Annotated in this window: 49 protein-coding genes, 1 pseudogene and 1 other annotated feature (2 of these 51 running past the window's edge); of the genes and pseudogenes, 37 read left to right on the plus strand and 13 right to left on the minus strand. The window is 47.0% G+C overall.

Going from position 1 to position 57671, the window contains the following annotated elements:
• A protein-coding gene (locus tag ABIE27_RS21730) for a Ku protein (protein ID WP_123063251.1) crosses the window boundary here: on the minus strand, positions 1-17 show its 5' portion. The gene continues 898 nt to the left of window position 1, outside the view; 17 of the gene's 915 nt are visible here — the first part of the coding sequence; the start codon lies at positions 15-17; its stop codon lies off the left edge, out of view.
• 178 nt (positions 18-195) lie between these two features.
• Here ABIE27_RS21730 and ABIE27_RS21735 point away from each other — a divergent pair, with 178 nt between their 5' ends.
• The 8 genes from ABIE27_RS21735 to ABIE27_RS21770 all read left to right on the plus strand — a co-directional run bounded on the left by ABIE27_RS21735 (position 196) and on the right by ABIE27_RS21770 (position 6606).
• Positions 196-495, plus strand: coding sequence for a hypothetical protein (locus tag ABIE27_RS21735; RefSeq protein WP_240036676.1), 300 nt, complete (start codon positions 196-198; stop codon positions 493-495).
• A 4-nt stretch (positions 496-499) separates the two neighbouring features.
• Positions 500-676, plus strand: a complete 177-nt coding sequence (locus tag ABIE27_RS21740; protein ID WP_090918464.1) for an H-type small acid-soluble spore protein — start codon at positions 500-502, stop codon at positions 674-676.
• Between the two features lie 238 nt (positions 677-914).
• Positions 915-1400 (plus strand): tRNA (adenosine(37)-N6)-threonylcarbamoyltransferase complex ATPase subunit type 1 TsaE, encoded by a 486-nt coding sequence (tsaE, locus tag ABIE27_RS21745; RefSeq protein WP_123063252.1) that lies wholly within the window; start codon positions 915-917, stop codon positions 1398-1400.
• On the plus strand, positions 1397-2329 hold the full coding sequence (gene tsaB / locus ABIE27_RS21750; protein ID WP_429351460.1) for a tRNA (adenosine(37)-N6)-threonylcarbamoyltransferase complex dimerization subunit type 1 TsaB: 933 nt from the start codon (positions 1397-1399) through the stop codon (positions 2327-2329). Before tsaE ends, tsaB begins: the two co-directional genes overlap by 4 nt.
• A gap of 17 nt (positions 2330-2346) precedes the next feature.
• Positions 2347-2868: a ribosomal protein S18-alanine N-acetyltransferase gene (gene rimI, locus ABIE27_RS21755; protein ID WP_429351461.1), complete on the plus strand. Its 522-nt coding sequence runs from the start codon at positions 2347-2349 to the stop codon at positions 2866-2868.
• The gene (gene tsaD, locus ABIE27_RS21760) at positions 2865-3923 is read left to right on the plus strand and encodes a tRNA (adenosine(37)-N6)-threonylcarbamoyltransferase complex transferase subunit TsaD (RefSeq protein WP_123063254.1); all 1059 of its coding nucleotides are present in this window, start codon (positions 2865-2867) and stop codon (positions 3921-3923) included. Before rimI ends, tsaD begins: the two co-directional genes overlap by 4 nt.
• 239 nt (positions 3924-4162) lie before the next feature.
• Positions 4163-4336: a hypothetical protein gene (locus ABIE27_RS21765; RefSeq protein ID WP_429351462.1), complete on the plus strand. Its 174-nt coding sequence runs from the start codon at positions 4163-4165 to the stop codon at positions 4334-4336.
• 151 nt (positions 4337-4487) lie between these two features.
• Positions 4488-4834 (plus strand) — a binding site (T-box leader).
• A gap of 212 nt (positions 4835-5046) precedes the next feature.
• Positions 5047-6606: a 2-isopropylmalate synthase gene (locus tag ABIE27_RS21770; RefSeq protein WP_123063256.1), complete on the plus strand. Its 1560-nt coding sequence runs from the start codon at positions 5047-5049 to the stop codon at positions 6604-6606.
• A 755-nt stretch (positions 6607-7361) separates the two neighbouring features.
• Here ABIE27_RS21770 and ABIE27_RS21775 read toward each other — a convergent pair.
• Positions 7362-9326 (minus strand): ABC-F family ATP-binding cassette domain-containing protein, encoded by a 1965-nt coding sequence (locus tag ABIE27_RS21775; protein ID WP_123063257.1) that lies wholly within the window; start codon positions 9324-9326, stop codon positions 7362-7364.
• A gap of 279 nt (positions 9327-9605) precedes the next feature.
• Here ABIE27_RS21775 and ABIE27_RS21780 point away from each other — a divergent pair, with 279 nt between their 5' ends.
• The 9 genes from ABIE27_RS21780 to ABIE27_RS21820 all read left to right on the plus strand — a co-directional run bounded on the left by ABIE27_RS21780 (position 9606) and on the right by ABIE27_RS21820 (position 15425).
• Positions 9606-10244, plus strand: coding sequence for a 5-formyltetrahydrofolate cyclo-ligase (locus ABIE27_RS21780; protein ID WP_429351463.1), 639 nt, complete (start codon positions 9606-9608; stop codon positions 10242-10244).
• Between the two features lie 15 nt (positions 10245-10259).
• A complete protein-coding gene (gene moaC, locus ABIE27_RS21785; protein ID WP_429351464.1) occupies positions 10260-10763 on the plus strand; it encodes a cyclic pyranopterin monophosphate synthase MoaC in 504 nt (167 codons plus the stop codon).
• Between the two features lie 37 nt (positions 10764-10800).
• Positions 10801-11286, plus strand: a complete 486-nt coding sequence (locus tag ABIE27_RS21790; RefSeq protein WP_017690080.1) for a MogA/MoaB family molybdenum cofactor biosynthesis protein — start codon at positions 10801-10803, stop codon at positions 11284-11286.
• Positions 11287-11436: 150 nt separating this feature from the next.
• Positions 11437-11685 (plus strand): twin-arginine translocase TatA/TatE family subunit, encoded by a 249-nt coding sequence (tatA, locus tag ABIE27_RS21795; protein WP_123063259.1) that lies wholly within the window; start codon positions 11437-11439, stop codon positions 11683-11685.
• Between the two features lie 79 nt (positions 11686-11764).
• On the plus strand, positions 11765-12547 hold the full coding sequence (gene tatC, locus ABIE27_RS21800) for a twin-arginine translocase subunit TatC (protein WP_429351465.1): 783 nt from the start codon (positions 11765-11767) through the stop codon (positions 12545-12547).
• 32 nt (positions 12548-12579) lie between these two features.
• Positions 12580-12774, plus strand: coding sequence for a hypothetical protein (locus tag ABIE27_RS21805; RefSeq protein ID WP_429351466.1), 195 nt, complete (start codon positions 12580-12582; stop codon positions 12772-12774).
• A gap of 269 nt (positions 12775-13043) precedes the next feature.
• Positions 13044-13325 carry a co-chaperone GroES gene (gene groES / locus ABIE27_RS21810; protein WP_090918205.1) on the plus strand — a complete coding sequence of 94 codons (282 nt, stop codon included), beginning with the start codon at positions 13044-13046 and terminating at the stop codon, positions 13323-13325.
• A 73-nt stretch (positions 13326-13398) separates the two neighbouring features.
• A complete protein-coding gene (gene groL, locus ABIE27_RS21815) occupies positions 13399-15030 on the plus strand; it encodes a chaperonin GroEL (protein ID WP_090918203.1) in 1632 nt (543 codons plus the stop codon).
• A 158-nt stretch (positions 15031-15188) separates the two neighbouring features.
• Positions 15189-15425, plus strand: coding sequence for a hypothetical protein (locus tag ABIE27_RS21820; protein ID WP_123063262.1), 237 nt, complete (start codon positions 15189-15191; stop codon positions 15423-15425).
• A 275-nt stretch (positions 15426-15700) separates the two neighbouring features.
• Here the strand turns inward: ABIE27_RS21820 and ABIE27_RS21825 are convergent, their stop codons facing one another.
• Positions 15701-18841: a glycoside hydrolase family 2 TIM barrel-domain containing protein gene (locus ABIE27_RS21825; RefSeq protein WP_429351467.1), complete on the minus strand. Its 3141-nt coding sequence runs from the start codon at positions 18839-18841 to the stop codon at positions 15701-15703.
• A 95-nt stretch (positions 18842-18936) separates the two neighbouring features.
• Here ABIE27_RS21825 and ABIE27_RS21830 point away from each other — a divergent pair, with 95 nt between their 5' ends.
• The 10 genes and pseudogenes from ABIE27_RS21830 to ABIE27_RS21875 all read left to right on the plus strand — a co-directional run bounded on the left by ABIE27_RS21830 (position 18937) and on the right by ABIE27_RS21875 (position 29216).
• Positions 18937-19806, plus strand: coding sequence for an AraC family ligand binding domain-containing protein (locus ABIE27_RS21830; RefSeq protein ID WP_429351468.1), 870 nt, complete (start codon positions 18937-18939; stop codon positions 19804-19806).
• A 250-nt stretch (positions 19807-20056) separates the two neighbouring features.
• Positions 20057-21097 carry a helix-turn-helix domain-containing protein gene (locus ABIE27_RS21835; RefSeq protein WP_240036678.1) on the plus strand — a complete coding sequence of 347 codons (1041 nt, stop codon included), beginning with the start codon at positions 20057-20059 and terminating at the stop codon, positions 21095-21097.
• Positions 21098-21129: 32 nt separating this feature from the next.
• Positions 21130-21618 (plus strand): DinB family protein, encoded by a 489-nt coding sequence (locus ABIE27_RS21840; protein WP_123063265.1) that lies wholly within the window; start codon positions 21130-21132, stop codon positions 21616-21618.
• Between the two features lie 186 nt (positions 21619-21804).
• On the plus strand, positions 21805-22086 hold the full coding sequence (locus tag ABIE27_RS21845; protein WP_123063266.1) for a hypothetical protein: 282 nt from the start codon (positions 21805-21807) through the stop codon (positions 22084-22086).
• A 211-nt stretch (positions 22087-22297) separates the two neighbouring features.
• Entirely contained in the window at positions 22298-22837 is a 540-nt protein-coding gene (locus ABIE27_RS21850) for a GNAT family N-acetyltransferase (RefSeq protein ID WP_123063267.1), read from the plus strand.
• Between the two features lie 334 nt (positions 22838-23171).
• Positions 23172-24017, plus strand: a complete 846-nt coding sequence (gene rhaD / locus ABIE27_RS21855) for a rhamnulose-1-phosphate aldolase (protein WP_123063268.1) — start codon at positions 23172-23174, stop codon at positions 24015-24017.
• A gap of 344 nt (positions 24018-24361) precedes the next feature.
• Entirely contained in the window at positions 24362-26179 is a 1818-nt protein-coding gene (locus ABIE27_RS21860) for an APC family permease (protein WP_123063269.1), read from the plus strand.
• A gap of 237 nt (positions 26180-26416) precedes the next feature.
• Positions 26417-26653: pseudogene (locus ABIE27_RS21865) on the plus strand (ABC transporter substrate-binding protein); the annotation flags it as partial.
• A 257-nt stretch (positions 26654-26910) separates the two neighbouring features.
• Positions 26911-28002, plus strand: coding sequence for a copper amine oxidase N-terminal domain-containing protein (locus tag ABIE27_RS21870; RefSeq protein WP_123063270.1), 1092 nt, complete (start codon positions 26911-26913; stop codon positions 28000-28002).
• A 242-nt stretch (positions 28003-28244) separates the two neighbouring features.
• Positions 28245-29216 (plus strand): ABC transporter substrate-binding protein, encoded by a 972-nt coding sequence (locus ABIE27_RS21875; protein WP_123063271.1) that lies wholly within the window; start codon positions 28245-28247, stop codon positions 29214-29216.
• A gap of 228 nt (positions 29217-29444) precedes the next feature.
• Here the strand turns inward: ABIE27_RS21875 and ABIE27_RS21880 are convergent, their stop codons facing one another.
• Together ABIE27_RS21880 and ABIE27_RS21885 are read right to left on the minus strand one after the other, a co-directional pair.
• Positions 29445-32045, minus strand: coding sequence for a glycine betaine ABC transporter substrate-binding protein (locus ABIE27_RS21880; RefSeq protein ID WP_429351469.1), 2601 nt, complete (start codon positions 32043-32045; stop codon positions 29445-29447).
• Complete coding sequence (locus ABIE27_RS21885; protein ID WP_123063273.1) at positions 32011-33240, minus strand: quaternary amine ABC transporter ATP-binding protein; 1230 nt, start codon at positions 33238-33240, stop codon at positions 32011-32013. The genes ABIE27_RS21880 and ABIE27_RS21885 overlap by 35 nt, the downstream gene beginning before the upstream one ends.
• A gap of 493 nt (positions 33241-33733) precedes the next feature.
• Here ABIE27_RS21885 and ABIE27_RS21890 point away from each other — a divergent pair, with 493 nt between their 5' ends.
• Positions 33734-34321: a GbsR/MarR family transcriptional regulator gene (locus ABIE27_RS21890; protein ID WP_123063274.1), complete on the plus strand. Its 588-nt coding sequence runs from the start codon at positions 33734-33736 to the stop codon at positions 34319-34321.
• Between the two features lie 46 nt (positions 34322-34367).
• Here ABIE27_RS21890 and ABIE27_RS21895 read toward each other — a convergent pair whose 3' ends face one another.
• Together ABIE27_RS21895 and ABIE27_RS21900 are read right to left on the minus strand one after the other, a co-directional pair.
• Positions 34368-35762: a helix-turn-helix domain-containing protein gene (locus ABIE27_RS21895; protein WP_161556867.1), complete on the minus strand. Its 1395-nt coding sequence runs from the start codon at positions 35760-35762 to the stop codon at positions 34368-34370.
• Positions 35763-36011: 249 nt separating this feature from the next.
• Positions 36012-37298, minus strand: a complete 1287-nt coding sequence (locus ABIE27_RS21900; RefSeq protein WP_123063276.1) for a DUF5050 domain-containing protein — start codon at positions 37296-37298, stop codon at positions 36012-36014.
• Between the two features lie 279 nt (positions 37299-37577).
• Between ABIE27_RS21900 and ABIE27_RS21905 the strand changes: the two genes are divergently transcribed.
• On the plus strand, positions 37578-38573 hold the full coding sequence (locus ABIE27_RS21905; protein ID WP_192895068.1) for a Gfo/Idh/MocA family protein: 996 nt from the start codon (positions 37578-37580) through the stop codon (positions 38571-38573).
• Between the two features lie 2 nt (positions 38574-38575).
• Here the strand turns inward: ABIE27_RS21905 and ABIE27_RS21910 are convergent, their stop codons facing one another.
• The 3 genes from ABIE27_RS21910 to ABIE27_RS21920 are packed head-to-tail and all read right to left on the minus strand — an operon-like array spanning position 38576 to position 41180.
• On the minus strand, positions 38576-39451 hold the full coding sequence (locus ABIE27_RS21910) for a MurR/RpiR family transcriptional regulator (RefSeq protein ID WP_240036679.1): 876 nt from the start codon (positions 39449-39451) through the stop codon (positions 38576-38578).
• Positions 39452-40285: an ABC transporter permease subunit gene (locus ABIE27_RS21915; RefSeq protein WP_161556868.1), complete on the minus strand. Its 834-nt coding sequence runs from the start codon at positions 40283-40285 to the stop codon at positions 39452-39454.
• Positions 40278-41180: an ABC transporter ATP-binding protein gene (locus ABIE27_RS21920; protein ID WP_123063279.1), complete on the minus strand. Its 903-nt coding sequence runs from the start codon at positions 41178-41180 to the stop codon at positions 40278-40280. The genes ABIE27_RS21915 and ABIE27_RS21920 overlap by 8 nt, the downstream gene beginning before the upstream one ends.
• Before the next feature lie 365 nt (positions 41181-41545).
• On the opposite strand from ABIE27_RS21920, the gene ABIE27_RS21925 reads away from it, so the two are divergent.
• Together ABIE27_RS21925 and ABIE27_RS21930 are read left to right on the plus strand one after the other, a co-directional pair.
• On the plus strand, positions 41546-43381 hold the full coding sequence (locus ABIE27_RS21925; RefSeq protein ID WP_123063280.1) for an HSP90 family protein: 1836 nt from the start codon (positions 41546-41548) through the stop codon (positions 43379-43381).
• Entirely contained in the window at positions 43381-44436 is a 1056-nt protein-coding gene (locus ABIE27_RS21930; protein WP_123063281.1) for a hypothetical protein, read from the plus strand. Before ABIE27_RS21925 ends, ABIE27_RS21930 begins: the two co-directional genes overlap by 1 nt.
• A 71-nt stretch (positions 44437-44507) precedes the next feature.
• Here ABIE27_RS21930 and ABIE27_RS21935 read toward each other — a convergent pair whose 3' ends face one another.
• From ABIE27_RS21935 to ABIE27_RS21945, 3 genes are all read right to left on the minus strand, one after another.
• The gene (locus ABIE27_RS21935; protein WP_429351470.1) at positions 44508-46742 is read right to left on the minus strand and encodes a serine hydrolase; all 2235 of its coding nucleotides are present in this window, start codon (positions 46740-46742) and stop codon (positions 44508-44510) included.
• A gap of 49 nt (positions 46743-46791) precedes the next feature.
• Positions 46792-47139 carry a DUF3169 family protein gene (locus tag ABIE27_RS21940; RefSeq protein ID WP_161556869.1) on the minus strand — a complete coding sequence of 116 codons (348 nt, stop codon included), beginning with the start codon at positions 47137-47139 and terminating at the stop codon, positions 46792-46794.
• A gap of 83 nt (positions 47140-47222) precedes the next feature.
• The gene (locus ABIE27_RS21945; RefSeq protein WP_429351471.1) at positions 47223-48743 is read right to left on the minus strand and encodes a serine hydrolase; all 1521 of its coding nucleotides are present in this window, start codon (positions 48741-48743) and stop codon (positions 47223-47225) included.
• A 303-nt stretch (positions 48744-49046) separates the two neighbouring features.
• On the opposite strand from ABIE27_RS21945, the gene ABIE27_RS21950 reads away from it, so the two are divergent.
• From ABIE27_RS21950 to ABIE27_RS21975, 6 genes are all read left to right on the plus strand, one after another.
• Complete coding sequence (locus tag ABIE27_RS21950) at positions 49047-50270, plus strand: DUF4367 domain-containing protein (protein ID WP_123063285.1); 1224 nt, start codon at positions 49047-49049, stop codon at positions 50268-50270.
• 380 nt (positions 50271-50650) lie between these two features.
• A complete protein-coding gene (alr, locus tag ABIE27_RS21955; RefSeq protein ID WP_123063286.1) occupies positions 50651-51838 on the plus strand; it encodes an alanine racemase in 1188 nt (395 codons plus the stop codon).
• Positions 51839-52097: 259 nt separating this feature from the next.
• Positions 52098-52379 carry a CopG family ribbon-helix-helix protein gene (locus tag ABIE27_RS21960; RefSeq protein WP_024630715.1) on the plus strand — a complete coding sequence of 94 codons (282 nt, stop codon included), beginning with the start codon at positions 52098-52100 and terminating at the stop codon, positions 52377-52379.
• Positions 52380-52382: 3 nt separating this feature from the next.
• Positions 52383-52733 (plus strand): type II toxin-antitoxin system PemK/MazF family toxin, encoded by a 351-nt coding sequence (locus ABIE27_RS21965; protein WP_024630714.1) that lies wholly within the window; start codon positions 52383-52385, stop codon positions 52731-52733.
• A gap of 236 nt (positions 52734-52969) precedes the next feature.
• Positions 52970-55159: an alpha-galactosidase gene (locus tag ABIE27_RS21970; RefSeq protein WP_123063287.1), complete on the plus strand. Its 2190-nt coding sequence runs from the start codon at positions 52970-52972 to the stop codon at positions 55157-55159.
• Between the two features lie 517 nt (positions 55160-55676).
• Positions 55677-57671, plus strand: partial view of a Tex family protein gene (locus tag ABIE27_RS21975; protein ID WP_123063288.1) — the 5' portion only. It continues 219 nt past the right edge of the window; only the first 1995 of its 2214 coding nucleotides appear in the window; its start codon is at positions 55677-55679; the stop codon falls past the right edge of the window.

Raw genomic sequence — 57671 nt, forward strand, 5'->3', positions numbered from 1 at the left:
TTCCAGACCGTGTGCATAAGAGCGGCTCCTTTCAAATTTCTTTTTTTATTAATAGTATGGGCAGCTGTTGTAAGGGATAGTCGTAAAACACTGGATTGTACGGTGGTTTGGAATGTCTAGATCGGGGTCTCCAGCATTTTGTATGGTTCTGCAAGAGTCGGGGATGATAACAGAAACATGATGGGGAGGTGCCAGATGAAGAACAGGCGAGATGAGGAAGAGGCGCACAAGCATACGTTCACGCCCTATCCTCTGGAGGATGCCGAAAGTGCAGAAGAGTTTTATACGCCGGCAGCAGATGTGAACTGGGAAGCAGTGACTTCAGAAAAGCTGCCGCTCGATCGGGAATCTTTTATGCTGGATATCGATCGTATGGTGAATGAGGGTTTAGGCGGCGGTCAGGTTACAGAGGATAACGGTTATATTGGCGATAGTACGACAGATACGATTGTGCAAGAAAACCACAATGAAGACCCGGAAGGAGACTACGAATAATATGATGGATGCGAAGCGGGCCAAAGCCATATATAATTCCAAAGATACAATCGCAGTGACGCTTGAAGGAGAACCTGTCTGGATTGAAAATGTGGATGAGGCAAACGGTATGGCAACGGTACAGGTGGGCAGCAGACCAGGAAACACCCAAACGGTGCGAGTGGATCGTCTGGAAGAGTAGCAGCTATAAAAATGTGACAAAAGAGAAGTGAGAACATTCTTGAAATCAATAAAAATGCGGCCGATACCGAAAGGTATCGGTTTTTTAGGTTAGAATCCTTTCTGTGATTACGCAAAGAGATGGTTATTAAGTCTAACCTTTCCAGCATGTTCCTTCGATGTTGCGGGCAAGGAAAGGGACCGATATAATAAGGTTCAAAGTGAACTCAGACGGAAGACCGTCAAAGGTGGGGCGTATATTGAATCAGACGCATGAGCAGTGGGTATATCACTCCCGCAGCATTGCAGATACAGAAACGCTTGCGGCTGCACTTGCGACGCAGGCACAAGCTGGAATGGTCATTGCACTGGACGGCGATTTGGGTGCGGGAAAAACTGCTTTTTCTCAGAAGTTTGCCTGGCATTTGGGCGTGAGAGATGTTGTAAGTAGTCCTACCTTTACGCTGATCAAGGAATACGAGGGGCGATTGCCGCTATATCACATGGATGTATACCGCATTTCGTTAGAAGAAGCGGACGAGCTGGGTCTTGAAGAATATTTTTATGGTACGGGAGTCAGTTTGGTGGAGTGGTCCAGCATCATTCCTGAGTTGTTACCCAAAGAGCATCTTCATGTGCAGATTGAGACGACAGGTCTGGAAGATCGAATGATAACACTGGATGGGTATGGTGAGGGATATGCCGCGCTATGCCGACAGTTCAGACAGAATGGAGTTAAAGGATGATACAAGGTTTGGGTAATGAGGGAAAGATCAAGGGTTTGGGAAAAGAAGGAACGATCAAGGGTTTGGGAAATAATGAGACGATCGAAGAGTTGCAGGAAAAGCCGCGTCAGCGGTTTTTGGTGCTGGATACATCTACAGCGGTGATGGCCGCAGCGGTGATGGAGGAACGGTCGTTGCTGGAGGAGCGCAATGAGCGAGCAGAACGTAATCACTCGGTGCACGTTGTGCCCGTGATGGAGCAGTTGCTTGCAGCCAGCGGCACGAAGCCAGGCCAACTGGACGGGATCGCCGTCGGCATTGGGCCAGGCTCGTACACGGGCATCCGCATTGCGGTGACCGCGGCAAAGACGCTGGCCTGGGCGTGGGACATCCCCGTTGCCGGGGTGTCCAGCCTGCAGGCCCTCGCCTGGGGCGGCTGGCACAGCGGCCTCGCCGCCAAGGCGCAAGCTGCGGCAGATGATGCCGCAGCCGGGGCTGGCGGAACGCCATCCGCGGACCAGGGCGGCACTGGTGCCGCCTCTGTCCACTGGATCGTTCCGCTCGTGGATGCGCGGCGCGGTCAAGCCTATACCGCGCTGTTCGCCTCCGCCGGCGGCGATGCGCCCCGCCGGCTGGCGCCGGATGCCATCCGCCAAGTGAACGGATGGCTGGAAGAGCTCGCCGCCCGCCTGACGGAGGCGGCGCCGGAAGAGCGGCCCGCTGCCGTCTGGATCGTCGGCGAGACGGGCCAACATGCGGCGGCAGCGGCAGAGCTTCGCTGCCCCGCAGGAACGGCGCTCCAGCTCGTCCCGTATGAGCTGGAAGGCCGCTGGATTGGGCGCCTTGGCGCCGAAGCGCTGCTTGCAGGTCAGCGCGACGACGTACATGCCCTGGTGCCGAACTACACCCAGCTGTCCGAAGCCGAAGCCAACCTGCTTCGCAAAGGCTGAAGGGAGAGGGAGAGCGGATGGACAACGCAGCGAACGAAGGACAGGAAACGGAGTTTCAATTCAGACTCATGACGGTGGAAGATATTTCTGACGTGATGGAGATTGAACATGAGGCATTTACCCTCCCTTGGACGGAAGAGGCATTTCACAATGAATTGAAGCATAATCATTTTGCTAAATATATGGTCATGGAGCTGGACGGCACGGCGATTGGGTATGCGGGCATGTGGACCATTATGGACGAGGCACACATTACCAATATCGCGGTGAGAAAAGCATACCAGGGCCGCAAGCTGGGCGAAAAATTACTGGACGAGCTAATGAAGACGGCAGCCTATCTCGGCATGGAGCGAATGACATTGGAGGTTCGGGTGTCGAATGTCGTGGCTCAAAATTTGTATCAGAAAAAAGGGTTTGAATCGGCAGGTCTGCGCAAAGGGTATTACTCTGATAATGGAGAGGATGCAATGATCATGTGGGCGGTGCTTCCGCCTGCAAGCCGGAGCGGCGAAGAGGAAGGAAGCGTAATGGATTCATGAATGATCTTATAGATAATCAAGGCGGAACTCCATCCTATATTCTGGCGGTAGAGACCAGCTGTGATGAAACATCGGTAGCCGTGGTCAAAGATGGACGTGAAGTGCTGTCCAATCTCATCTCTAGTCAGATCGAGACACATAAAGCGTTTGGCGGAGTTGTACCCGAGGTAGCTTCACGCAAGCATGTTGAAGTTATCACACTGATGCTGGAGCAGGCGATCGAGCAGTCTGGTATTCGTCCGCGTGATCTGAGCGCGATTGCGGTTACACAGGGACCTGGATTGGTCGGCGCACTGCTGGTGGGTATCGTAGCAGCGAAGACGCTTGCGATGGCTCTGGGCAAACCGCTGATCGGCACCCATCATATTGCTGGTCATATTTATGCCAATCGCCTTGTACGTGAATTGCAATATCCGGCGATGGCTCTTGTGGTGTCAGGCGGGCACACCGAGCTTGTGCATCTGGAGTCCGAGGGCAAATTCAAGCTGATCGGACGCACACGGGACGATGCTGTCGGTGAAGCTTATGACAAAGTGGCTCGTGCACTGGGCTGTCCATATCCGGGAGGGCCGCATGTAGACCGCATGGCATCCGAAGCTGAAGATGTGGTTCCTTTGCCACGGGTATGGCTTGAAGCAGGGTCCTATGACTTCAGTCTAAGTGGCTTAAAATCGGCTGTACTCAACGCACTGAATCAGGCCAAGATGCGTGGTGAAACGTTGGAACCTTCTGCAGTGGCACGTGGTTTTCAAGAAGCAGTCGTTGAAGTGCTCGTGGAAAAAGCGGTACGTGCTGTTCGTGAATATGGCTCACGTCAGTTACTTCTGTGCGGAGGGGTTGCGGCCAATCGTGGTTTGCGGACAGCCTTGCAGGAACGCTGTGCGAAGGAAGGGCTTGAACTCGTCATCCCGCCAATGGAATATTGTACGGATAATGCAGCCATGATCGGCGCGGCAGCACATCTGAAATGGATTCGCGGCGAGGGGACTGATTTTGACGCGAAGGCAGACCCTGGACTTTCTCTGGAAGCCTGGTCGGTTCAGACCGAAGCGTAAAGTTCTCTGGGAGTGCATCTTAACGTAGTCTATTTGGGAAAGAGATTGTTCATTTTTGAAATGAATGGTTGACAGCGGTTTGTGAAGAATGTATATTAGTTACAAATTTAAACAGGAATTATCTCCTGAATTGAAAAACGCGATGAACAGGAACAGTAAGGTCACTCCCGGTCATTAGAGAGCTGCGGGATGGTGCAACGTAGCCGAAGGAAACCTGAAACTCACCTGGAAGCGGAACGATGGAACACGGCTATCAAGCAACAGGCCGAAGGCTGAAACCAGCCGAAAGTATATCGTTACGGGTTGCCTCCGTGAAAGGGCCATTGTGCTCGATCCCATTTTTCAGATTAGAACGAACGGAGACGATTTCCGTTACGCTAATCCGAAGTGTAGAGATCGATGGACAATACTAAGGGGACTTTCAAGCCGTTATTCGAACAGACTTGGGGTCAACAAGAGTGGTACCGCGAAGGTGAACAGCCTGTCGTCTCTTGCATTACGCAGGAGAGGGCAGGCTTTTTTGATTTTATTTTTTGATCAATATTAACAATGAATATCATATCAACAAACGTAATGAACGGGAGCAGTAGAACGGCAAAGGCGCTCAGAGAGCTGCGGGGTGGTGCGACGCAGTGGCCGGGATCGTTTGAATCTCGCCCGGGAACAGAGCTTTGGAAACATGAGAAGAGGTTGAGCATGTTCGTCACTAAACGAGACGGTGTCAACTCATGTGTACACAGCAACGGTTAACCCCCGTTACAGGGCGTTTCTCTGAATTGTTACGGTTTCGCCGTAGTTAGGGTGGAGTCTAATGGACTTTTTGGAGAACACGAGGTGGATGGTGTCGGTGCAGACTGAGCCATCAAGCGAGAGTGGTACCGCGGAGGGGAGAATAACCCGCCGTCTCTTTGATGAGACGGCGGGTTATTTGTTTTTGCTGCCGGCAGCAGGGTGGGCAAAATGGAACAACCATATGGATGCAAGTCTGATCAGGAAATCTGGAACAACAGTTCATGGTGTAAGTCGACGTACACTTTGAACCATCACACATCACATTGAACATAACTTTTCACAAACCAAACATATACGAACCGATATCCCAAATTAATGGAGGTTAATGAATATGACAACGAATCCGAACAAACGCATGATTGACATTTTTGATACAACGCTGCGAGATGGAGAGCAAGCCCCCGGAGCCAGCCTGCATCCGGAGCAAAAAATAGAGCTGGCTCACCAGCTGGCAGCGCTTGGCATTGACGTCATTGAGCCTGGATTTCCCATCTCCAGTCCAGGGGAGTTTGAGGCGGTTCAGGCGATCTCAAGACAATTGCAACAGGTGGAAATCTGCGGATTTGCGCGTGCAGTCAAAGGCGATATCGATGCTGCAGTGAAGGCTACAGCGGATGCGGCCCGGCGACGAATCCACCTGTTTATATCCTCGTCTGATATTCATATTGAGCATCAGCTGCGCCGTCCACGCAGTGAAGTGGTGGCTACGGCTCGGGAGATGGTCTCCTATGCACGCCAGTTTACGGATATCGTGGAGTTCACAGCGATGGACGCTGCGCGTACCCAGATGGATGATCTGATTGAAATGGTTGAAGTGGCCATTGAGGCAGGGGCAAGCATTATTAATCTGCCGGATACCGTTGGTTATGCGCTGCCACATGAGTATGGGGAAATGTTCCGGCGAGTTCGTGAGGGGGCAAGGGGCGGCGATAAAGTTCGCTATAGTGCTCACTGCCATAACGATCTGGGGCTTGCCGTGGCGAACAGTCTGGCTGCTATTGCGAATGGTGCTTCCCAGATTGAAGTGACGATTAACGGGATTGGAGAACGGACGGGAAATTGTGCGTTAGAGGAACTGATTATGGCGCTGGAAACTCGTGGAGATGTGATTGGAGCAACGACCAACATCAAGCTGAATCAACTGTATGAGACATCTCGCCAGATTAGCCGTGCCATGCATTTTCCGATCGCTTACAACAAACCGGTTGTTGGACGCAATGCCTTCCAGCATGAGTCTGGCATTCATCAGGACGGTTTGCTGAAGAACCGCAATACGTATGAGATTATGGATCCGGAAGCACTGGGCATTCCGCGCAGTATGATTATTTTGGGTAAACACTCTGGTCGTCACGCTCTGAAGGATCGGGTGCGCAAATACGGGTTTGAGCCGGATGAGCAACAGATGGAACAGCTGTACGAAGTGTTCAAAGTAACCGCAGACCAGCAAAAAGTGGTAAGTGATGACCAGTTGCTGCAAATGGTAAGTCAAACGATGAATATTCCGGCACAAGACTATGAATTGGTTGAGCTACAAGTGACGGCAGGCAGCATGACAGACCGCATGGCTGCAGTCCGTATTCGTACGAGTGCAGGGGAACAGTCCTACTCTGCCGTAGGCAAAGGGCCTGTAGATGCAACGATTCAGGCTATCGGGCAGTGTATCTCAGATGACATTACGTTTGTTGATATGGAGATGCATGCCTTGAGTGGGGGAGAAGGAGCCAGCGCGGAAGCCGTGATCACGGTAGAACGTGCCGGACGAGAGTTCAGAGGGACAGCAACACATCATGATATTGTCATGGCCGCAGGTTTGGCATACGTTGCGGCATGTAATGCAGCTGGACTGAAAGCAGAGTCTGTTGTGGATAGTGAAGAGGTGCCTGTACACTAAGCTCCCTTAGAGATATGAATATGCTATAGCAAAAAAGAGCTGAAAAGGGTTCCTTCCCGCCATAGATTGGGCGGAATGGAACCCTTTTTCTGTTTTATAAATGATTTGATCAGAAATGGAACACGCCCACTTGCCTGTTTAAATATGGAGGAATGGAATGAACGAAAAACTATATCGTGATAACCGAATCTGTCAAGGTGTGATTATAGTTATCCACATATCCAGAGTAATTTGTGGGTAACTAAGGTGAAGTCCTGCAACAAGTGTTTTCGAAACAAACGCTTTGCAGGGGATAGAATACATCAAAGTTACCAACAATACTGTGGATAATGTGGATAAAGTGGTGGATAAATATGGTTTTTGCTTGAAAAACTTATTCTACCAACGTTTGATTACGTGAAAAAGGATGTGGAAGATCACTCATGCTTGTGGATAAGAAGAGGGTCTGCCTTCAAAAATTTATTTTACGTAATCCGAGGATATTTGACAAATGTGAAAATATGAGTTTCTGTTCTCTACTGAGCTTGGAGAATTGGATTTATGTTTTATCAACTGCTCCCACGTCTCCTAAATAGCAGGCTTCCTTTAAACCACAAGAGGCTCCGCGTTACTATCGTAACAAGGAGCCTCTTGTACATTTTCTGCTATTTGTCGTCCATTACTACATCAATCTCATGCGTTATCGTAGGCTATAACTCAAGTTCCTAAAGTTATGATGTAGACTCACGGACAGTATCATCGCCCGGAATCATAGCTTAGTCCATCGCCAGTGTTTCCCACTCTTCATAAGCTTTTGCAAGCTGTGTTTTGTGCTCCTCCGATGACTGCTGCAACTCCTGCAGTTTCATATAATCCTGATACACTTCTGGCAGAGCCATCTGTTCTTCAAGCGAAGTGATCTCGGACTCCAATTCGGCAATCCGCTGTTCCAGAGCTTCCTGTCTGCGCTGTCTGTTTCGTTCTTCACGCTTGGCTTGTTTATCTGCTTCAAAGGAAGCGGCGCCAGATTTTTCAGTTGTTGCTGAACTGGCACTTGCTGCTGCGGAAGAAGCGGATTTGGAAGAGGCCAGGCGAGCCTCGGCGGCCTCACGTGCAATGTCCTCTAATTCCTGCTTTTTTTCCACATAATCGTCATAGTTACCGAGGTATTGCTCGGTGCCTCCAGGATGAAGCTCAACGATCCGTTCCGCCATCTTGTTGAGGAAGTACCGGTCATGGGAGATAAAGAGCAACGTTCCTTCGTAATCCATTAAAGCGGCTTCCAGCACTTCTTTGGCGAAGAGGTCGAGATGGTTCGTCGGTTCATCGAGAATAAGCACGTTGGCTTCCTTCAGCATGAGTTTGGACAGAGACACACGAGCCTTCTCTCCGCCGCTGAGCGAGGATATTTTTTTGAGCACATCATCACCGCTGAACAAAAAGTTACCGAGTACGGTTCGAATGCGCGCTTCTTCCATGCCCGGATAAGCGCTCCACAGTTCTTCGAGCACCGTGTTGGACGGATTCAGTCCAGTCTGCTCCTGGTCATAATAACCGATCTGTACTTTGGTGCCCCACTGAATATCACCCTGCGCAGGACGAAGACTTCCGGTCAGACATTTCAGCATCGTTGATTTTCCGATTCCGTTAGGCCCGATCAGAGCAACCGTTTCGCCGCGTCGCAGATCAAAGGATACATTGCGGAACAGAGGTGAACCCTCCTCGTATGCAACGGATAACTGATCAACACGCAGGACTTCCTTGCCAGACATCACAGCGGTCTCGAATGAAAAATGGGCTTTCTTGAGATCGCCGAGTGGTTTATCCAGACGATCCATCTTCTCCAGTGCTTTGCGACGACTCTGAGCACGCTTTGTCGTTGAAGCGCGTACGATGTTCTTTTGCACAAAGTCCTCCATCTTGGAGATTTCATCCTGTTGTTTCTCGTATTGTTTCATCTGAATCTCATACTCGGCTGCCTTCAGCTCCATATAGCGACTGTAATTGCCCGTATATTTTTTGGAGCGATGACGTTCGATTTCAACGATGGTCGTTACGAGTCTGTCCAGGAAGTAGCGGTCATGGGATACGACTAATAGTGCGCCCGAGTATCCTCTCAAATAATCTTCCAGCCATGTCAAGGTTGCGATGTCCAGATAGTTGGTAGGCTCGTCCAGCATGAGCAGATCTGGAGCTTGTAACAGAATGCGAGCTAATGCGAGCCTGGTCTTCTGACCGCCGCTGAGTGTGCTGATGGGGGTGTCTGGGGAGAATTCACCAAAACCCATACCATGCAGTACGCTGCGAATGCGCGTTTCCATCTCGTAACCGCCATGATCCTTGAACCAGTCCGAGCGTCTGGCATAGCGTTCCAGCAGATCAGCATATTGCTTTTCATTTTCCATTAGTGCAGGGTCGGCAATATCATGCTCCATCTGTCTCAGTTCAGCTTCGGTCTGGGTCAGATGTGCAAAGACATGCATCATTTCTTCCCAGATGCTGCGACTCGACTGCAGACCGCTGTTCTGGGCGAGGTAACCAAGCGTTGTTTCTTTGGATTTGAAGATTTGTCCGCCGTCATAGGACATCTCTCCAGCGATGATTTTGAGCAAAGTGGATTTCCCTGCACCGTTAACGCCAACCAGGCCGATGCGCTCACGTTCTAATATTTGTAAGTTCACGCCGTCCAGGATTGGATCGACACCAAAACGTTTAATAATTCCGGATACTTGCAGCAACATAGAATTAAGTTCCTCCATAGGTCGAGTTCTGAAATAGACACTTACTTCTCAGTTTACATGAAATACAGAGCAAATGCACCGATTGGGAACGGCTATGGCTTGTAGTCTTTTTGGTCAATCAGTGATAAACTGAAAGAAGGCATGTTATACCATGAGGATTTTGCAGAAAATGAATCATTTGAACCTGATCATCCAGATGACATCTTGTCTTAACATATAAGCGCAATGGCTTAAATTTATTTTTTTACCTTCCATATCAACAGGAGGTTCGTCAGCATTATGCAGGATCAAGCGAAACAGAAGAAGCAGCTTCGCTCCCGGCTTAGACAGCTACGTGATCGTTTGGACGAGCATATGCGTCAGCAAGCCAGCATGCGAATAAATGACGGACTGAAGCGTGAACTGGATCGCCTGCGGCTAAGCAAGAACAGGCAAAAGCGTGAGCCGCTGGTTATTTTCAGCTACCTCTCTTATGGCAGTGAGGCTTCCACCGCTTTTCTTTTTGAAGAGGGGTGGAAGCAAGGGGATATGTTGCTAGCGCCAAAAGTGCTCGCTGATCCGCCACGAATGGAACTCCGACGAGTGAAGAGCCAGGAGGATATTGAACCAGGCGTTTGGGGCATACCTGAACCTAAGGCGTCTTGTGAAGTGTTGCAGCCCGAGGATTGGCCGGCTTTGGATCTGGTGCTGGTACCGGGACTGGGTTACGACCTTCGAGGAGGACGGATCGGATACGGTGGCGGTTATTACGACCGGTTTGCAGCTTGTCTTGAGAACCAATGTGCTAAGCAAGGTAAAGGACCTCTCATGGCTGCTTTGGTATTACCTGGCCAGTTGGAGCCGGACATTCCGATGGACCCGCTAGATCTGCGGCTGGATCTGTTGATAACACCCGAAGGTATATTACATATCGAATAAAGGGTTGTGATGTGATTGAACTCAGAAGTAAACCAAGGTCGTTCTTCCAGTGGGAAGCTGACTCATTTTAATGAACAGGGACGAGCCCGGATGGTGGATATATCGGGTAAAGATGTAACGGTACGTACCGCTGTCGCTGTAACGAAAGTCACGATGAACCCGGAGACACTGGAAGCGATCCGCCAAGGCCGTATTGGAAAAGGTGATGTGCTGGCGGTTGCTCAGATTGCCGGTATTCAAGGGGCGAAAAAAACGTCTGATTGGATACCAATGTGTCATCCGCTTGCACTGAATGGGGTGGATATTCGTTTCCATGATAACGGCGTGGACGAACTCCATATCCAAGCAACTGTCAAGACAGAAGGCAAAACAGGTGTTGAGATGGAGGCGCTCACGGCGGCCTCGGCTGCGGCACTTACGGTATATGACATGTGCAAGGCGATGCAAAAAGACATGATCATCGGCCCAACGATGTTGCAGTCGAAGAGCGGCGGTAAAAACGGTGATTTCAGCCGATAACGGATATTTATTTTCATAGAGGAGAAGGGTGATCTTTATGGTGTGGAGAACAGCAATCCTGACAGCCAGTGACAAAGGGGCCCGTGGAGAACGTGAGGATACAAGTGCGCAGGTGATACGGGAACTTGTAGAGGAAGAACTGGGTGGTCAGATCGTGGAGTATCGGATCGTTCCTGACGAACCGGATGAGATTATTGCAGCCTTAATCGAGATGACCGATTATTTTCACGCGGATCTCGTATTAACAACGGGCGGTACAGAGCTGGCCATTCGGGATATTACGCCTGAAGCGACCAGACGAGTGATTGAACGTGAAGTTCCCGGCATGGCGGAGGCGATGAGATATAGTGTGATGAGCAAAAATCGCTCAGCGATGTTATTCCGCGGGGTGTGCGGAATTCGCGGCCGTACGCTGATTGTGAATCTGCCCGGTACGCCGAAGGGGGTTCACGAACATCTGGCAGCCATTATGGATCAGCTTCCGGAAGCGCTCCTGATGGTAACGGGCCAATTCAAGCAATAAGGGAATTAAAGCACAGTTATCACATTTACGGGTTATGTAAGTGGTTACATCTGTGGTATGATGGGCATAAATCCAAATGCAGTTAAGACATCTGATGAACATATCTTCGGATATCCGCATGTTGAACGCTTGAAACAAGGAGGAAGATCAATGTTAAGTTCGATTGGACCAACAGGATTTATTTTGCTGGCCGTGATTGCATTGCTGTTGTTTGGGCCTAACAAGTTGCCGGAATTGGGACGGGCTGTCGGACGTACGTTCCGTGAGTTCAAGGAAGGCGCGCGTGATATTATTTCGGACGATGATGCTTCCAGCCGGAAAGAGCAGGAAAAAGCGAAACCGGTAACAGCAGATACAACGGCTGCTGAGAAACCTGTGGATAAACGCCTGCCGGAATAAGGTTCATGCAACGAAAGAGACATCCCTTCCTGCCGGAAGGGTTTTGTATTTTAAAGCTGAAATTCCAGGGGAGGCAGGCATGACGCAGCAAAATGTTGAAATGACGCTTTCGGAACATCTAAGCGAGCTGCGCAAGCGGCTGATTTATGTATTAAGCATTTTTATTTTGGGACTGATTGCAGGTTTTTTTGTGGCAGACCCGGTTTATCATTACTTGACGAAGGCGGAGACGGCCAAAGGCTTTGTACTGCACGCGTTCTCGTTCTGGGACGGTATTGGTATCTATATGAAGATTGCTGGACTCTTTTCCATTATCATTACGTTGCCCTTTACGGTATATCAGATTTGGAAGTTTGTTAGTCCTGGTCTGCGGCCTCAAGAGCGTAAAGCATCTTTGAAGTATGTACCTTACGTATTTCTACTGTTTCTGGTGGGTGTCGCTTTTTCGTACTATGTTGTTTTTCCAATGGCGCTTGCGTTCACAACAACGATCACGGAGAAAATGGGACTTGTCGAGACATACGGCATGAAGCAGTACTTTAGCTTTCTGTTCGGTATTGTGTTGCCGGTATCCCTGTTGTTTGAGTTGCCGCTGCTCATTATGTTCTTGACAGGGCTGCGCATTTTGAACCCGATTCGTCTGCGTAAAATGCGCAAAATTTCTTATTTCGTGCTGATTTTTATTGCAGTGGTCATTACGCCGCCGGATTTCATATCTGATCTGCTCGTCATGATTCCGCTGTTGCTCTTGTATGAGATCAGTGTGTTTCTATCTGCAATTGTGTATCGCAAGCAGCTTGCAGCCGATCAGGAGATTGAAGCTCGCTATGTGCGGGTCGACGACAATCAGCATGCAGGGTAGAGAAGTGTGTAATTTATGTATTTGGAGTGAGGATGCTGGTGCATCAAAAAAAATGGAGTGCGGGTGGAGAACGAATCTACTCGCTAGAAGACCCGGGGAAGATGTGTTATTCTGCTCCGGGTCTTCTAGTTCCATTGGCAGATGAGAAGAGATCAGGACATGCAGGCATATTATACGGGTCAATGGATACAATGGAAAAGGGGATGCGGGGTGAAGTTTGCATCTAAGGCAATGAATCTCGTAAAATAGAAGGCATGAATGTAACATTCATCCAGCTGTACCAGGCGTGATTTGGCTTAATGGATATTAGTGTCAAGCTGTATGGATGTAAATTCAACGTAAATTCTCGCAAGAATTCATCAAAAAGACTTGAAATCATGCTTCAAGTTGAGTATCATAAAGTTGGTTGTTAGCACTAAACACTGTCGAGTGCTAATACATATGGCTGCAACCTACAAATGCAAGGCTATATAATTTTAAAAGGAGGCTATTTTTCATGATCAGACCTTTAGGTGAACGCGTATTGGTAGAACCACTGGAGCAAGAGCAAACGACTTCTTTCGGGATCGTACTTCCGGACTCCGCCAAAGAAAAACCGCAAGAGGGTAAAATCATTGCAGTTGGTGCGGGTGCATTGAAAGACGGCGTACGTGTAGCTCTGGAAGTGAAAGAAGGAGACCGCGTTATTTTCTCCAAATATGCCGGTACAGAAATCAAATTCGAAGGTAAAGAATATTTGATTATGAAAGAGAGCGACATTCACGCGATTCTCGACTAATCTCAAATTTTAATCGGTTAACCGAACATATAGCAGTATCATTTTACACAATATACTAGGGAGGTTTTCTTAAATGGCTAAAGACATTAAATTCAGTGAAGACGCTCGTCGCTCCATGCTTCGTGGTGTGGATGCATTGGCTAACGCAGTCAAAGTAACGCTCGGACCAAAAGGCCGTAACGTGGTTCTGGAGAAAAAATTCGGAAGCCCGCTCATCACGAATGACGGTGTAACCATTGCAAAAGAAATCGAACTGGAAGATGCATTCGAGAACATGGGTGCTCAGCTGGTTAAAGAAGTAGCAACGAAAACAAACGATGTTGCCGGTGACGGTACAACTACTGCAACAGTACTTGCTCAAGCCCTGATTACAGAAGGTTTGAAAAACGTAACTGCAGGCGCTAGCCCAATCGGTATCCGTAAAGGGATCGACAAAGCGGTTAAAGCTGCGGTTGCTGAACTGCAATCCATCTCCAAACCGGTTGAGACTAAACAATCCATCGCACAAGTAGCGGCAATCTCTGCAGCTGACGAAGAAGTAGGCGAACTGATCGCTGAAGCTATGGAAAAAGTAGGTAAAGACGGCGTTATCACGGTAGAAGAATCCCGTGGATTCGCTACTGAGCTGGAAGTGGTTGAAGGTATGCAATTCGACCGCGGATACATCTCTCCATATATGATCACAGATACGGACAAAATGGAAGCAGTTCTGGATAACCCGTACATCTTGATCACAGACAAAAAAATCTCCAGCACACAGGACATCCTGCCATTGCTTGAGAAAATCGTTCAACAAGGCAAACCGCTCGTATTGATCGCTGAAGATATCGAAGGCGAAGCTCTGGCGATGCTGGTTGTGAACAAACTGCGTGGTACATTCAATGCTGTAGCGGTTAAAGCTCCAGGATTCGGTGACCGTCGTAAAGCAATGCTGCAAGATATCGCTGCCTTGACTGGTGGCCAAGTAATTACGGAAGAACTGGGTCTGGACCTGAAATCCGCAGTTGTGGAACAATTGGGTACAGCTCGTCAAATCCGTGTTACGAAAGAAAACACAATCATCGTTGACGGTGCTGGTAACAAATCCGATATCGATGCACGTGTTAGCCAAATCCGTACACAATTGGAAGAAACAACTTCCGAGTTCGACAAAGAGAAACTGCAAGAGCGTCTGGCTAAATTGTCCGGCGGCGTAGCGGTAATCAAAGTCGGTGCGGCAACTGAAACTGAATTGAAAGAACGCAAACTGCGTATCGAAGATGCCTTGAACGCAACTCGCGCTGCGGTTGAAGAAGGTATTGTATCCGGTGGTGGTACTGCGCTTCTGAACGTATATCATGCTGTTGCTGGTGTAGCATTGTCCGGCGACGAGCAAACAGGTGTGAACATCGTACTGAAAGCTCTGGAAGCGCCAATCCGCACAATCGCTGCTAATGCTGGTGAAGAAGGTTCCGTAATCGTGGAACGTCTGAAAAAAGAGCAAGTTGGCGTAGGTTTCAACGCTGCAACTGGCGAGTGGGTTAACATGATCGAAGCGGGTATCGTTGACCCTGCGAAAGTAACACGTTATGCACTGCAAAACGCGGCTTCCGTAGCAGCAATGTTCCTGACAACTGAAGCGGTTATCGCTGACAAGCCAGAACCTGCAGGCGCTGCTGGCGCTCCTGACATGGGCGGCATGGGTGGTATGGGCGGCATGATGTAATAAAGGTGTAAAATCCTTTGTTATGCCGATAGAGGAAAGGCTCCCGAAAGGGAGCTTTTTTCTTTTTTAGCACAACCGTAATTCTTTTTGAACGTATGTATGAGGATACATAGAGTAAGATAGAGTAAATGATATCAACTGAGAAAGGAGGGACAGCGATGAGAAAAAGTACAAAGTGGGTATTGTGGATTCTGGGTTTCATATTGGCCGCGATCTTTGTGAATTTCTATATGAATCTATTTAGTTTTGCTTATGCGTTGATTGCTGTACTGCTCATGTTTTTTACAGGTTGGGGGTTCTTGGCTAAGCTAAAAAATGATGTTCATCAGCATGAAGAGTATCACAAAAGAGTTCACGAGTTGGCGGAAGATGATATCGAACGTTATACGAGATAACTGTAAGGTGTTTCATTATTTCTATCACTGCTTCCAATATTGATACGGGATTGTTTAGTGAGAGCGTAACGTTTGAGTAGTTTTGATTTTTAGTAAGTTTGATTTTTAGTAAAGGAGGGATACGGTACGGCTGTAGCTCTCCTTTTTTTATTATAGGTTGTTTTGCACTAACGATCTCCAACACAAAAATCCCTGCCAGCATTATGCCAGCAGGGATTTTTGGTGTTTGTTATGAAGATGAAAGCTAAGAAATTACTGTAAATGGAGCGGAAGCTCTATACAGGTTTCACCGTAAACGTGAAGTGATACGGACGGTTCGCTTGCAGTGTGTACTCCGGATGTGTACGTGCACTCCAGCTGTCGTCACCGCCAACACCCATCTGCATGTAGTTGATGCGGGCGATGGTACGTGAACTTACTGGCAATTTGTAGACGTGGTCGTTCGCTTCCAGTTCTTCAGGCGACCATGGCAGTGCATTAATTTCAAACGGTGCGTTGGCTTCAAAATGCAATCCGATAGTACTCTTTTCAGAATCTCCGCCTACAGCAGATGTAAGCTCCGCATAACGTACATCCGTTTTGTTACCACATTCCTGTGGTTTCAGGTAAGGCACGAACTGATCACGAACGGCTCCGGTGTAATAGCCGAGGCGTGCACTGGTCAGACGGTCGATGTAGTTGTCATGCGGCCCTCTGCCGTACCAGGAGATCGTATCCAGACTATCTTTTAATTCAAACAACATGCCGAATTCAGGCAGTTCAGGCAGCCCCACTCCTGGAACGAGGGTTTGACTGATTTCAAGCTCGCTATTCGGTTTGATGTGATAGGTGATGGATAGCGTACTTCCCGGACTAGCGTCCCACGTATAGTCCGTTGTCACATGACAACCCTGCGCATCCTTATGATGTTCAAAACGAATCAGTTTGTTCGTCGCATGAGCATCCCGCCAGAAGGCAGCACGTTCATTCAGCTTGTTACCCAGATCGTTATCGGTCATCGCACGCCAGAAGTTCGCACGAGCAGGTGCCAGTAACTGCTCCTGAGAGTTAATCTGATAGGAAGTAAGTGCGCCAGTAACCAAACTAAAGCTTACGGAAACTTCACCCGCATTCACTTTCAATTCACCCGTTTGCAGTTCTTCGACTCGAAGCGCGTCACTTGCTCCCGCAGCAGGTTGCTGAATTGCACGCAGACGAGGAGATACGACGAATTGCTCCCAACCAATCTCATGTCCTGCTTCCGCCCACTTCGTAGCCTTCTTGGTTTCCAGAGAGACAGTAAGAACAGCTTCTGTGTACAGGTCGGAAGATGGTGTGTAAGGGATATGAACTTCAACGGATTCAGCAGGCTGTGCAGCAATGTCCAGATGCCCTTTTTCCACAGGTACACCGTTATGGGACAACGTCCAGGCGAGTGCATATTCGTTCAGATCCGTGAACAGGAAATGATTCGTGATTCGAATCAGCCCGGTTTGCAGATTGAGTGCCTGCATGCGAACGTTCTGATAACATTTTTTCACTTCTTCCAGCTTAGGTGTAACGGTTTTATCTGCCAAAATGAGCCCGTTACCGCAGAAGTTGCCGTCATGCGGAGACTCGCCAAAATCTCCACCGTAAGCGAGATATTCTACACCGTCTGCTGTCTTGGTACGGATGGATTGATCCACCCAGTCCCAGATAAATGCTCCTTGTAAAATCTCATATTTATCAAACATTTCCCAGTACAGGTGCAGTCCGCCACAGGAGTTGCCCATCGCATGGCTGTATTCACAGATGATATAAGGTTTTTTGTCCCCTTTCATACGTGCATACTGTTCAATATCATTCGGGCTGATATACATCGTGGACTCAATATCGCTCGCCGAATCGGTAGGGCGGTAGTGATAGGTGCCTTCATAATGAACGAGCCTTGTTGGGTCGGCTTGTTTCAGATAGTCGTACATGGCGATAAAGTTATCGCCGCCAAACGATTCATTACCAAGCGACCAGATGATGATGGACGCATGGTTTTTGTCCCGTTGGAACATCGAATTACAGCGATCGATGACATTGTCGCGCCACTCCGGCTTGCTCGCGGGAATGTTGTCGTCGTTCATTTCTTTTTGTCCATAGTACCATGTACCATGTGTCTCCAGATTGGTTTCGTCAATGACATACAGTCCATATTCGTCACACAGCTCATACCAGAGCGTCTGGTTCGGATAGTGCGATGTGCGCACAGCGTTGACATTATAGGCTTTCATCAGCTCGATATCACGAATCATATCCTCACGGCCGATGGCCCGTCCTGAATCCGGCGAGAATTCATGGCGATTGACACCCTTGAACACGATGCGTTTGCCGTTAATTTTCATCAAGCCGTCCTTGATCTCAAATCTGCGGAAGCCGACACGGGTACGCACAGCCTCCACCGTTTCGCCCGACGTATTCTGGATGGACAGCACCAGTGTGTATAGGTTAGGTGTTTCAGCACTCCACAAGAGCGGGTTCGCAACTGAATCAGAGAGATGTAACGTCACTTCTTCTTCATTATTAAAAGAAACCTCTGCCGCAAGCGGCTGATTCAGAACAAGCTTCTGCTCCCCATCATAAAGCTGCGCTTGAACCGTCAAGCCGTCTACATGCTGTCCGGCGTTATGATTGAAGAGCTTCACATCCAGCTGCAGTTCTGCATTCTGAAAAGCCTCATCCAGTTCCGTACGAACGAAGAAATCAGCGATTTGAACCGGTGAAGGCGAGTGCAGATATACTCCACGGAAAATACCGCTAAGACGCCAGAAATCCTGATTTTCCAGCCAGCTTGCATCACACCAGCGATAAACTTCAACCGCGAGCTTGTTCTCGCCTTCTGTCAGGTATGCCGTGATATCAAATTCCGCAGGTGTGAAGGTGTCCTCACTGTAACCAACAAGCTCTCCATTCACCCACACATAGAAGGCAGATTCAACGCCTTCAAAGTGCAACAAGACCGGACGGTCTTTCCAGTCCGCAGGGACTGTGAACGTGCGAATATAGGAACCGACAGGATTATAGGTTGCTGGTGCAAAAGGTGGTTTTAACTCAGGCTCGCGCTCCACCCAAGGATACGTCATGTTCGTGTAGTGAGGGTAATCATAGCCCTGCAACTGCCAGTTGGACGGGACAGCGATGTCATCCCAGTTGCTGGCATCATAGCTGGTTTCGTAAAAAGAAGTAATGCGCTGTTCTGGCGTTTCGGCAAAGCTGAACTTCCATGAACCATTCAAAGTCTGATACCAAGGGGACGAAGTGAATTCATTGGACAAGGCTTCTTCTATCGTTGGGAACGCTATCATATTGGCATGGGCTGGCAACCTATTGACCTGAAATGTCTCAGGATTATTATTCCATTCTGGATATCCGTTAGCCGGAGGGGTGTGCACGAGTTTCTTTCGCATATCAGCAGCTCCTTTGATCATGTTATAATATATTCACAGTATAGAATTGATCAGGTACTTAGAAAATAAAGAATATTGCCCATATATATCACAATATGAAACTAAAACTGGAGAGCGTGGTGTACCGCATGAATACACGAATCTTTTTTGGTAAAACAGACGAAGCCGCACGTCTGCCAGTCTATATGACAACCGTTGGGTATTGGGAACATCAATTTGAAACGGAGCGCCCGGAAGGCTTTCCCGATTACCAGATTCATCAGGTCATTCAGGGACAAGGCAGGCTGATTATAGAGGGTGAAGGAGAATATATCGTTGGCCCAGGGGAAGTGTTTATCACCTACCCCGACATTCCGCATGAGTATAGACCTATTACGGATCACTGGGAACTGGCGTGGGTATCCTTTCAGGGGCGGGAGGCAAGTCAGCTACTGGCCTATGCGGGAATCACCAGTTCAGGAGTATATAAGCTTAGAAAACCCGAACTGCTGAACGCTCTGGAACTGTTGCTTGTAAGGGGGGAAGGTACAGGGGATACGATGAATGCTGCCGATGATCGGGACAGTTCCAAACATCTGTATGGCTTGCTTCTGGATTTGAAGCCTTTGCTTATTGTGTCGGACAACGATAATGACGAGATGGAACGTCTGAAACCCGTGCTGCGTTACATTAAAGAGCACTTGGATCAGCCTTTGTCGCTGAAAGAGCTGGCGGATGTAGCTGTCGTATCCCCTCAATATCTATGTCGGTTGTTTCAGAAAGCACTTCGTGTCAGACCTGTGTTCTACGTCAACCAGGAACGAATCAATCGCAGCAAACAGCTGATGTTCAGTGAGCGGGAGCTCCGAATTTATGAAGTGGCCGACCGGGTAGGATATGAAAATGCGAGTTATTTCTGTACGATATTTAAACGACATACGGGCATGAGTCCCGAAAAATTTCGCAAACTGCATGGTTTAGGCTGAAAACGAGTAGCTATGTCTAACACATGTATCATTCGTTCTTCGTTCATTTTTTGATCTGTTCTTCATCTGGATTTCAGTTTCTCTTAAGGTTGAGGGACTAATATAAATCTTGTAAACCCCTTCTCGTGTTAAATAGATGTGTGACTGGCCCTGTTCGGATTGTCCTCCGAGCAGGGCACTTTTTTTATGTTTAGCTGAGCGATCATACTCATGATATGATGAGAGAGAAGAATGAGCATAATAATATAATGTGAACCAAGAGATACTGAGAGATACCGATCGGATGAAGCTCTATTTTCACAATAATGATGGGAAGGCAGGGAAGTGCATGGACGCTCGACTGCACGCATTGTATCGTCCAGTACAGATGAATGGAATGGACCCCCGTACATACTATATAGAGAATAGTCCTTCCCCTGTGCTTACACCTTATGTAGCCTGTTATTGGGAGTCAGGAACTCGGGAACATATGGAATACGGCAAGTATGGCATAGATGGAATGGACATGTACATTAAGGTCAATGACTTAATGTTGAAATTTCCGGCCTCTGCCCGGGTGTTACCAGATGGTTGCACTGACATCCTGATCGATTATAATCCAGAGCAAGAAAGGTATACGTATAGCTATTGTGGCAATTATATGCAGCCTTTTGCTTTTCCGTTATCGTTGACGGCGCCTCCGGCGGGAGCCTATACGTTTGGGGTTCGCTTTTTTCCGGGGGGAGCTCCTTTTCTACACGGTCAGTCACTGGATTTGTTTACAGACCGTCGTGTACCACTGGAAGACTGCTGGCCAGACCGATGGGACGAGCTGCAATTGAAGATGGAGGAAACGAGGGATTTTGCCCAGCGTGTGCAGGTGATGGAGTCTTACCTCCGACGAGTGACCCTGCGTAGCAGCCCGATTCATCATCATGCTGATCAGGATTTGCTTCGTAATGTGCTCTACCGGATCTTCAAGGATAATGGTCGCTTGAGTATACGAGACCTTGCCCAGGGAGAAGCCGTCAGTGAACGTCAGCTGCATCGCAAATTGACCGAACAAGTTGGGATCAGTCCCAAGCGTTTTAGTGAAATTGTTCGTTTCCATCAAGTGTTGCATGGTATCCGTAAAGGTCGAGCTACTGACGGAGCTGAACTGGCACAGACGTATGGTTTTTACGATCAGGCACATCTGATCAGGCAATTCCGCAAATTTTACGGCGATACACCACTAGTTGCTGTCCAGGAACATCAACAGATGTTGTCCGAAAAGTACAATGATGCGGCAGTATCTTCCGTTATACTATGAATCATAGACTTATCACAAAGGAGTAATGAATCATGAATGGAACGTTGCAAATTCGGGAACATCTGTTAACGGAACTGGAAACAGGCGTGCGCACAGGGGCTTCGTTAATTCGGCTAATTCGTCCAGAGGACTGGGCGTATCGTCCGCAGGACAATATGCGTTCCCTCGTGGAACTGGTGCATCATTTTATCCAGATTACGGCTTCGGATCTTGTCATTATGCAAGAGAAAGGTGAAGCTGAAGTAGGTCAAGTGGAGAACCGTTTATCTGGAAACCAGGATATTGTGCAACTGGAGAAGACATTATGGAGTAATTTTGAGGCGTACAAAGCATATATCACAAGTCTCAGCGAAGAGGACTTTTTGAACCGCTCTACCAAAGCTTTCTACGCAGAGCATGGACACCTGCAGGTGCAATGGCAGATCGAAACGCTCACACATGTGTTCCACCATCGCTCACAGCTCTATAATTACCTCAAACAGCAAGGTCACGAATTGAACTTTTTTATGCTGTATGCATAGTTTGTTCTTGGACAAGCAGCTCCGCCGGATCATTCGGTGGGGCTTTTTTTGGTTTATTGCGGGATACGGTATCTATTAAACTTGCATGTAAGCTATAAATGTACGTTCTACCACGGTCTATTCACCGTGGCTTTACTAGATTTCAGACATAGAATACCGTATCAAAGCAAAAAGGAGGTGATTTTGATGGCCATCCTTTTACCATTACAGTTCTACAATCTGCCAGCGGGTGTAGGGAAATCCTACTATGAAAACCTGTCTGGCGGCGCCAATGCAAGTGTTACGGTGAACAACAATGGTCCGTTTCCGGTATCTCTCGTCATCACTCGTGTAAATGCTCCAGTTGTCACTTATGTTGTTCCGGTGAACAGCAGTTTGAGCATTACTGCAAGTCAGGTGCTGGTCTTCGCGTTGTTGGCGAACCAGGGAGGTGCTGCTTCCGGTACGATTGAAGTTGCTTTGGCGTAATCTATCGGATGATAGTAGAACGTATGAACCTCTGCCGACCGGGTCGGCAGAGGTCTTTTTAACCATTTCAACCAGATGATTGTAAGAGGAAGCATATCAAACTACATAAAAATGTTGGGGCCTGAGAGTTTACCCTGAACCGTACACGATTAATGGAATAGTATAAACCGCACGTTGAGATCGTGCCTGTAATTCGGGAGGTTGATAGAATATGAACCGTAAGCGAGCGAAAATATTGGAAACGGAACGACTTGTATTTACGACATGGGACGAAGGTGATCGTGCCCTCGCGTTTGCGCTCTGGGGTGATCACGAAGTGACCCGGTGGGTTAATGGCAAAGAGGTTCTGAGCGAAGAGGAAGTTGAGGCGAGGCTAACTCAGGAAATCGAGCGTGAGAAGCAGGAGGGGGTGCAGTACTGGCCCCTTTTTCGAAAAGATTCAGATGTCTTCATCGGCTGTTGCGGTCTTTGCCCCTATGATCCAGAGGAGAACATCTATGAGCTTGGTTTCCTGCTGACTCGGGGTCACTGGGGACAAGGATATGCACAGGAAGCAGCACAAGGCGCTGTGCGGTACGCTTTTGACAAGTTAAAGGTAGCGACGCTGGTGGGCAGTCATCATCCGGATAATGAAGCGGCGTGTCACATTTTGAGCCAACTGGGATTTGAACAAATGCACGAGCGGCGGGATGAAGCAACAGGTATGATGAAACCCTTCTATAGGTTACGGAAAAACAGTACTGTCCACTGAGTAACATTTTAAAGTATGATATCGCGAGTCGTTTTCATGTATTTTTTATTTCACATTCAGCTTCTATTAAGGTGGGAAGGATAAGATAATCCTTGTAAACCCCTTCTCGTGTTAAATAGATGTGTGACTGACCCTGCCGGGCGACGGTGGGGTATTTTTTTGCTTGTTTTCGACATTTTATAAAAAAAATAAAGATAAACAAAAATAAATAAAATAATTATCTTTGTTTATTATTGACTAACAAACAAAAACAAAGGTATAATGAATGTGAAAAAAGGAACTTACCTTGATCGTGACAGCCCAACTTTATACTTGAACATAGGAGAGGATAAACATGAACGTGACCCTTCATACCGAAAGATTACGACCTGCCGGATTCGATATTCCTTTTGTACGCGAGATGGCAGAGATTACGCAGCATATGTGGAAGAACGGATGGGATGAGCGTAATGGCGGGAATGTCAGCTATCTACTGAAAGAGGAAGAGGTTGCACCGTACATTGATATTCATCGGGTGATCCGCACCATCACACCTGCCTTTTCCGTGCAAGAGCTGGCGGGACAGTATTTGATTGTTACGGCATCGGGCAAATATTTCAAAAACGTGCTGGCAGACCCGGAAGGCAATCTGGGTGTACTGCGTGTATCTGCGGATGGCCAGGAGCTGGAGGTATTATGGGGACTGAATGGTGGTGCGAACCCGACAAGTGAACTGCCGACCCATTTTATGAGCCATATTGAACGGTTGAAAAAAGACCCGAATCACCGGGTGGTCATGCACAACCACGCGACACATGTACTTGCCATGACCTTCATCCATGAGCTGGATGAGGCCAAGTTTACCAAGACACTCTGGCAGATGTGCACTGAATGTGTGGTGGTATTTCCAGATGGCGTTGGGATCATACCTTGGATGATGCCCGGTTCGAATGAAATCGGCCGCGCAACTGCGGAGAAAATGCAGGAGTATCACGCGGTCATCTGGCCGCAGCACGGCATCTTCGGAACAGGCACAACCATCGACGAAGCGTTTGGTCTGATTGAGACCATCGAGAAAGCAGCACAAGTGTATATGCTTGTGGCGGGTCATGATATTCGGCAGCGGATAACGGATGAGCAGCTTCGGGCCCTGGCAGAGCAATTTGACGTAATTCCTCGTCCCGGTATTATTCAAAGTTAATTGCAAACAAGCTACATATGACAAATATGTTATATGACCCTGATCATATGAAATAGTAAACATGGCTTTAGGTTCTCTGAACCGAAGGCCATTTTCTTTTTTCAGGCAAACAATCGTCGTTTTCGCTCAAAAACGTTCAAATTGCCGAATAAGAATGGCTTTGTTATCAAATATTGAATCGTAGAATGCATTATCACGCGCTGGCGATTTTCGGGTGAAATGACGTATTGTCAATGGCTCTGCGATTTTGCATAATAACTATGCTTCATAGATAAGAACAGACATTGTTATCCAGATGAGAAGCAAAGAAGCTTATAGACAAGAGATGGAAGGAAGTTATGATCATGCTTGGCAAAATGAAGAGAATCTTAATCGGCAAGCCAATGAAGTCGGCTGAATTGGATGCAGAAAAATTGGGGAAATGGAAGGCGCTCGCCATTCTGTCCTCCGATGCTTTATCATCCGTGGCCTACGGTACGGAACAGATTTTGCTGGTGCTGGTTGCGGCGGGATTCGCAGCCCTATGGTACTCGGTTCCGATTTCTATCGCCGTGCTGGGATTGCTCGTCATTTTAATTTTTTCGTATCGCCAGACCATATTTGCTTATCCTACAGGGGGCGGCGCGTATATCGTAGCCAAGGATAACCTGGGCACCACACCGAGCTTGATTGCCGGAGGTTCATTGTTAGTCGATTATATCCTGACCGTGGCGGTAAGTTCGTCCGCAGGTACGGATGCGATCACATCCGCTTTTCCTGTACTGCATGACTATAGTGTCATTATTGCGCTTATTATGATTGTGTTTCTGACCGTTATGAACTTGCGGGGGGTTACGGAGTCAGCTTCGGTGCTGGCAATCCCTATTTACCTGTTTATCTTTTCGATTGCCATTCTCATTATTTCGGGTGGTATCAAGTTTATGGCTGGTGGCATGCATGCCGCGGCTCCGGAGTTTGGAACAAGTTTGTCGCATGTTAGCATCTTCCTGCTGCTTAAAGCGTTCAGCTCTGGATGCTCGGCATTGACCGGGGTTGAGGCAGTTAGTAACGCCATTCCGAACTTCAAACAGCCTGCGGAGAAAAATGCTGCCGGGACGCTGCTGCTGATGGGATGTATCCTTGGCGCCATGTTCATTGGTATCACGCTGTTAGCCTTTGGATACGGGATCAAGCCTGATCCCAAAGCAACGGTCATTTCCCAGATTGCCGAAGCAACATTTGGCAGAGGATGGATGTATTTTATCATCCAGGGAGTTACGGCTCTGATCTTGTTCCTCGCGGCGAATACGGCATACTCCGCCTTCCCGCTGTTGTCCTTCATGATGGCTAAGGATAAATATATGCCACATATGTTCATGGTGCGAGGAGACCGTCTAGGCTTCTCGAACGGGATTATTTTTCTCAGCGTCATGTCGGCACTTCTGGTCGTTGGATTTAAAGGGGATACCGGAAACCTGATTCCGCTCTATGCGGTCGGGGTGTTCATTCCATTCACATTGTCCCAGCTCGGCATGATGATACGCTGGATTAAAATCAAGCCGTCTGGCTGGAAAACAAAACTGCTGGTGAATACAATCGGTATGCTGACTACGTTGTCCATTACGCTGATTTTTATTTTCACCAAGTTCACGCAGACATGGGTTATCTTTATCTTCCTGCCACTGGTCGTTTATGTGTTCATGCGCATTCGCAGTCATTACTGCAATATCGCGGACGAACTTCGTATCGATATTCAGGTGGATAAACCGGCGAAGAAAGGCAATACGATCGTTATTCCGGTGGCGGGCATTACTCGGGTGGTGATGAATACCATCAGTTACGCCCAGACGATGTCGGATCATGTGGTCGCCCTGTACATCGGCTTTGATGATGAGGCTATACGTAAGATGGAGCAAAAGTGGGAAGAATGGAATCCGGGCGTCCGTCTGGTCGTGATCAAATCGAGGTACCGCAGCATTATGGGTCCGCTGAAGAAGTTCATTGATACCGTGGAATGGAAAACAGCTGAAACCGACCATATCACTATCCTGATTCCGCAATTTATTACGAAACACTGGTGGCAAAATGTACTGCATAACCAGACCAGCTTCATGATTCGGGCATATCTGATTAATTACAAAGATGTGATTGTGACGACGGTTCCGTATCATCTGAATCGTTAATGGGAGGATGGGCCGCAACGATATAAAAAAGGTTCATCGATGTACGGTGATATTTAGTATAGAATGTACACATCATGTTATCGCAAGGAAAACTCCGGGGTGGAGTGTCCTTGCGTTTTTCTTGTCTATTTACGTTTGTGTAATGTGCAATACGCTTCTATGTTAACTATGTTATGTAAAGTGCTTTCTTCAAACCAGAATCATGATTATGTTAACAATGGAATTGGTAGAAGCAAATACTTCCCAATTACGACATTAGCTTACGTTCAGCAAGTATTGAAGGATAAAATGACGAAATATCCGCAGTTCCAGACAGTAGTCGACTAATTGCACGCCTCAGCCAATTCGACAGCAACATTCGGCGTAGTTATGGGTGTTTTTCCAGCCACGTGGCAAATTGTCGAAGGAGCGATTGAAATGGTGTTGAATGGACAAGGAACGTCACAAGAAACACTTGATGTAGCTGCAAAGTAAATTACAGACAAAATCACCCCGTACACTAGCACAGTGAAGAAGTAATTCATTACTTGTAGGGTTGACGAGTGGGAAAATGAATGCGGGCTGTATGCCGCATTCATTTTTTTGTAATTGATTAACAAAGAGGATGAATTTTTAAAAAAAATACTGAAAAAAGATGTATAGTAAGGAAGGGAGGCAAAGTTACCAATAAACAAAGATGATTTGAAGAAGTGAAGAAGCAAAGAGACTACATACGTGAAGGAGAAGAAAGAATGAAGAAACTGAGTTTACTTGCGATGTTTTTTATGCTTTTATTTAGTTCCAATGTGTTTGCAGAGGATTTAAAAGTGAAGGATGTTGAACTCGATCCTGCCATTACGGCTTCTGTAGGAGATAAGTTTAATTTGAATATCTATGTTATTTATGATGACGAATTCACATTACATGATGCCAATGATCCGTATTATAAGAGAGCTGTCGGTCTTACGAAAACAGATTATACTATTAGTGATCCCCACCTGCTTCAAGTATTAAGCAATGGCATGGTCAAAATTCTAGGAGTTGGCTCTTCCAAAATTACAGTTAAGGTTGAAAATATAGAAAAGTCGGTTATCATTTCAGGAAGCTTAGACAATCCAATAGATGGGGGGTATCTAAAAAATGGCGTGACATTTGTTCCTATGAAAGAGGTAGTCCAAGCTTTGGGAGGCAGTGTCAATTATTTGGCTCAGCAGGGTCTCTTTGAAATTAAAGTTGGTTCTACGCAAGTGAGTTTGCCTAAATCAGGTACAAAGGCTAGTTTGAATGGAAATTCTCTCACTTTAAAGTCTCCACTTCTTGTAGAGAATGGCGTGACTTTAATGCCTGCTTCAGTGCTATCTGATGCTTTCGGAGCAGGATTAAAAAATAATGGCGAAACGATGCAAGTATCTATTGGTCAAGGGAAAATGAATATCCAGATTGAAAAGCCAAAGAAACAAAGCAGTACAACAGTGACTAAACCGACTAAAAAAGGAAAACTATATGCTGTACCGGCAACAGGGGATATGAAAGGCTGGAGTATTCTCAAAGGTCATCCATATGAGAAGAGTGTTATTGTATACTTCAAAGTCGACGGATCGATTGTACAAATCCATACGAAGGACATCAGTAAGGTGGACCTGAACAAAAAGGTAAAGTGGACAGACCTGAACGGTAAAAAGCATACGAATACGGTAAAGGAGCTATACCTCTTTTTCGGAAAAACAAGTGGTCTGTATTCAAGTGAATTACTGTATAAAATGTTCGGAGAGACCTACGCTAACTGGATTGCCATAGGCTCTATTAACGCAGAACAATATGTTGATCAGTATTTACAAAAATAGGGATCTGTTGATCGTCTTCGGAAAATAAAATTTGTTTTAACGAAGACAAGTGAGGATAATTGAATTCATGACTTGTTATTTTCTTCACTATATAAACAGCTTACAGGCAAAAGTCTGTAAGCTGTTTTTTTTGCGAACGAATCGATTAAAGATGATTGACATGCTATCGACTCATATCATATAATCAACACGTTCATTAAATTGATAATGATTATCATTAACGATTAGGGGAGACTATACAGATGAAAAAGAAATGGATTCTACCGTTTATCGTACTGATGTTATTTACGATAATTGCCAGTGCATGTGGTAACGGGGCTTCAAACGGTGCGTCAGACAACGGCAACCAAGAGGCAACTGCAACAGAAGGGACAAGCAGTGAAGCAGCGAATACTTCGGATACGATAACGTATCAATCCGAAACAGGGCCTGTGGAAATTCCGGCTAAACCGCAACGTATCGTGGCTTTGACAAACGGACCCAATATCCTTTCTATGGATGTAACGCCAGTGGGCGTAGATAAGTGGACAGCAGAAAATCCGCTGTTCAAGGATAAATTAAAAGATGTTGCTATCGTAAGTGAAGAAGATCCGGAGAGTGTCTCCGCTTTGAACCCAGATTTGATCATTGCAGGTTCACATATGAAAAATCTTGAACAGCTTTCCAAAATTGCTCCAACGATCGTATACACATGGGGTAAACTCGACTATCTGCAACAGCAGCTGGAGATTGGCAAAGTACTAAACAAAGAGTCAGAAGCACAAGCATGGATTGATGATTTCACCAAAAGAGCCGGAGAGATCGGCAATGAGATTAAAGCTAAATATGGTGACAATGTAACAGTGTCCACGATTGAAATTGCGGATAAAGAAGTTTTTGCCATGGGGGATCACTGGGCACGTGGAACAGAAGCGCTGTACCAAGCGATGAAGCTGAATATGCCTGAAAAAGTAAAGAATGATACGTTAAAAGAAGGCTATCATTCCTTGTCACTTGAAGTTCTTCCGGAATACATGGGTGATTTCATCGTGGTCAGCAGAGACATGACCCGGGATAATGAGATTATGAAGTCGGGAATCTGGAGTAAAATTCCGGCCGTTCAGAACAAACAGGTTATCGAGTTGGATACCAAAGCGGTGACGTACAGCGACCCGATTACGCTCGACTATGTATTGAATATTTTCAAAGAAGGATTTCTTGGCACAGGGAAATAATCAAGCGATTAACACCTAAAAGGATTCCGGGTAAACCTTTCATAATAAAAATGATATAAGAGAAGAGACGAAGAAGGCACAGAAGTCCTTTTCGTCTCTTTTTTTAGTTTAACGAAAACCACCTATCTCGTACATTCGAGATAGGTGGTTTTCATTGAAAGAACAACGTTATAAGAACAATATCAACTTCAACTTAATGCATCAAAGAATAATTGAAAAAGAAATGATTTATTTATCTTTTAAGTCTGCTATAGATTTGACATCCATGTATGCTGGAACAACAAGCCCCGTTTTTACACCTGTCATATTGGCACCAAGGTCATCCAATTGATCCTTGTATTTAGCCCAATAATCAGCATGTGTCAGAGGAAGCCATGCAGCCGGAGAAGCATCCACGTCGCCTGACGCAACACCCGTCCACATCGGTCCGGCTTCAACTTGTAATGCGTTGACTTTATACCCGAGTTTTGTTTCCATTACATATTTCAGTAGATTTGTACTAGCAATCTCGGAGTCCCAAGCAACATAGCCTAGTTTGAAAGTGTCGCCGCCCACCGGTGTCAGACCTTTTGTCCATTCATCAATTTGATCGGCATGTTTCTCGGCATAGGCTTTGGTAGCCTGTTCAGGCGATGTACCGCCTTGAATGGCAATCATCATCTCGCCCATTTCATCGGAATTCCACTTGAAGCGCTTCAGAAATTCATAAGCGACCGGGTGATCTTCCTTCAGACCTTTACGAGCGATCGTATGAATTTCTTCGGCATCTCCATAGACTTTATCTGGATCTTCCAAGTATTTCAGATCATATTGGTTGAACATCCAATGCGGAGTCCAGCCTGTAATGATAATTGGTTCTTTATTCTTGTAAGCTTTGTCCAGCGTAGCCGTCATGGCTGCGCCGGACCCTTCTACCAAATTCCAGTCGGTCAGGCCATACTTTTCAATGGCACTGCCGGTGGATTTCATAATACCGGCACCTGGATCAATACCGATAATCCGGTGATTGACTTCATCTCCAACGTTGGCATTTGCCGCAGGCTCAGAGGATGAAGCAGAAGTTGAAGCACCCGTTTCCAAATCTTCAATCGAGTTAACGTCCGTCATATATTTAGGAACAACCAGACCTGTGCGTACACCTGTCATATTGGCTCCAAGATCCTCAACCTGATCTTTGTAACGTGCCCAGTAGTCTGCATGTGTCAGTGGCAACCAGGCTGCTGGAGAAGCATCTACGTCACCTGAGGCCACACCCGTCCACATCGGTCCGGCTTCTACCTGAAGTGCATTGACTTTATAACCCAGTTTGTTCTCCATGACATATTTCAGCAAGTTGGTACTCGCAATCTCAGAATCCCATGCAACATAGCTCAGTTTGAACGCGTCACCGCCCACCGGTGTCAGACCTTTTGTCCATTCGTCAATCTGATCCGCATGTTTCTCGGCATAATCTTTGGCAGCCTGTTCAGGGGACGTACCATCCTGAATGGCAATCATCATCTCACCCATCTCATCGGAAGTCCATTTAAAGCGCTTCAGGAATTCGTAAGCAACGGGATGATCTTCTTTCAGACCTTTGCGAGCGATGGTATGAATTTCTTCGGCATCACCAAACGATTTTTTCGGGTCTTCTAAATATTTCAGATCATACTTATTGAACATCCAGTGAGGAGTCCAACCAGTGATGATAATCGGTTGTTCATTTTTGATGGCTTTGTCGAGTGTAGCTGTCATCGCGGCACCCGAACCTTCAATCAGATTCCAGTCAGACAAGTTATAATCCTTGATGGCTTTGGCGGTTGATTTCATAATGCCTGCACCTGGATCGATACCGATAATCTGATAGTTCACTTCCTTACCTACAGCATTGGCTGCCCCGTTGTTGTCACCAGCAGATGTTGTGCTGCCTGTGAAGTATTGAGAGAAGCCAGCGACCAACACAACGAGTGTTGCTGCCGCAGTAATCCAAGCTTTTTGTTTCGCGGAGAAACGGGAAGTTTTTTTGCGGCCAGGCATAAACAGGTTTTGCGTAAAGCGGTCAAGCACGATGGCAAGAACTACGACAGCAAGACCAGCTTCAAATCCTTTACCAATCTGTAGCTGCGTTACAGCCCGGTATACTTCTGCACCGATACCCTGTGCACCGATCATGGATGCAATAACAACCATGGATAGGGACAACATGATTGTCTGGTTAATACCGGACATCACCGTAGGCAAGGCAAGTGGAAGCTGTACCTTAAACAATTTCTGAGCCGAAGTTGATCCGAAAGCATCCGCTGCCTCAACCAGTTCGCTCGAAACCTGTTTAATCCCCAGGTGAGTCAGGCGAATGGTTGGCGGGATAGCGAAGATCACCGATGCAATAACGCCGGGAACAACGCCGAGACTGAAGAACGTAACGGCTGGCAACAGATAAACGAATGCAGGCATCGTCTGCATGAAGTCCAGCAGTGGCGTGATAATGCGCGCGGCTGTTTTACTGTATGCCAGCCAAATACCAACAGGCACACCGAGCAGAATTGAGATCAATCCTGACGTAATAACCAGTCCGAGTGTGTCCATGGATTGGGACCAGTAGCCCAGGTTATCCACGAGCAGGAACCCGATAACGGTAAACAAAGTAAGTGGCAACCTGCCTACCAGAAAAGCTAGTACGCCTAATATGGCGATGAACAGAAGTGGATGAGGCAGCATAAACAGCCCCGAGAAAAATCCAACCACATCCTGAATAACGACAGAGATCACTTTAAACAATCCGGAGAGCGAGGAGCTCATCCAGTCAACGATGGATTCAATCCACGATGCTAGTGGTATTTTGGGTATCATTCAGAGCTTCCTCCTTTTCTGCAACTTCACCGCTTAGTGCACCGAGCAGGGCACCGCGAACGATAACACCTTGCAGACGGCCAGTCTCGCTTACAACGGCAAGCGGCACATGGGCTGAACTTACAATCTCAAACAATTCATGAATCAGGGTCTCAGGCGACACTGTCGGCCCATCTGTAATGAGAATGTCGTTTAATACTTTATTTTCGCGCATTGCACGGGTCGCGTCTTCTGCTGTAATGACACCCAGCAGTTTTTTAGAGCGGTCAATGACAAACAGGTTCGATATGCCTCGTTCACGCATTAACTCAAGAGCAACACGAGGACCGCGATCGGTTGTAATGGTTTCAGGACGGCGCATAACGTGTGATGCTGTGAGGACCTTGGACAAGTCCACGTCTTCGACGAAGCGGGCCACGTATGAGTTGGCCGGTTGAATCATAATTTCCTCCGGTGTACCGATCTGCACAACGGCGCCGTCTTTCATAAGAGCAATCCGATCGCCGATGCGCAGCGCTTCGTCCAAGTCATGGGTAATGAAAATAATCGTCTTTTTCATTTTATCCTGAAGCTCAATCAACTCATCTTGCATATCACGACGAATCAATGGATCAAGCGCACTGAAAGCTTCGTCCATCAGCAGTACTTCCGGGTCATTCGCAAGTGCGCGAGCGAGGCCGACACGTTGTTGCATCCCGCCGCTCAGCTCATCCGGCATTTTATCTTCCCAGCCTTTGAGGCCAACGAGTTCTAGTGAGGTCTTGGCTTTCTCACGGCGAACTTCCTTATCTACCTTTTGAATTTCCAAACCATATTCCACATTATCAAGAACAGTGCGGTGCGGAAACAACGCAAACTTCTGGAACACCATGCTGATCGTTTTCCGGCGTACTTCTCGCAATTGTTCTTTGTTCATTTTTCGCAAATCTTTGCCATGAACCAAAATTTCTCCGGATGTTGGTTCAATCAGACGATTGAACATCCGAACCAGTGTGGACTTACCACTACCGGACAGGCCCATAATTACGAAAATTTCACCTTCTTTGATCTCCATGTTGACCCGATTGACACCAACCGTTATCTGTTTTTCTTTGGCCAACTTTTCTTTGCCCCAACCTTGCTCCAGTAATTCCAGACCTTGCTCGGTTTGGGGGCCAAACAGTTTACTTACGTTTTTCACTTCAAGTATGGTCATGTTTTCACCCCTTCTGATGTGTTGTGCACTTCGAACGGCTTTTAGCAGTCACAAGCCCATACACTTGTGCGCCCAGCCACGAAATCCGGTAATTTTTGCTTCGCTTCCCGTCTTTCTGGGTAACGGTTTGTATTCTAACAGTAGTTAACCAGTATAGCAACCGAATAAACAGTACATAATGTTTATACAGTAAAAACTGTACAAAGTTTTCCTACCATATGCTCTGTTTATCTCCTTTTTCTGGCTAATGAGACATCTTTACATTTATTATTGCTTTTCCTACAATAGAAAATGAGTTGAATTAAAGCTTATTTTTTTGGTTAAATGATCATCGTAGGCAAATTGAAGCATGGTAAAGTTCCCAATATAAACCATTGGGTGTGAGGTGTTTTCTAGCTTATAGAATATCCAGTTGCATGCTTTCCCATGTAAGCAGAGCTTGAACATGTCGATTTTTTGCCAAGACTGGAATGTCAGAATGGAGGTTGCAAGCATGAGCTTGGACCATTTGCAAGAGGATCAGCAGACAGCGGTGCTGAAGATCCGTAAACGCGTTATCGAAGCCATTGGACGAAATATGGATCTATACGGCGTAACGTTGTCCACGGGACATTTATATGGATTGCTATTTTTCGCAGAAAAACCGATGACCCTCGATGATATGGGCCGGGAAATGGAAATGAGCAAAACAAGCATGAGCACCGGAGTACGAACGCTGCTGGATCTCAAAATGGTAAATAAGGTGTGGAGCAAAGGCTCCAGAAAAGATCTATATGAAGTGGAGTATGACTGGCATCAGACGTTTACGGATTTTTTCGCAATTAAATGGAGAAAAGCGGTGGAGAGTAACCTTCAGATTCTTCGCAAATCCGTTGACGAGATGAATCGGTTGATTGACCAGCTTGATGAACAGACGGATGCCGATCTTCTGCGAGTACTACACGAGGACAAACGTAAAGTATTGCAAGCGGAAGCATACTACCGATGGCTCGACAGGCTTATCGATGCGATGGAAGATGAAGAAATCTATAAGCTTGTTCCAAAAGAAGAGATTAAAGAAGAAATGAAAGAACAGTCATAAGAGCGAAACAAAGGACCCATTCCGTCAGGAAGGGTCCCCTTTCATTTTATCGTCCGATGACACTCAAGTTTTCGTGTGCCAATGCTGTAGAGGGGTGCATGACAACGGGCTTCAATAGGTTTTTTCGATGTATGCGCTGTGCAGGAATTTGCAATGCGGAGTCTTTATCTTGTGAGTGAATAAGCCGTGTATTCATTTGGTCTGTCCAAGTGACATGTTTCCGGTCGCGACTAGATGTAAGTGTAGTGGAAGGAGCGACTTCTACTAAACGATGAAGTGCAAGTTCCTTCAAATACAGTTTTGCTTGCTTCTCACGCCCGGTAAGTTCTGCCAATCGGATATGAGTTTCTTCCCAATCATCGGTCACTTCAACAATAACCACAGGGGCAATCCCTTTCATTTGATCATAATAAGGTTGGCAGGAACCGTCGCCAATAATCAGATCCGGTTTAGCCTTGCGAAGTTGTTCAAGGTGGTTTGTAAGGTTACGTTCTTGCTCAGCTGCTTTCTTATTCTGATTATCTCCGACATTAAATGATTCTACCGGCTTAAGTCCTAACGAGTACAGGTGCTCATCAAAGCCAGCGCTTGATACTGTGGCTACACGTAAACGATGTTTCTTCATATATATACTTGGCGCAATGCCAGTCATCTGCTTGAATTTACGACTAAAATAATATTCATTGCCATATCCAACGGATGCTGCAACTTCTTTGAGAACACAGTTTTCCTTTATCAGTTGTTTTTTGGCTTCTTCAATTCGGAGCTGATTTAGATAATCAGTAGGTGACATGCCTTTTGCTTTTTTGAAGCTGCGGGAATATGAGCTTGGGGTCAGACCGGCAATTTTAGCCAGATGATCCATGCTAATGCCTTCACTCATAAAACGACGCATATAAGAAATGCTTCGTTCCAGTGCTGGATCTACCTTTTCAAGGTTCTCTTCCAGTCGATGCTCTGACAGGAATTGCAACAGTTCATGTAACTGACTATGTATGCTGACAAAGTGATCTGTCTGCTCGCCTCGATAGGAATCGTACAACTTGGTCATTCGTTCTGTTACCTGCTGTTCATGGCGGATGCGAATTTTTCCCTCCTGCCATTCAAATGGAAGAGAGGAAGAAGCGGTCATTTTCCATTTGCCTCGTACTCGCTGCATATTGACTTGTTCCATACTTAACATGAGGAATTCAGTCATTTCTGAGTGAGCCACTGCATCGATGGTCAAGCCGGGTTTGATTAGAAATATTTCACCAGCTTGTGCTTCATATACGATGTCGTCCAGAACCAGAATACCTTCGCCTTTTAAAATAAGACAAAGTATGGGCCGGCTTACCGTGATGCCTTGTATACGGAAGTTTTTCCCGCGACGTACTCGGCACATTGAAGAGAGCAGCGGCAAAGAAGAGGTTTCAGTTAGTACGGGAAACGATTCATTCATACGGACCATCCTTTTGTCTTATTTTCTTAATGATAACAATTATCATTCTCAAATGGAAGGTGTTTTTGAAAATTAATTTGGACAAATTAGAAAACGTGAAACGAGAAATGCAAAACGTATCTAGAGAACACGAAAAGAAAATGGAAATGTATCGTCAAGTGTAAGCACAAAAAAATGGCACCCAGCACCAAAGCTGTAGAGCCATCTCATCTGTAATACAACCTGAAATCGGACGAATCTGGAACAAACTTAATTCAGTGTAATCAAAAGAATATTGTCCAGGAAAATATCACTAAGTGCTTGTTGTCCTGTTCCATTGGCCGCTGCATGATATAAACGGAATTCATCTTTCGCGTGGATGTAGAAGATTCCTGGAACATCATCTCGCAAGTGGAATGTTTCCCATTCGTCAGCGGCTATTTTGCTTACTTTTAGTGATGTATTGACCGAATAAAGACCATTTTTGCCGGAAATGTAGGCAACCTCCGGTTTATCATTCATCAGTTGATTCGTAACGTAAGTTACGTTACTCAAGTTGAGATTAGACGTTTTGCTCACCTTGCTCGCAGTAACCGTTTTGGCATACGCTTTTTGATCCGCATCAATGATTACTACCTTGTCTGCTCCAACTGCACTGACTTCTCGCACACTTTTGGAGTGAAGCTGAAATGTTTTACCGGATGTTGTTAATGCATAAGCTTTGCCCAGGGTATAGTTGTAATCCTTATTGCTGTCCAGCTTAATGCCGCTATTGTAGACATAGAGATTGTTGCTCCAGCCACCGGAATAAACGGCGTTCACATCAAGCTTGGCTTTTGCATTCACGGCCTTACCTTTACCTGTGTTGTAGTTGGCCTTGTACATCACAATAGCTTCCGTAGAGTAAAATTGCTCGTCCGGATTGGTGTTAACCATGAGTTGTAATTCGTTTTTGGCAAAGTTCACAAAATAACGACTCTCCACAGCACCTTGGGCCAAGTTCTGTACATTTCCAGTACCGTTTGATGCTTTGGAAGCCACCCACGTAGTCCCGCCAACCAAGGCATTATAGTAGACACGCCCTTTGGTCACGATTAGAAGTGGATAATCCGTATTAACGTTGTCCGCGATTTTGGTTGCTGATGAACTACCTTGGTCGCCATCGGCGCGATAAATACTCCCCTTGGAATCCAGGTAATAGATAAATCCGTTATCCGCATAATAATTGATCACATCGGAAGCAAATGTTTCGGCGGCATCGCTGGAACCGTCATTCGGTACCCGAAGCAGCGTTGTGGAAGTTGGAGACTGGGTGTAGTAAAGATACGATCCCGCCTCAGTCAAATCTACGCCTTCAAAATCAATTAATACCTCGGTTGGATTGCTTCCGTCTCCGGAAACTTTGTAAAGAACGCCATCGGAGTCATAATAGACTGTCGATTGGCTTAGCGAAGCTGCTTGGGCAGTGGTTCCTCCTGCTAGCGTAGCTGCTGTAATGAGTGTAAATAACAGCAATGTACCGATGGTGCGTTGTATGTATGTATACCCTGTTTTCATTCGTTCATCCTCCCTTTGGATCTATAGATGTCGTTCATTTCTTATGTTATATCGGTAAACTATGGAATTTATGTTAGATCCAGAATGGGGGTAAGAATGGAATGGGACAGGAAAGAAAATGAGAAAGAGTGGGGAATGAAATTGAATTTCATACATGTACAAACTTGAAACCGAATTACGCATGATGCTGCCATTCTAGGCCCGAAGCATTCTCCACCTGACCTGGTCGTGATAATATTTATGTGACAGAATCACCAACGACAGGAGCGAAACCATATGATGAATATAGCAACGATTGGTACAGGTTCCATTGTGGATGCCATTTTATCCGCGATTAATGAACTGGAAGATGTGATCGTCACTGCGATGTACTCCAGGAAGAGAGAGACAGCGCAAGAACTTGCAGATAAATATGGGATAAGTACAATATATACAGACTTGGAATCTTTATTTTCAGACCCCAAAGTAGACCTCATTTATATTGCTTCACCAAATAGCATGCACTTCGAACAGGCCTATCAGGCACTTCAACAGGGTAAACATGTCGTATGTGAAAAACCGTTCACGTCCACCCTCAAGGAAGCAGAAACGCTGATCACGCTTGCGCAAGAAAAGAACCTGTTTTTGTTTGAGGCCATCTCCAACATTCATTTGCCCAATATTAAAGTCATAAAAGAGCAATTACCGAGACTTGGTCCAATCAAGCTCATTCAGTGTAATTACAGTCAATACTCGCGTAAATACAATGATCTTCTCGCCGGACAGACACCGAACGTGTTTAATCCCCAATTCTCTGGTGGAGCGTTGATGGATATCAACATTTACAATCTGCATCTGGTTATGAGTTTGTTTGGCAGTCCGAATACCGTGTCATATACGGCGAACCAGCATGCGAACGGGATTGATACATCGGGAGTTGTGGTCCTCAAGTATCCAGAGTTCATTGCAGCATGTGTAGGCGCTAAAGATACGAATGGCATGAACAATGTGCTCATTCAAGGAGAAAAAGGTTACCTTCAGGTTGCGGAAGGAGCGAACGGTTGCCGGGAGATCAAGCTTCAGATCGGGAAAGAGCCACCTGAGGAGTATAATGCGCAGAACAAAGCCAATTGGCTGTACTATGAGTGGGAAGCGTTCAGAGACATTTATCTGGCTAAAGATTATAAGCGGTGTTATGAACTGCTCGAACACAGCCGTTCTGTAATGAACGTACTTGCGGAGGCTCGCAAGCATGCGGGGATTGCGTTTGCAGCGGATAAATGTATACATGTTTAATCTCAATAGTTGTCGCTGATGCTCGCCATATACAGCATATCAAACAGATAGAGTACCGAGATCATGGAAGACATTTTGGACAGCCTCAATTGTTCATTATAACTGTAGGTTAGCAACGTTTCATCACAATGTCTGGACAATCCGGCATGATTGTTTCCGGTCACCGCGATGACGTTCCGTTGCTTATGGTTCAATACTTTGGCGACTTCAATCATGGATGAGTTTTCTCCCGTATGGGAAATGACAAAAGACAGTATGAATTGGCTGGAATTCATCGTGTTCAAATAATGCATATTGGGACCATTGTGCGCAACCGCCGCAATGCCAAGTTCATTCCATTTGGCACAAGCTTGCTGTGCCAAATAATAATTCAAATCACTGCCGTAGATGTCAATACGTGCGGACTGTCTAACCCAATTGGCGACACGCATCAAAACAGGAGCGTTTAACATACGGCGTGTCTCATCCAGCGCCTGGTGATACAGGTATGGAACCGAGTCGATCGCAGCCAGTACATTGCCTTGTTCTGTAAATGCATGATCCGGCGTCCGTAATGAGGGAGACGGTTGTTGTTGATATTCTAGCGCAAGCTTTAACTGAAAGTCTGGGTACCCTTTGGTACCCAGCTTTTTGCATAGGCGAACGATGGTGGACGCGCTTGTATAAGTCTGCTGAGCCAGTTCATGGGCTGTAGAATGGAATACAACTTCGGGGTCGTTCAGAATAAAGTCTACAATATGTTTCTCCTGTGCCGTTAATGGCGAAGCATATTTTAATTTTTGAAGTAGGTTGTATTCCATGCTGTTGTTCCATTCCTCTCTATAATTATCCCCAAGTACACGTCTCCACATCATAACCCGCGTTTGTTTATTTCTCAATCAAATCTGACTCTCCGCAAGTTGCTGACGGCGGTTCCACATGGTTACGAGGCGAAGTAAAACAACGCTCGTGAGCAGCAACACTGCACCAGTGCCTAGCAGCATCCATGGCCCAATCATTAACATACCGGTAGCCTGACCAGCAATCAGGGCGACCAGAGGCAGGACAACAAGTCCGCCAAGCTGGTAGGCTTCCTGAAATCCTCGCACTTTAGCCGAGATGAGCACATTCAGCAGAATGACGGCTAAACTGCATGTAGGGACCACCCAAAGGATCAGAATGATCCAGTTCCAGTTCGGAAACATCAATGTGCCGAAGATCGGATACATCAGGATATTGGCAATAACCCCATAGATGATGAAGGTCACCCAGGACAACAACAGTGACGGAATGAGAGCAGCCAGTACTTTACCTTTGAACAGTGTGCTCATGCTCATTGGTGTAAACAGCAATCCTTCCAGTGTCTTGCGTTCCTTCTCGCCAGCGAAACTGTTGGCAGTCAGGATGCTGGAAGCCATTACTGGAATGATGAGAAACAAGGGGGCGAACATATACAAGCCAAGAAAATAAACAATACGTTGATTGTCTGTGGTCATGGTAGCAAGGGAGGGCAACTGTCCACTCTGAATGAGCTTGTCTAATGTGTCCAATACCACATTTAAGTTACTTATCGAGTGTAGATTCACGCGGGATGCAGCCCACAACATAGCAGACGGAACAAGGATTCCGATGATTAGCGGTACAATCAGCATGGGCAGCCACAGCTGCACGCTGGATGTGACAGAACGGATGTCTTTAAGAATGAGTGCACGTATCGCTTGACGATTATTCATGTGCATTCGCCTCCCTTATCGCAAAATAGATGCTTTCCAGATCATTGCCTTCAATACGTGCCTGATAAACCTGACCATGCTCGGTCAGCTGTCTAAGCAGCAACGGAATATGCTCACGAGACGAGAGTTGGTAGGTTGCTGTGTGCGCTGTAACCGTCTCAGGCGAATATATTCCGGTTTTCCACCCGTTTGGCATATCTGCTTCGACCTCTAGCCGCGGTGCGGATTGATATCGTTGAATGATCTCCTGTTCAGTCCCTTTCTCAACAACACGACCCTTTTCCATAAAAATATAATGATCGCACACGGCGGAAAGCTGAGTAAGCACGTGTGAGGAGATGAGAATGGTCAAGCTCAGCTCCGTATTTAACTGACGAATGATGCGAAGCACCATCTGGATTCCATCAGGATCAAGCCCATTGGTTGGCTCATCGAGAAATAGAATAGAAGGACGGTGCAATAGCACCCGTGCGAGACCCAAACGTTTTTTCATCCCTGTGCTGTAGGTACCGACTTTACGATGCTGGTAATCCTGAATCTCAAGGAGGTGTACCAACTCATCAATACGTTCAGTTGCACGTTGTAGCCCAAAGGCATCCGCAAAAAATAGCAGATTATCCCGCCCGCTCATATTTTCGTACAAACCGCTTTGTTCAGTCAGTGTACCGCAGATCGCCAGCACCTTTTCTGTTTGTTGCGAAGTATCCATGCCTTGGATGGTAACCTGCCCGCTGTTTGCGCCCAGAACTCCGTTCATGATCCGAATGAGGGTTGTTTTACCTGAGCCGTTTGGGCCAATAAGCCCGGTTATACTGCCTTGTTTAATCGTAAAGCTGACTCTCTGCAGCGCTTGCTGCTCACCAAAATGTTTATTTATATCCCGTACCTCAATCATGTATACTCACCGTCCATTTTCTAATTTGATGATTATACGTCCAGTGGTATCAGATCGTTCAACTAAGACTTAAGAAATATATTATTGCTTCAATAGTCCTGAAATCCTAGTGCATAATTCCCCGGCGAATTCCACTAAATCGGGTCTAAGGTTTGTTTTTTTGGGAGGCTGTACAAGGTATCCTTGAAAAGAAGGATATGAAGGCCGTTTCATTGCTGTTTCATTGACATAGATAATGGAGTAATAGAGTATAGGCCGATATATACATAATGAGTTCGTCTAACACATCCATTTATTCAGTGTGAAGATATTAAAGCCCCCTGAGTGTTGTGTTGGACCCAAAGGAAAGGTGAAGTGATTGATTCATGAGTACACCGAACGAATATCGTTTTCAGGTGAACCTGAGCGGAATGATCCAAATTTTATCCAACCATTTATACAGCAGCCCAAAAGTTTTTCTGCGTGAACTTATGCAGAATGCAACAGATGCGATCACGGCACGCAAGGAAGTGGAGCCGGGATACCAGGGAGAAGCCCGTATTGAGCTAACAGGAACCGGAGATCAATTGACGATGATGGTGGAGGATAACGGAGTTGGTTTGACCGAAGCGGACATCCATGAGTTTCTAGCGATGATTGGACAATCCTCGAAGCGGGGACAACAGGCATTGCTGGATGGCGAGACATCGTTTATTGGACGTTTTGGTATTGGTCTGCTGAGCTGTTTCATGGTCAGTCATGAGATCGTCATGCTGACTCAATCGGTGAAGGGCGGCCCTTCAATGGAATGGCGCGGCAAGCCGGACGGTACATATACGATTAGGCAGCTGGACACGCAATTGTCTCCCGGAACGAAAGTATATCTGCGTTGTACGCCGGAAGCGGCACACTACTTTGAAGCGGAGTATGTGAAAGAAGCATTATTTTATTATGGTGCGCTCCTGCCTTATCCGGTTACGCTGATTCATGACGGGGTGCAGTCTGTTGTTAATCAGGATTCTCCAATCTGGTTAACACGTCCAGAGCTTGCTCGGTCCTGCCGCGCGGAAGTTCTTGCTTTTGGTGAACGTCTGCTGGGGGAGAAGTTCCAGGATTTCATCCCCCTGACAACAGCTTCGGGGCGTACGGGAGGCATTGCCTATGTGTTGCCACACGCGGTGAATCTGAATGCTAAGCGTTCTCACCGGGTTTATCTGAAACGCATGCTGATTTCGGAGAAAGCCGAGAACATTTTGCCGGAGTGGGCGTTCTTTGTAAAATGTCTGATTTGGACCGATGAACTACAGCCGACAGCTTCAAGAGAGCATTTTTATGAAAATGAAAAGCTGGAAGAAGTGCGCTCCGAGCTCGGAGACGCCTTGCGGTTGGGACTGACCGAAATGGCTGAACAGCAGACTGAACGTCTACAGAAGTTGATTCGTCTGCACGCCCTTTCGATGAAGGCGCTGGCTGTTCAGGATCAGGAATTTTACGCGATGATTCACCGCTGGTTGCCTTTCGATACAACGCGAGGACACCGGGAACTGGGTGAACTGATTGATGAAGGAGAGACGCTGTACTACACCAGCACCATTGATGAATACCGCCAGATTAACCATGTGGCTTCTGCACAGTCCATGCTGGTTGTTAACGCAGGTTACATCTACGATAAAGAACTGATGGGGATGTTGCCTGTCATCCTGAATCATGTAGAGACCGAGCGAATTGAGCCGGATGAAGTATCGATGACTTTCACGGATGTTGCACCGGCCGAGCGTAATCAGTACTATGATGCGCTGCGTCTGGCAGATTCGGCGTTACAACGTTTCCGTTGCCGCGCAGAAGTGAAAGGATTTAAGCCAGCTGACTTGCCGGTGTTGTTCACCCTTTCGCAGGAGTCATCCACGCTGCGTGCGCTGGAAAAAGCGAGCGAAGAGAGTACAGACTTGTTCTCCTCTGTTCTCGGTTCGTTGTCGTCAGGCATTAATTCGGCAGGGTACTCGACGTTGTATCTGAATGTGAACAATCCCATCATCAAACGGGTGTTGACTTCACCAGATAATCAGATGACACCGATTGCTATAGAAATGCTGTATGTTAACGCACTAATGATGGGGCATTATGCCATGAATAAACAGGAGCTTGAAGTGTTGAACCAGGGAATCGTACGTTTTATTGATTGGGGTTTACGCGCAAATATGAATCCAGAGGGAGATGTCTGATGAAGACAGAGATGGAATTTGAAGATTTGATGGAAGAAGCCTACCAGCTGCCGAATGGTTCGGCAAAGCTTGGTTTTTTGGAGGAAGCAGCGCGGGTGGCCGATCTCAATGGTATGGTTGAGGAGGCGTATGAAGCACGCTCAGAGATTGTGGATGTCGCCACCTTCTGTGGATATCCGATGAAAGCTTTGATCGCTTTCTCCTGGCAACTAGGCAAGTTTGATCAGCAACCAGAGCTGTATGATGAAGAAACGTTATTGTGGTCTTATAAATGGATTCTCGGCAAAATGCCCGATTTCCCTGAAATTTCACGCGAGAAGATTATGGAGCTGTTAGAGGACTTCGGGGCACGCTTCAAGTCTTATGGGTACAGCGAACGTTCTTACTGGTACTACCGTTTCCGCATTTTTATGGATTTCGGAGAGCTGGAAGAAGCGGGGCGCAGTTATGACAAGTTTAGAGCGTTAGACCGCGACTTCATGAGTGACTGCGAGGCGTGTGAGCAGGATGAGATTATGCGTTATTTTATGTTAAAAGGAGACGACGAGAAGGTGTTGGAAGTGGCCAAGCCGATTCTCAAAGGACGCATGAGCTGTGCGGAGATCCCACATCTGACCTTGTCCGAAGTTCTGATGCCGCTGTATCGTCTGGGACGGAAGGATGAGGCAGATAAACATCAGGTCAAAGGATATCGTTTGATCAAAGGCGAAAATGATTTCGTGCAGAGTTTTTCAGAGCAGATGGAGTATCTCACGCTTACGAATCCGGCCAAAGGGATTGATATCCTCGAAGAAACACTGGTGCTGGCAGCCGATCATGAAGATATGTATGCCAAAATGATGTATTATGCGAAGGCGGCTCCGTTATTGCGGCGCTGGTCTGAAGAAAAAGAATCGGAAGGCTATCGCCTGCGTCTGCCAGCTTCCTTCCCGTATGAGGGAGACCCGGGAGATCTCCTCAAACTTGCAGATTATTTTGAAGAGTATGCCCAAGTTACAGCAACCAAGTTTGATCAGCGCAACGGAAACACACATGTATCCTCGTTAATTGCATAATTTAAAAGGCTTGTTCGTAAAGGGGAATCCCTATCGAACAAGCCTTTTTGTTGTTAGCATTTATGGCATATCTATTGAACGGATGCTGCTGGAGGAGTGCTCTCTGTCGTTGGCATTGGTGTAGTCTCTGGCTTGCTCTCAGGCGCTTCAACTTCCTTAGCCGCTTCCTCCGCTGATGGCTGCTGTGGTTGCTCTGATTGCTGTGCGGCCATCAACTCAGCGACAATGCGATTGGTCGGCTGTGTTATTAACGCATACATGATAGCAGCCTGTTCCTGGCGAATGAGCGGTTTGCGGGAGAGGAAGTCCGCAGAACCGTCCTCCAGCATTTTAACCTCAGGGCCGTAGATACCCAGCTTCACCATCATTTGCACCGCAGGCACAGCCCAGGCATCTGTCTGGCCTGCAAGCTTAACATCTTTAAACAGTTCGCTCGGATATTGCAGTTGCATTGTTCTCCACATCATGACCGCTGCTTCCTGCCGAACGATGGCTTGATCCGGTTTGAACTGTTTCTCGTCGGAACCTGCGATCATTCCTATCTCATAACCAAGCTGGATATACCCGGCTGAGGTATGATTGGCCCAGTCGGTATCAGCAGGCGGAGTTGTTTTGCTAGGTTTGAGCCCGCTCAACTTCAGGATATCTTCGATAAATTCAGCTCGCGTTACAGTCGTTTTTGGTTGGAAGACTTGGTTAGCGCCATTCTCCAAATATCCGAGGGATTGCAGCCCATGAATCGCTTGAGCATAAGGACTGTTCTTCGGCACATCTCGGAAACCTACAGCTTTTTGTCCTTTTTTAGCATAACCAAATGGATTGAGATAAGGTTCTCTCATGTAAGTTGTACCGTCTTCGTATGTTTTAAAGGCTGTAAACTGTCCGGTTAATTCATCTTTGAACAGATTGTCTTCTAGTTGAATCAGCTTACGTTCGCCCAGGAACGGATCACTAATGCTCAACGAACTGGACGTTTCGCCGTCAGCTTGCAGTTTGCTGATGATTGTGCTGATACGAAGGTCAGCATACAATCCGTTAAAACGCTTCAGCTCTTCCGCAGATTGCGGTGTGTATTCCTTGAATTGTACGGGTTTAGCGTACTGCGGGAAGAAGTTTTGAATAAAGGCCGAGTAGAGCAGGCTGCGAAGAGCTCCATTCTGATTATAGGTCAAGAAGACGCCTGTGTTTTGCTCAGGAATAAAAAATAGATAAGAGCTGTAACCTGTCAGGTCGCCTGCTTTGGTAATTACTTTGGAACTACTCCCTGCCCCAGGGAGCTGAAATGGTGCTTCGAATCCGTAAGTGGTATCTGGCAGCAGCGGGTGAATGGAAGAGCGATACTGCTCCATACTTTTTACCGTTTCCGGTTGCAAAATCTGCTGGTTGTCTTTCTTGCCGTCATTCAGGAAAGCAATCATGAACTTACCGATGTCTTCGGCAGTAGACAGCATGCCGCCTTGAGGCAATGGATTTGGATCAATGAAGTACAGATCGACCGGCTTGTGTGCTGCATCATAACCAGTGGCAAGCTGTTTCTGGAATTTTTCATTTAGCATAAAACTGCTGTTGTTCATGCCTAAAGGCTTAAAGATATGCTCTTGCATGTACGTCTCAAACGGCTCGCCGCTGACATTTTCAACAATCAACCCGAGTAGCAAAAACGAGAAGTTATCATACATGTAGGCGCTACCAGGCTTTCGCACAACAGGAGGCATATGCTGCTCGGCGTAATCCTCCATCGTTATGTACTTGCCTTGGTCTGTGTGGATGTCTTCCGGCTGTGGATCACGAATCTCAAACCCGGTGGTGTGTGTCAATAGATGTTCTACGGTTACTGGCGCATCGAATGGATTCTCGAAGTGTAAACCCTTCACATAGGTCTGAAAATCAGCCTTCAGGTCGACCTTGCCTTGCTCCACAAGCTGCATGACCGCAGCGGCTGTGAAGGTTTTGGAGACAGAGGCGACACGAAAAGCGGTGTTTTTCGGATCGACAGGTGTTTTTTTGTCCAGATCGGCATGGCCGTAACCTTTTTCTGCAATAACTTGACCATCCTTCACAACGACAACAGATGCACCGACGTAATTTGGTTTAGTTTCAGGCGATGCGAAGAACTTATCCAGAAAAGCATTAGCCGATTCGGCATTCAGTGTTACAGGCTGTTTCGAGCCGTCAGAGACAGGGGCTGTTGCCCCGGTCTGAGCCTGAACCTGGGGAGCGCAGAGGCTGAGAGAAAGAACAAGTGCCATACATGCGCTGGTCAAGGCACTCCATTTGGACCGGGTATTTCGATTGAATAAATGCACATCATCACTCCTTTAGTCATTTTTACCAAAGTAGGTAGTTCACAGTGTATTACTGCTTCTGGGCCCGATAAGTTTCACGAAAATAAACGCCGATGTTGATGATCCAGATGACAGACACCAGTATGATCGGGAAAGCGGCAAAGGAAAACAAGATCGAATATACGACTAAAGCTGCCATGCCGACGCCAAGCAGGAGGTTCAACATCTGAAACGAGCGGTAGGCTGCGCGATACACGATCCATTTCTCGCCCTCATCCAGCTTTTCGAAGTGATTTTTTTGCATGTTGCGGGAGTTCAAGTCCAGTGCGCGATCAGGGAAGTAGCGATTGTAACGTTTGATCGTCACGTTCTGTAACACAACGACGACGATGATTACAGAGATGCAGGCGGCGACCAAATTTCCAAGCGTAAACAGATTTGTAGACTTGGGTAAGTCTCTGCTCGATGGAAGTAGGGACAGCTTGTCATTTCGTGTTTGGTTTATTTTTTTTCAGATTCAGGAAGTCTGGTGAATACAATCGGATTAGCATTCGGTTCTAATACGAAAGGGACGGAGACCGATGAAGCAACCTGCTCCTCGTTTACCTTGAATGTACAATCCAGATTCCAACCAAAATGGGCCAATGAGACGGAGAAACAATCCTTTCCGACATACTGCAGTGGCATATCAATGTCGTTCAGTCTCGTCTGTAAACCGTCATCGGTCTCATGTACAAGCAAATCCCCATAGCCTGGGTGGTTGTAGACTCCCGTATATACAGAGACCGGTCGATCAAGATGCTGAACAGATGGTGATTCCTCATGTTGATCTTTTTGTTGCTGTTGATCAACGTGTTCCTCAACTTCCGCATGTTCTCCTTGTCCCATGAGTCCCAAAAAAGTAGAAGTCCAGTCAGTGGGCTCCAATCCAAGTAGACGATCCATGATATAAAAGGCAACCGTATAGGGAATGACACTTCCGTTGGTATTACTCAAAACGACGATTCCAATCTCTTCATCCGGCAAGAGGGCAACCTGTGAGGCAAAACCATCGATAGCTCCGCCGTGATGAATCATCGAATGTCCGCGGTAAGGCTCAATAATCCAGCCGAGGCCGTATGCACTTATAGGCAACTCTTTGCTAAGGAATGGCGACTCACAAGCCATCTGTGGACTGTGCATCTCGGTCATCTGCTCTTTGGAAACGAGAGTTTTGCCTTTCCATATTCCTTGCTGTACCTGAAATTGAAGCCAGGCTGTCATATCCGTGAGGTTACTGTTGATTGACCCTGAAGGGCCAATGGCATTAACAGAGCGGAAAGGAATTCTCACCTTTTGCTCCCCTTGATTTGTGTAAGGGAAGGCGTAATTGGATTGTTGCTGCATTTTCTCCACGGAAAAGAGACTAGCATTCATCTCGAGCGGGTTAAACAATGTTTCTTGAACAACTTGCTCCCAAGATGTTCCTTTGAGATGACCAATCAGATAACCAGCAGCCATATAAACGATATTCTGATACTGCCATTTGTTACGGAAGTCTTGATTTGGTTCCAGATGACGTAAGTTAAAGACGAGTTCTTCCCTAGAACGTGGAGAGTTGTACCAGACCATTTCATGTCTGGGCAGACCTGAGCGATGACATAGCATGTCCCGGATGGTGAGGCGTTCCGTCGCAACGGAATCACACATTTTGAATTCTGGCAAATAGGTTTTGACTGGAACGTCCCAATCCAGTAGTCCCTCATCCACAAGTTGTGCCGCCGCTGCTGCTGTGAACGATTTGGTACTAGAGCCGATGGCGAATAACGTGTCTGGTGTGACCTCAAGTCCTGCCTCCAAATCGCGATAGCCGTATCCTTTATTCCAGACGACCTGATCCTTATGAACAATTGCGACTGCTGTACCTACGCCGTTCCATTGTTCAAGTTGGCTGGTGATGAATTCATCCAATCCCTGTAGTTTGGACTGAAGCGATGCAATTGCAGTAATCGTTGAAGTTGAAGTTGAATTTGAATTTGTCATGTAAGTCCCCTCCAAAACGCTTTGATATTCCAGAGATAATCGTTATCGGTTAATGAGATGATCTAGATGGATGAATGTAAAAAGCTGATTAATGATAGGTGCATTGGATTTTAGTATCCCTTATATGGATGGTATTGGCATCCTACTCGAGACTGATTTACTTTTCTAAAACAGTTTCATGCTATGCTTGTCAAACTAGTCCGCATATATCGAACAAGTCCCTCATAACATGTACTAATCAAGTAGGGGTTCTGCTGTACGCACAATCCTGAAGTGAAAACATGTGCTAAAGGGGATGATGTCATGCGCCGAATATCATGGATGCTTGCCATGGTATTGGTCTTATCGGCCTTACTTGCCGCCTGCGGGAAGAAGGATGCGGCAGCTGTGGTCAAAGATCTGAACGAAGTCGTTGGAGAGATGGAAAGTTATCAGGGAGCAGGCGTTATGACGTTGCATACCGGAGAAACACCGCAGCAGTACAAGGTCGAGGTATGGCATCAGAAGCCTTCGTATTACCGCATTGCGTTAACCAATGCCAAGAAGGATGTTACGCAAATCGTTCTTCGTAATGATGAAGGTGTGTTTGTACTCACGCCGAGTCAGAATAAAAGCTTCCGCTTCCAAAGTGACTGGCCAGATAACCAGGGTCAGGTTTACTTGTATGAAACGTTGATCCGAAGCATTACAGGGGATACAACCCGTCAGTTTGCAGATGAAAAGGAAAGTTATGTATTTGATGTTGCTGCCAACTACAATACACATGCTCTTGTAAGACAGAAAATCTGGCTGAACAAGAGTGATTACGCGCCAAAACAAGTGGAGGTATCCGACTCCAACGCCAATGTGGTGGTGGACGTGAAGTTTGACAGTTTCAAATTCGGAGCTGAATTTGGAAAAGATGCCTTTGACATGCAGCGGAACATGACGGCTGCAACCGAAGAAGGAAATAAGACAGGCACTGATGCTGGTGCGGCTCCAGCGGAGAAAACGGATGATGCAGGAGCACAGCAACCTGCCAATCCTCAGGCTGCGCCAGGCTCCGAGGGAACCGAGGGAGCTGTTGATGGGCAGACCGGTGTAAGTGAGGGCACAAATCAACAAGGAACACAAGGAGCAGAAGGTTCAGAAGGGGCAGCAAGTGGACAGGGCACCGAAGAACCTACCGCGGCTGAACCGCAAGAAGCAGACAGCTTTGGTGTCATTCAACCGACATATGCTCCGGAAGGTGTCAAGCTGAAGGATGATCAGATTCTGGAGGAATCCGGTGATTATTCCGTACTGCTGCGGTATGAGGGCACCTATAATTACACCATATTTGAAGCAAGACCTCAGGATCGTGCTGTATCCCTTGCCCCTTCCCGTCTGGTTGATCTTGGGTTTACAGCAGGTATGATTAGCGGAGATGCCTTGCAGACGCTGACCTGGACTTCTGATGGCGTGGAATACCGGATTACAAGCGCGGATCTGCCTGAGAATGAAATGGTACGTATAGCGACCTCCATGCAGGAAGAGTCAGGTAAATAAAACGAGAACGCATAGCTGTTCTATCCCAAGGAATGCTATAGAGCATCGGAGAATTCAATTCTCCGGTGCTTTATCTATTTTTACAGTGCAGAAGAACATGCCGAGTTCAGTCTAAAAATACAAAATACGCTTCTATGCGGAGAGAACCGGGTAATAAGCTGATGTAAGCAAGTTATATACAGCTGTATGTTGAAGACCCAAGCGGACTGGAATAACTGTGCTTATCGGCCGTCTTCTGCACTTGATTATGGTTCTCTGCAGGCTCCTACAGCATATGATGTGAGAAGCGAAATTTCTGCATATTTGACAGTGACATGCTGGAGCATTACGATGGAGTCTGACGTGAGCCGGATTAAGAAGATTAGAGAAGGTGACTTAACGTGCAAGGACAATATAGGCCGACCCAGGCGGAGATTAATCTGGACCATCTGCGAGGCAACGTAACCGCTTTTCGTGAGGTGTTGCCTCAGGGTACGAGATTTCTCGCTTGCGTAAAGGCTAACGCTTACGGGCATGGAGCAGTAGAGACAGCCAGAGAATTGGAACGAGTGGGCGTGGATTACTTAAGTGTAGCGTTTCTCGACGAAGCTCTTGAACTGCGTCTGCACGGCATTACAAGCCCGATTCTGGTATTGGGGTATACGCCGCCTGAAGGAGTCGCTGTAGCGTGGCAACATGATGTGACGATTACATTGTTTAGCAGAGAAGTGCTGGAGGCTATTAAACAGGTGAATCCAGGCACATTTGCAAATCAGTTGAAAGTTCACATCAAAATCGACAGTGGCATGGGCAGATTGGGTCTGTTACCTGGCAAAGAGGCCATTGACTTTATACAAGAGGTGTCCTCACTTAATCAGGTAATGCTGGAAGGCATGTTTACTCACTATGCCAAAGCAGATGAAAAAGACAAGACCTATACCCTGGAACAGTATCGACGGTTTCAGAGCGTTACAGAGACGCTTCGGAATCAGGGATGTGTCATCCCGATTATACATACGGCGAACAGTGCCGCTGCCATTGATACACCTGAATTATCCTATGATATGGTACGTGTGGGCATAAGTCTGTATGGATTGTATCCTTCGGTAGAGGTGAATCACCAGGTAGTGAAGCTGCTCCCGGTAATGACACTGAAGACAAAAGCGGTTCTGGTCAAAACACTGCCGTCCCATTGGGGAGTCAGTTATGGAACCCGTTATTTTACACAGGAAAATGAACGAATAGCGACCTTGCCTATCGGCTATGCAGACGGATTTTCAAGAATGCTGACAGGAAAAGCACAAGTGCTTGTACGTGGCCGCCGCGTTCCTGTCGTCGGTACGATCTGCATGGATCAGTGTATGGTGTCGCTACAATCTTTCGCAGAAGAAGCGGAAGCAATTCAAGCCGGCGAAGAGGTTGTTCTCATCGGTCACCAGTCCGGCGGTGTAATTACTGCTGGTGAGGTGGCAGACCAGCTCGGTACGATTCACTATGAAGTGATCTGCATGATGGCACATCGCATTCCTCGGGTCTATACCCGGGGGGGAGAGGTAGTCGCCAGAATCAATCCCCTTTTGACAACGTAATTCGCAAATTGGACACGATTCCCAGCAAAGTTTTTTTCAGAACAGAAGGAATACTGTCGCAGCATCTCGAAATATGTACGATGTCAGGAATTAAATCCTGAAATGTGATGTTTAGTCTGTACGAATAATGATTCCCGTGTTTATAATGGAGTACAGCATACTTGATATACGCGGGGCATATATATTCCTTTGTATAAAAGTTCTGGAAAAGCGTAATACTGGTTCACAATGGCGAAAGGTTTGTGGGGGTGGAAGAAAGGTGGCCAACTTGCAGAACACCAAGCGGATTATGATCAGTTTGCCTGATTATCTTTTGCAGGAAGTGGATGGCATCGTAGCGCTGGAGAATTCCAACCGCAGCGAATTGATTAGGCAAGCAATGAAGCTGTACTTGACGGAGCGGAAGAAACGTTACATCCGTGAATCAATGCAGCGTGGGTACATGGAGATGGCGAAGATTAACCTGACCATGGCATCCGAAGCCTTTCACGCGGAGGAAGATGCGGACAGCACTCTGGACCGCTTAGTTAGCGGGGTGTAGACAGTGATCGTAAAACGTGGTGACGTTTTTTTTGCGGATCTTTCTCCCGTTGTCGGTTCTGAGCAAGGTGGCGTCAGGCCGGTTCTGGTCATCCAGAACGATATCGGCAACCGGTTCAGTCCAACTTGTATCGTGGCGGCTATTACCGCCCAGATTCAGAAGGCAAAGCTGCCGACGCACGTCGAGATTGATGCGGCGGCGCATGGCTTTGACCGGGACTCGGTAATTTTGCTCGAACAGATTCGGACGATTGATAAGCAGAGGCTGACCGACAAGATTACGCATTTGGACGAGGAGACCATGAAACTGGTCAACGAGGCCTTGCAGATCAGCCTGGGCTTAATCGATTTTTAAGGCTACAGAACGGTAGTTTATTCGTTGATGTGCCTGTCCGTTGACAACGGATGTTCCTGGAAGGGAACACACAATTTCAGAATGTTACCTTAAGAGCGTACGATACCTATATGGGTGTTGTGCGCTCTTTTGGCTAAGACTTGGTGAAAGCGTAGAACAATGCTGATCTTTTCGTTATAATGGAACCTGAGAAACCGTTTACCCGAAAGACCTATATAGATAGATGGAGGAGACATATGAGCATTTACATCAATCAGGAGAAACTTCAGTTTCATTTACAGACCCGCGAGGCGAGCTACGTATTTCAGGTATTGCCTTCGGGATATTTGGTGCATTTGTATTATGGCAAAAAACTGCGTGATACCGACCTGAGCTGGCTTCATGTTCGGACGGAAAGAGCATCCTTTAGTCCAAATCCGGTGCCGGAGGATCGTACGATTTCGTTTGACACCCTGCCAGTGGAACTGCCGGTCTACGGAACGAGTGATTTCCGCAACCCGGCCATCCAACTGGAGCTGGAGAACGGCTCAACGGTATCCGAGTTTATGTATACTGGCCATCGTTTGGTCAAGGGAAAAGAGGCGTTAACGGGACTCCCGGCAACGTATGTTGAATCTGAGGATGAAGCGGATACGCTCATTATTGAAATGCAAGATCAGGTGTCAGGCGTAAAAATTGAGTTAACGTATACCGCGTTCACTGCCTTTAACGCCATTACACGCTCGATGCGTATCGTGAATGAGAGCGCTAACGTAGTGAATGTACTGCGCGCACTCAGCTCTTCTGTAGACCTGCCACATGCAGATTATGAATTGCTGCAGCTGTCGGGTGCATGGACTCGTGAACGGGATATTGTTCGTCGTCCGCTCGCTTCCGGATTGCAAGGGATCGAGAGCCGCCGTGGCTCCAGCAGTCACCAGCAAAATCCGTTCATTGCCCTGATGACACCGGGAACGGATGAAGATCAAGGCGAAGTGTATGGATTCAGTTTAGTATATAGCGGCAGCTTTACTGCACAGGCAGAAGTGGATCAGTTCTATACCACTCGTGTATCTGTTGGTATCAATCCGTTTGAGTTCAGCTGGAAGCTTGAACCGCAGGAGTCGTTCCAGACACCTGAGACCGTTATGGTCTACTCAGCTGCGGGTCTGGATGGCATGTCTCAATCCTACCATGAGTTATACCGGGAACGTCTGGCACGTGGACAATTCCGTAATGCTGAGCGTCCTGTGCTGGTGAACAACTGGGAAGCAACGTATTTTGGCTTTAATGCCGATAAGATTGAGCAGATCGCACGTGCAGGGCAGAAGCTGGGCATTGAGTTGTTTGTGCTTGATGACGGCTGGTTTGGTCATCGGGACAGTGATAATTCATCGTTGGGCGACTGGATTGTGGACAAAAACAAGCTTCCGCAGGGACTGGATGACTTGGCTAACCGTGTCACAGGTCTGGACATGCAGTTTGGACTGTGGTTCGAGCCAGAGATGATCTCCCCGGACAGTGAACTGTATCGTAAGCATCCGGACTGGTGTCTGCATGTGCCGGATCGCCGCCGTACCGAAGGGAGACAACAACTTGTGCTGGACTTCTCCCGTCAGGATGTGCGTGACGAGATCGTTCGGATGTTGTCCGATGTTCTAAGCTCTGCACCGATCACTTATGTGAAGTGGGACATGAATCGGAACATGACAGAGGTCGGCTCTGCATTGCTTCCGGCGGACAGACAGCGCGAAACGGCGCACCGTTATATGCTGGGACTGTACGAAGTAATGGAGCGTATTGTTACCTCCTTCCCGCATATTCTGTTTGAAAGCTGCTCTGGCGGAGGCGGACGTTTTGACCCGGGAATGCTGTATTACATGCCACAAGCATGGACCAGCGATAACACGGATGCGATCTCCCGTTTGCGGATTCAATATGGTACAAGCCTTGTATATCCTGTAAGTTCCATGGGTTCACACATTTCGGCTGTGCCAAATCATCAGGTTAATCGCATCACTTCTCTGGAGATTCGCGGTCATGTTGCGATGTCGGGCAACTTCGGATATGAGCTGGATCTGACGAAGTTTACAGACGAAGAGAATGCAATTGTAAAAGCACAGGTTGAACTATACAAGGAAATCCGCAGTACAGTACAATACGGTACTTTCCGTCGCCTGCTCAGTCCGTTTGAAGGCAATGAAACGGCATGGATGTTCATTGCACCAGATGGCAGTGAAGTGATTGTATTCTACTTCCGTGTACTCTCTGAACCGAATGCACCGCTTCAACGCCTGAAGCTGAAAGGGCTTGATCCAAATGCGGATTATCGCCTGAAAGGCGGCTCAGAGACGTTTACAGGCGACGCCTTGATGTATGGGGGTATTGCTGTAGGTAGTGAGTCTGGAGACTACCTGAGCGAAATGTTCCGGTTTGAGCGGGTCTAAATCAGTTGAACTAGAGATTTTACACAGTCCACTCCGATGACAGAATAACCTTCCATTCGCTGTTATCCCCAGATTTTTTTGATTCCCTTTTCTAAAGTGAAAAATCCGGTGATAAGCATATGCTTCCGATGTAGCTTTCCTTCAGAAAGCTTTTAGGCGAGCGCTTTGCTATTCCAGGTTTTTTCTGTTCTCTCCGTTAACGTGTAAAAGAAACTTTCAACTGATTTAGATGAATTGGTTATTTTTAAAGAAGACCCGAGGATGTCATGGTGACGTTCCCGGTCTTTTTTTTCGTCCAACGGGGAAGGATGTTTAGGAGTGCAATAACGCAAGTGACAGACGTGCCATAGGAATGATAGAAATCTCAACGTGATTTTGTGATAATATAGAGTAGAGTGTTATTTAAAGCTTGAGAAGTTTGAGATCAACTTCGGATGATCGACCATACTGTTATTATGCAGCACAGCTGCCCTGAAATGAGTATTATGAACGATTCAGGAAGGAAAGAGGGATTTATTTGTCTGAACAGGAAACGGTTCTGGAACCCAATGAAGAAACATTAAAGGCGGAACGCCAAGAACGAATCATCAAACAGGTAGCCAAGGAACTGTCACTGTCCTTGAAGCAGATTCGCACCACATCGGAGCTTCTGGACGAAGGCAATACGATTCCATTTATCGCCCGCTACCGTAAAGAAATGACTGGAGAACTGGATGAGAACCAGCTGCGGCAGATTGAAGAACGTCTGGTGTATTTGCGCAATCTGGAAGACCGTAAACTGGAAGTTATCCGTATTATAGAGGAACAGGGCAAGCTGACCAAAGAGTTGCAGAAATCCATTACGCAAGCTGTCAAGCTGCAGGAAGTAGAGGATCTGTACCGTCCTTATCGTCAGAAACGGAAGACGCGTGCTAGTGTAGCCAAGGAAAAAGGCCTGGAGCCGCTCGCCGTATGGATCTGGGAACAGCCGAAACAAGGAGATGCACTTCAGGAGTCTGCGCGTTATATCAATGCAGAACTCGGGGTAGAGGATGCAGAGTCAGCTCTTCAAGGGGCTAAGGATATTCTCGCTGAAAATATTGCCGATGATGCAGCTATTCGTGCCTGGATTCGCAGATATACACTGGATCACGGCATGCTGACTTCAGAAGCCAAGGATACGGAGCAAGAGTCCGTATACGAGAATTATTACAGTTATCGCGAATTAGCCAAAAAGATGCCGCCGCACCGCATTCTTGCGATTAACCGCGGAGAACGTGAAGGCATTCTCAAGGTTGGACTGGACGTGCAAGCCGAACCGGCTCATCGCCATATGGAAAGCCAAATCATTCGTGGTGCTTCTGTGGTGCAAGATATTTTGCGTGCCGTTATTGAAGATGCGTACAAACGGTTGATTGCTCCGTCCATTGAACGCGAAGTGCGTGCCGAGTTGACGGAAAAAGGAGAAAATCAGGCGATTTCGGTATTCTCCGCGAATCTTCGTAACCTGCTTTTACAGCCTCCGATTCATGGAAAACGCGTATTGGGTGTCGATCCGGCCTACCGGACAGGCTGTAAACTGGCGGTTGTCGACGATACAGGGAAGTTGCTCGAAGTAGCTGTAACTTACCCGACACCTCCTCATAACAAGAAGCGTGAAGCAGCGGAAGTGTTCCACCGGATGATCAAGCAGTATGATATCGGACTGATCGTTATTGGTAACGGGACAGGTTCGCGCGAAACAGAGCAGTTTGTAGCCGAGATCATTCAGGAGAATGGTGACGAGAGCCTGGTTTACCTGATTGTGAACGAGGCTGGTGCAAGTGTGTACTCTGCATCCAAGCTTGCTCAGGAGGAGTTCCCGGATCTGGATGTTGCCGAGCGCAGCGCTGCTTCTATTGCTCGCCGGGTGCAAGACCCGCTGGCTGAACTCGTTAAAATTGATCCAAAAGCGATTGGTGTCGGCCAATACCAGCATGATGTATCCCAGAAGGTTCTGGAAGAGAGCTTGAAGGCTGTCGTAGAATCTGCAGTTAACCATGTTGGCGTGGATGTTAATACGGCTTCACCTTCCTTGTTGTCATATGTTGCCGGTGTTAATGCAACCATTGCCAAAAACATCGTTAAATATCGCGAAGAGAACGGTCGTTTCACGAGCCGTCGCCAGTTGCAAAAAGTGCCACGTTTAGGTGCTAAAACGTATGAACAATGCGTAGGCTTTATGCGTATCTCGGAAGGGGAAAATCCACTGGATCGTACGCCAATCCACCCTGAATCGTATAAGGTAGTTGATCTGCTCTTCAAAGAGCTTCAGGTCGAGTTGGACAAACTCGGAAGCAAAGAACTGTCTGTCCTTCTATCCGAACAGCAGACAGAACAGTTGGCCGTTAAACTGAATGTCGGGGTGCCTACACTGCGTGACATTTTGGACAGTTTACAGCGCCCGGGTCGTGACCCTCGTGAAGAGATGCCGCTGCCGATTTTCCGCACCGATGTACTCAAGATTGAAGATCTGGTGGAAGGTATGGAATTG

It is taken from the genome of Paenibacillus sp. 4624 (assembly GCF_050435065.1).
Classification (GTDB): Bacteria; Bacillota; Bacilli; order Paenibacillales; family Paenibacillaceae; genus Paenibacillus; species Paenibacillus amylolyticus_D.

What these genes read in the sequence shown, in the direction of transcription:
- ABIE27_RS21735 (WP_240036676.1), top strand. Translation starts at nt 196, where the DNA reads ATGAAGAACAGGCGAGATGAGGAAGAGGCGCACAAGCATACGTTCACG.
- ABIE27_RS21740 (WP_090918464.1), top strand. Translation starts at nt 500, where the DNA reads ATGGATGCGAAGCGGGCCAAAGCCATATATAATTCCAAAGATACAATC.
- tsaB (WP_429351460.1), top strand. Translation starts at nt 1,397, where the DNA reads ATGATACAAGGTTTGGGTAATGAGGGAAAGATCAAGGGTTTGGGAAAA.
- rimI (WP_429351461.1), top strand. Translation starts at nt 2,347, where the DNA reads ATGGACAACGCAGCGAACGAAGGACAGGAAACGGAGTTTCAATTCAGA.
- tsaD (WP_123063254.1), top strand. Translation starts at nt 2,865, where the DNA reads ATGAATGATCTTATAGATAATCAAGGCGGAACTCCATCCTATATTCTG.
- ABIE27_RS21765 (WP_429351462.1), top strand. Translation starts at nt 4,163, where the DNA reads ATGGAACACGGCTATCAAGCAACAGGCCGAAGGCTGAAACCAGCCGAA.
- ABIE27_RS21770 (WP_123063256.1), top strand. Translation starts at nt 5,047, where the DNA reads ATGACAACGAATCCGAACAAACGCATGATTGACATTTTTGATACAACG.
- ABIE27_RS21775 (WP_123063257.1), bottom strand. Translation starts at nt 9,326, where the DNA reads ATGTTGCTGCAAGTATCCGGAATTATTAAACGTTTTGGTGTCGATCCA.
- ABIE27_RS21780 (WP_429351463.1), top strand. Translation starts at nt 9,606, where the DNA reads ATGCAGGATCAAGCGAAACAGAAGAAGCAGCTTCGCTCCCGGCTTAGA.
- ABIE27_RS21790 (WP_017690080.1), top strand. Translation starts at nt 10,801, where the DNA reads ATGGTGTGGAGAACAGCAATCCTGACAGCCAGTGACAAAGGGGCCCGT.
- tatA (WP_123063259.1), top strand. Translation starts at nt 11,437, where the DNA reads ATGTTAAGTTCGATTGGACCAACAGGATTTATTTTGCTGGCCGTGATT.
- tatC (WP_429351465.1), top strand. Translation starts at nt 11,765, where the DNA reads ATGACGCAGCAAAATGTTGAAATGACGCTTTCGGAACATCTAAGCGAG.
- ABIE27_RS21805 (WP_429351466.1), top strand. Translation starts at nt 12,580, where the DNA reads ATGCTGGTGCATCAAAAAAAATGGAGTGCGGGTGGAGAACGAATCTAC.
- groES (WP_090918205.1), top strand. Translation starts at nt 13,044, where the DNA reads ATGATCAGACCTTTAGGTGAACGCGTATTGGTAGAACCACTGGAGCAA.
- groL (WP_090918203.1), top strand. Translation starts at nt 13,399, where the DNA reads ATGGCTAAAGACATTAAATTCAGTGAAGACGCTCGTCGCTCCATGCTT.
- ABIE27_RS21820 (WP_123063262.1), top strand. Translation starts at nt 15,189, where the DNA reads ATGAGAAAAAGTACAAAGTGGGTATTGTGGATTCTGGGTTTCATATTG.
- ABIE27_RS21825 (WP_429351467.1), bottom strand. Translation starts at nt 18,841, where the DNA reads ATGCGAAAGAAACTCGTGCACACCCCTCCGGCTAACGGATATCCAGAA.
- ABIE27_RS21830 (WP_429351468.1), top strand. Translation starts at nt 18,937, where the DNA reads ATGAAACTAAAACTGGAGAGCGTGGTGTACCGCATGAATACACGAATC.
- ABIE27_RS21840 (WP_123063265.1), top strand. Translation starts at nt 21,130, where the DNA reads ATGAATGGAACGTTGCAAATTCGGGAACATCTGTTAACGGAACTGGAA.
- ABIE27_RS21845 (WP_123063266.1), top strand. Translation starts at nt 21,805, where the DNA reads ATGGCCATCCTTTTACCATTACAGTTCTACAATCTGCCAGCGGGTGTA.
- ABIE27_RS21850 (WP_123063267.1), top strand. Translation starts at nt 22,298, where the DNA reads ATGAACCGTAAGCGAGCGAAAATATTGGAAACGGAACGACTTGTATTT.
- rhaD (WP_123063268.1), top strand. Translation starts at nt 23,172, where the DNA reads ATGAACGTGACCCTTCATACCGAAAGATTACGACCTGCCGGATTCGAT.
- ABIE27_RS21860 (WP_123063269.1), top strand. Translation starts at nt 24,362, where the DNA reads ATGCTTGGCAAAATGAAGAGAATCTTAATCGGCAAGCCAATGAAGTCG.
- ABIE27_RS21870 (WP_123063270.1), top strand. Translation starts at nt 26,911, where the DNA reads ATGAAGAAACTGAGTTTACTTGCGATGTTTTTTATGCTTTTATTTAGT.
- ABIE27_RS21875 (WP_123063271.1), top strand. Translation starts at nt 28,245, where the DNA reads ATGAAAAAGAAATGGATTCTACCGTTTATCGTACTGATGTTATTTACG.
- ABIE27_RS21880 (WP_429351469.1), bottom strand. Translation starts at nt 32,045, where the DNA reads ATGATACCCAAAATACCACTAGCATCGTGGATTGAATCCATCGTTGAC.
- ABIE27_RS21885 (WP_123063273.1), bottom strand. Translation starts at nt 33,240, where the DNA reads ATGACCATACTTGAAGTGAAAAACGTAAGTAAACTGTTTGGCCCCCAA.
- ABIE27_RS21890 (WP_123063274.1), top strand. Translation starts at nt 33,734, where the DNA reads ATGAGCTTGGACCATTTGCAAGAGGATCAGCAGACAGCGGTGCTGAAG.
- ABIE27_RS21895 (WP_161556867.1), bottom strand. Translation starts at nt 35,762, where the DNA reads ATGAATGAATCGTTTCCCGTACTAACTGAAACCTCTTCTTTGCCGCTG.
- ABIE27_RS21900 (WP_123063276.1), bottom strand. Translation starts at nt 37,298, where the DNA reads ATGAAAACAGGGTATACATACATACAACGCACCATCGGTACATTGCTG.
- ABIE27_RS21905 (WP_192895068.1), top strand. Translation starts at nt 37,578, where the DNA reads ATGAATATAGCAACGATTGGTACAGGTTCCATTGTGGATGCCATTTTA.
- ABIE27_RS21915 (WP_161556868.1), bottom strand. Translation starts at nt 40,285, where the DNA reads ATGAATAATCGTCAAGCGATACGTGCACTCATTCTTAAAGACATCCGT.
- ABIE27_RS21920 (WP_123063279.1), bottom strand. Translation starts at nt 41,180, where the DNA reads ATGATTGAGGTACGGGATATAAATAAACATTTTGGTGAGCAGCAAGCG.
- ABIE27_RS21925 (WP_123063280.1), top strand. Translation starts at nt 41,546, where the DNA reads ATGAGTACACCGAACGAATATCGTTTTCAGGTGAACCTGAGCGGAATG.
- ABIE27_RS21930 (WP_123063281.1), top strand. Translation starts at nt 43,381, where the DNA reads ATGAAGACAGAGATGGAATTTGAAGATTTGATGGAAGAAGCCTACCAG.
- ABIE27_RS21945 (WP_429351471.1), bottom strand. Translation starts at nt 48,743, where the DNA reads ATGACAAATTCAAATTCAACTTCAACTTCAACGATTACTGCAATTGCA.
- ABIE27_RS21950 (WP_123063285.1), top strand. Translation starts at nt 49,047, where the DNA reads ATGCGCCGAATATCATGGATGCTTGCCATGGTATTGGTCTTATCGGCC.
- ABIE27_RS21970 (WP_123063287.1), top strand. Translation starts at nt 52,970, where the DNA reads ATGAGCATTTACATCAATCAGGAGAAACTTCAGTTTCATTTACAGACC.